The following is a 57,671-nucleotide window of genomic DNA, read 5'->3' as shown; positions in this document are numbered from 1 at the left end:
TGAGGACAAAAAACATTTGCAGTATCAAAAATAGCCGTTGATGAAAAACATCCTTTCCAAACCGGTTAATAAATATGGTTTGCCCTACCCAAGCCCACCAGATAGGAATAAAAATCAACACGAACTTTAATAAATATTCTGGATGGATATATCCATCTTCAACATGCAGTAAAACATGAGTGGCGCCCGCAACGGCCGCCACAAATAACAAATCATAAAAGAGCTCTAGCCATGTAACTTTCTTTTCATCCATTTCCGCACTCCTCCCAATCGCCTTATAGTTTATAGTATGTTGTAAATATTCAGAAAATGGAAGGGGGACTTTGGTGCATGCAATTTAGAATTCATGATCCATTTTAGGAAGTTCTTTTTACCCAGCTATTATGTTTTTCCATATTTAGTGATTAGGAATAACGTCACTTTTTTGATATTGGTAGATTATGGTACTATAGGAGATGATTTCAAACAGGGAGGGAAGTAGATGACCAGAACCATCGGCCTTATTTGCGGCAGTTTACGGGAAAATTCTTATAATCGAATCATTGCTCAATCATTGCCAGATATGGTTGATTCTTATCAATTTCGCTGGATCGAAATTAATGATCTTCCGTTGTTTAATGAAGACTTGGAAATAAGTGGCATTCCAGAAACAGTGACGTCATTTAAATCCGCCATTCAGGACGTTGACGGGATCATTATCGTGAGCCCAGAGTACAATTCTGGAATACCAGGCGTATTAAAAAATGCATTGGACTGGGCATCAAGACCTCGGGAGTCCGCTGTTCTTACCAAAAAACCAGTTGGCCTGATCGGAGCTACTCCTGGGGGAATGGGCACTGCATTTGCTCAAATGCAAATCAGGCAAATACTGGAGGCCATGCAAGTTCATGTTCTTCCATTTCAAAAAATGCTGATATCGCAAGTACATAAAAAGATTGATTCTGATCGGAAAGTGCTTACTGATGAACAAACAAAACGTTATCTTGAGCGTTATTTACAACAATTCATTCATTGGATCGATCACACTCCAGTTCTAGATTAATTAGCCATAATCAATGAATCTTATTATATATATGATTGACAGGCTATAAGTTTATAAATAAACTTATAAATAACAGTCAGTTAAGTTATAAACTGATTGCAACCAACGAAGGGGTTGGGGGAATTTCCCTACATATGAACTTTCTTCGATAGCTTTAATAAAAGGAGGACTTTAAAAATGTCTGATCTCTATTCTCGTATTTCCAAAGATGATGCTGCCGTTCTACTAGTGGATCATCAAACCGGTCTTATTTCAGGGCTAGTGCGTGATTATGGTGTTGATGAATTCAAGAACAATGTTATGGCTCTTGCCAACACGGCAAAGTTTTTTGATTTGCCAGTCATTTTAACAACGAGCTTTGAAAACGGACCAAACGGACCGCTCATGCAAGAATTGGAAGAACTCTTTCCGCACGCACCCAAAATAGCTCGGCCTGGACAAATTAACGCATGGGATAATGAAGATTTTGTTAAAGCAATCGAAGAAACTGGAAAAAAACAACTAATCATTGCGGGCGTGGTTACGGATGTCTGCGTTGCTTTCCCGGCACTTTCCGCTTTGAACGCTGGTTATGAAGTATTCGCTGTCACAGATGCTTCTGGAACAGTCAGCAAACAGGTAGCTGATGCGGCTTTAGCGCGGATGGCCCATGGCGGTGTGCAGCTTATGAACTGGTTTAGCGTAGCGTGCGAATTACAACGTGATTGGCGCAACGATGTCGAAGGTTTTGGTGCTTTACTTTCCAGCCAGCTTCCTGGTTATCAAAATATAATCGGAAGCTATAGGGGAGCTCAGCGCGATTTCAGCAAGATATAAAGATAACGCACTGATTGAATGAAGGAGGGGACACTTGTCCCCTCTCAGACTGTAGGCAAACTTGATGAAAATCGGGTTTGCCTACAGTTTTTTTATGATTAGTAGAATTTGTCCTCTCCAGGCACTTGCTTTCCGCGGGGTCCGGGAGCCTTCTCGGCGCTCTTTGCGTCTGCGGGGTCTCCCCTGGACGCGCTTTTCTAAGCAGGAGTCTCGAACACCCGCTCCAATCAACTTTGTTTTAAAGTTTAGATGGAACTGAACTATGATTTTAGGACAAGATTCCTTAATGGGTTTTTTGACTGTTTTATGAAACCCTCATTGGATTGAAGAAATTTGCGACACTCCTGCCGAAAAACTGGCTAGCCGAGACCCCACAGACGCCTGCGTCGAGGAGGCTTGGCAGACAGTCGGCGGAAAGGGAGCGGATTTCTGAAATCAAGCCAGACCTTTTTTTGAGTGTTTGTAAAATATGAACGTTGTTTTCCCTTTCATTTTGATTTGGTGAAGAATGCCTATTCCGAATTCCATCTCCAAAGTTTAGCCCCTTTAAAACGGCTCATCATTCCAAACCCTCAGCTTCACCCCGCCCCCAGACTTCTATATCATGCATTCCAATATGCCTCAAATTGTACATAATAGCCTCTTCTAAATATTTTCCTTATTGTAAATCGCTTACGAAACAAATAATGTCTTAAGAAAAGTTGCGGTATTGTGCACAAATGTTTAAAGAGTATATTATTGTGCAGTACCTATGACAACATTCGGACTTAGAAACGCTACATTTTTAATAAGAAGTGAGATATCGTAGAAGCAGGGAGAGGGATTGAGAATGTTTTTAGATGAAAGAAGCGCCAATTTACTAAAACTATTACAGCATTCGCCCATTTCAAAAATGAAAGAGCTTGAAGCCCAAACAGGTCTGACGAGAAGGCAAATCCAATATGGTCTGAGCAAAGCGAATGACTGGCTCCAATTTCATGGATATCAACCGATTCAATATAATCGTGAAATGGGCTACTCCTTTTCTGAAACGATCAGGGATGAAGAATTGAATGTAAAACTGACAAAACGCAATTATATATTTTCAGAGACAGATAGGGAAAAAGTTTTTTACCTCATGATCCTGTTAAGCCCAGAAGAATTGTCCGTCTATCATTTCCAGACGATCACCGGGCTTTCACGTAATACGGTGTTGAAGGATTTAAAAAGACTTAAAGAGAAAAACAGGGACATATCGCTCAAGATCCAGTATTCCAAACAAGATGGCTATGTGGTGATTGGGGAAACCCGAGTAAAGAGATATATCATTGAGCGTCTCGTGCATGATGTACTGAACAGTCCCAATAGTGAATTGATCATGGAGTGCATATGGGGAAATCATGAAAAGCAAATCAGCTCGATCCGGTTACAGCTTGAAAGGATCGAACGTAAATTAGGCATCACCTTTACGGATGAACGGCTTCATGAACTGAGCTATTTATTTCTATGTACTGATCAGCTCATAGGAAAAGGGGAAGAGTTACAGGCAGACCAGAGCTGGGCGCCGTTTGTTGCGACGGAAGAATACAAAATGGTTGAGGAAATGACCAGAACGAATGCCTTTCAATCAGTATGGAGCGAAACGGAAAACTTATACGCCACCTTACATTTACTGAGCATGAATCGAACGAAGGATATTTCGCCTCTTAAGGATGATGAAGCCATTCAACACCTTTTGCAGGAAATCGTGGCAGAGTTCGAGAGGCTGGCATTTGTTCACCTGAAAGACAAAGAACAGCTATGCCAACAATTATACGTTCATTTTAAACCGGCATATCATCGCCTGCGGTATGGTCTCCCGCAAATGAACCCGATGACGGGACGGGTGCAGAAGGTCTATCCTGAATTGCATCATTTGACAAAAAAATCCCTGTGGGTGTTGGAGAAAGAAATTGGCTGTCCGGTATCAGAAGAGGAAGTCGCATACTTCACGGTCTATTTTGGCGGATGGCTGCGCAGGCAAGGGACGACATTGGATGATCGAAAACGGGCAATTGTCGTATGCCCGAATGGCATTGGCATCAGCAATATCCTCATTTATACATTGAGGGAATTATTTCCGGATATATTGTTCCTGGACGTTCTGTCCGTAAGAAATGCGGCTGAATACCCACTGTCGTACGATCTTGTTTTTTCAACGGTGCATATGAGAACAAAAGCGGCATTATTCGTTGTACCGCCCATTTTGGAAATGCAGGACAAACATACATTGCGCCAGCAGGTCATGCAGGAATTGTATGGATATACGACGGAAAGTGTGGATGTTGCTGCTTTATTAAAGATCATTTCCAAGTATGCAACCATCCATGAACAGGATCAGCTTGAAAAGGCTTTGAAGTCGAATGTGTATACCCATACACCAAAAATAACCCAATTTTCTTTAAAGGAGGCAGAGAAGCCTGTGTTAGAAGAACTCCTCAATATGCAAACGATTCAATTACAGCCGCATGTTTCCGATTGGAAAGAAGGCATTCAAGTCGCGGCCAAGCCTCTCGTGGACTTAGGAACTGTAGAGGAACGATATGTGGATGCCATGATCGAGGCGATAGAAACGAATGGACCATATGTAGTGATTACGCCTGGAGTGGCGATTCCCCATGCACGTCCGGAGCAGGGGGTCAGGTCTTTATCCATGAGTTTGCTGAAGTTGGATGAAGCCGTGGACTTTGCGCCGGATAAACCGGTACGCCTGATTATCATTTTGGCGGCAGTGGATAACGATTCGCATCTGCGGGCATTGATCCAGCTCACTCAATTATTGAATGAACCAGCTAATATAGAAGAAATATTAAGCACTTCAGATAAATCGGTCCTTATGGAGTACGTTCATAAATATTCGAAGGAGGAAGCGGAATGAAAATCATGGTAGTATGCGGGAACGGATTGGGAAGCAGCTTCATCATGGAGATGAATGTGAAGAAAGCATTGACGGAAATGGGTAAGACGGCCGAGGTGGATCATACGGATCTGGCATCCGCAAAAACGGTTCAGGCGGATATTTTCCTGGGAGCGGCGGATATTGTCGGTCAGTTGGATGATGGAACCCGGACGATCGTCACATTGGAGAACATGATGAGCATCCCTGAAATCAAATCTAAATTGGAAATGCATGTAGGATAAAAAAAGGAGAGATTGATATGAAGAAAATCATGGTAGTATGCGGAAACGGATTGGGAAGCAGCTTCATCATGGAGATGAATGTGAAGAAAGCGTTGACGGAAATGGGTAAGACAGCCAAGGTGGATCATACGGATCTGGCATCCGCAAAAACGGTTCAGGCAGATATTTACCTGGGAGCGGCTGATATTGTCGGTCAGCTGGATGATGGAACCCGGACGATCGTCACACTGGAAAACATGATGAGCATTCCTGAAATCACATCGAAATTGGCTTCACATCTATAAGAAGGAAACATAAAGAAGAGGGGGAGAGGCAATGCTGGAACTTATCATGAATGACATCTTGGGTACACCTTCCATACTTGTGGGGCTGTTTGCCCTCATTGGACTGCTGTTACAGCGGAAATCCAGTGCGGATGTTGTATCTGGAACGCTAAAAACCGTCATGGGCTTCATTATCATTGGAGCGGGAGCGGCAGTGCTCATTGGCGCCCTTGATATATTCAGTAAAATGTTCGATCATGCATTCAATGTACAAGGCGTCATACCGAATAACGAAGCCATTGTCGCAGCCGCCCAAAGTGATTTTGGGACTTCGACTGCACTAATCATGGTTTTTGGTATGGTTGTCAATGTTTTGCTGGCTCGTTTCACGCCATTTAAATATATATTCTTAACGGGACACCATACCTTATTCATGGCTTGTTTACTTGCAGTCACGCTATCGGTCGGCGGGCTCAACGGATTTCCGCTTATCTTGGTCGGTTCCATTCTATTGGGAGTATGCATGGTGATGTTCCCAGCCCTCCTTCAGCCATACGTACGGAAGATTACCGGAAGCGATGATTTTGCCATCGGCCATTTCGGGACAATCGGATATTTTGTATCCGCGACAGTTGGAAAATGGTTTGGAAATAAGGAAAAAACGACGGAGCAAATCAAGGTTCCTAAATCTTTAGGATTCCTGAGGGACACATCAGTTGCTGTATCGCTTACGATGACGATGTTCTTTGTGATCGTCGCATTGTTTGCCGGACAGAACTATATTGAAACGGAATTATCCGGTGGTTCGAACTTCATCGTATTCTCTTTCATCCAGGCGATAACATTTGCTGCAGGAGTCTACATCATTCTTGCAGGGGTACGGATGTTAATTGCTGAAATCGTCCCTGCATTCAAAGGGATTGCCGATAAAGTGGCGCCGAATACAAAACCTGCATTGGACTGTCCGACTATCTTTCCATTCGCTCCAAATGCAGTGATCATCGGGTTCCTATTCAGTTTCTTAGCTGGACTATTATCCATGTTCCTCCTTCCGGTACTTGGATTGAAAGTAATCGTTCCGGGGCTCGTACCGCATTTCTTCACCGGAGCTGCAGCAGGTGTATTCGGAAATGCCACAGGAGGCAGAAGCGGAGCGATGCTTGGATCCTTTGCCAACGGGCTCATCATTAGTTTCCTGCCGGCAATACTCCTGGTCTTCTTGGGGGATGTAGGGTTTGAAGGTACCACATTTGGTGATTCGGATTTCGGTGTGGTCGGTCTCTTGATCCTAAGCGTCATGAAACTTTTAGGATTATCCTAAACTGTTATACTGATAAGGTAAAGAAACAAAAATAAATGAATGAAACCAACAGCCTAAGATCTTTATAGATAATGGGCTGTTGGCATTTTCATCATCATTTGGATTTTTGAGGTGATTTGCATGAACAACAAAGCAATTGTGCTCGATTTGGATGGCACGACATTGAACGAAAGAAATACTGTGAATGAAACGCTGGAACAATACATAGGCGAACTTAGGAAAAGTGGTAAGCTGATTTTCATTGCGACAGGAAGAACACTGGAAGAAGTGAGGGACGTTTTACCGTCCGGCATGGAAGCCGATGGAATGGTGACCGCCAATGGAATGTCCGTATTTATCGGAAAGAAACAGATTGTCGAACACGCCCTGTCGACGGAACTTGTGGAGGAATTGGTCGCCAAAGCAGGAGCGGAAGAGATTTTTTACGAAGTTCATCCGAACGATGGAACACGGATGGCATTACTTAAAGATAAAGACTATATGGTTAAACAAGGTTTGATTCCAAAGCCTGAGACAGTCGATGAAAATGAATGGCTATCAAGACAGGATGCAGTGGAAGACAAAATAAGATGGTCAGAACAACTGGATATAAGCAGCGTAGCCAAAATTTACTTCTTCAGCAATGAAATGAATACGATTCGAAAATGGAAAGCGGAATTGGAGAAAATCAAGCAGTACAATGCCTTTACCACAGCTTCCTCCACCCATCATAATGTAGAAGTGACCGTGGAAGGCATCACAAAAGCAACAGGCGTTCAACTGCTGCTGAAGCATTTCCAGCTAGCACCGGAAAATATCCTGGCAGTAGGCGATGGCGAAAATGACCTCCCGCTATTCCAACTCGCCGGACATTGCGTTGCCATGAAAAACGCCACGGACCTGGTCAAAGAACAGGCGGATGAAGTGACGGATCATTCATATAGAGCAGATGGACTGTATCGCTTTTTAAAGGGAATGTTTCACTAAAATAACCTGGAAGGCACGAAGATCCAATCTTGTTTGTGAAATTTGAACGTTGATTGGAAAGCGAGTGCCAGAAGTGGAAAACAACTTTCAAGTTTTGACAACTCAATTATTATCAATTTTGTCTACAAAAGAAGTTCGGAAGGGTCTTATCGCGAACCATGATATTATAGCAAGTCTAGATGATTATTAAAGTTTTTTCTGGTTTTATGAAAGCCTCAATGGATTGAAGAAATTTGCGACACTCCTGCCAATAAATGGCTAGCCGAGACCCCGCAGGCGATTTTGCCGAGGGGGCTTGGCAGACAGTCGGCGGAAAGGGAGCGGATTTCTGCAATCAACTCTGAACGTTTTTTAAAATTGCAGGCAGACTCATTTACTTCTACCTAATTTTAATAATATCGGTATGAGTTTTATCATCGTGTTCCCAAACTACTGACACAACTGTGCCTTTTGATGGCTTAGGTCCTAAGTAAAAATCATCTGAAAAAGGATGCAGAACAGTAATTTCGCCATCTTCCGCCCTTCCTTCTTCAAAACTATCGATACTTGTATTAATTTTATCATTTTCTTCAACTACAATGGCTTTTACAGTTACATTATCGTTATTTCTTTGATTTAAATGACCTTCCCATCCAGTTGGTTCACTGGAATCTATATTTTTCGAATAAGTTACCTTCCACATTCCATTTTCTGAAGTTCCTGATATTACTATACTTGAGTAATACCAATAAACGCAGATTACTATGAGAGCTAACGGTATTATAACTTTCAAATATTTACTTCTAATCATATAACCCACTCAATGCTATCCTCCAATATTGATCAATTAGTTGTAATTTATCTACATTTTACTATAAATAGAAAAAGGTTTATTATCTTTTTTTCTGAAATCAGCTGGAACGTTTTTTTAAGGGTTTAAAATTTGATTTCCACTCCAGGCACTCGCTTTCCGCGGGCGGTCCGGGAGCCTCCTCGGCGCTCTTGCGCCTGCGGGGTCTCCCTTGGACGCACTTTCCCCGCAGGAGTCTCGCACCTTCCGTTCCAATCAACTGGATTGTTTTTTAAAGAAAAAACTGTAGTCAGGTTTCATCCCTAACCATGGTTTTAGGACAAGATTCCTTAATGGGTTTTTTACTATTTTATGAAACCTCAATGGATTGAAGAAATTTGCGACACTCCTGCCGAATAACTGGCTAGCCGAGACCCCACAGACGCTTGCGTCGAGGAGGCTTGGCAGACAGTCGGCGGAAAGGGAGCGGATTTCTGAAATAACTCTGAACGTTTTTTTGAGGAGTGTAAAATTTGACCAGAGATTAAACAATCCACGAGAATGGGCTTGTTCCAAAGTTTATATTCTGCTGGAATGTTTTTAGGACCCGTCATAATTGGCATCTTGATTGAAGTGTTTTCAAGATCGACAGGCTACCTGATCATGGGTGCATTATCAATTGTTTCTACCATTCTTATTAAAACCTCCATAAAACGCCCAAAAAAAGAAGCTACAAATGAAGAATATCCTCTTGAAGAGATGCTGATTGAAAGAAAATAGATTCTTTGAAAAGGCAAGGCAAGGAGAGCAGACCTTAACGGGTTTGCTCTTTTTTTACTTTTTTTAAAGTTCAACTTCACGTAAACAATAAAATTCATGCAGGTTGCCTTAATGGCCAAAATGATTTTTATTAACAAAATTTTATTAATATTGACGGTATCAATCTATGACTTTATCATAACAGCAGGATAATGATAATCATTTTCAATTATGAAGTATTCGTTGGGTAAGAAGTTAAATAGGTATAGATGACGGAAAGGGTGCGGAAAATGAGAGAATCTAGAAAAGTAAGAACGTTTGGGGGAGGAGGATTGATCCTGTTATTCACGATTATGATGATGTTATCAGGATGTAATAATTCTCAAAAAACAACAGAAGCAGAGAAGACATCTGCCGAAACAAGTAATCAAGAAACAAGGACGATTAAGCATGAAATGGGAGAAACGGAAATTAAAAATACTCCTAAAAAAATCGTTACGCTTGAGTTATCTTTCGTTGATTCTTTAAATGCCCTAGGGATAAAACCTATCGGGATTTCAGATGACAACAAAAAAGATATGATTACAAAACTTGTAGGTCAAGAAATGGATTATACTTCTGTAGGAACACGTGAGCAGCCTAATTTAGAGGTGATCAGTTCTTTACAGCCGGATTTAATCATTGCAGATGCTGAGCGGCATAAAGGGATTTATAAAGATTTACAGCAGATTGCTCCTACCATTGTCTTAAAAAGCCGGGAATCTACATATCAAGAAAACTTGGATTCTTTTAAAACGATTGCAAAGGCAGTGAATAAGGAAGATGCTGCAGAAAAAAGATTGAGCGAGCATGAAAAAACGCTTAAGGAACTTAAAGCAAAACTTACTGTTGATTCAAATATGACGGTTTTACCTGCAGTTGTACGAGATACTTCATTCCAAGCTCATACTTCTTCTTCTTATGATGGAGCATTGCTTGAACGCATGGGATTGAAAAATGCCATTCAGCAGGAACAGCCACATGCCGAGATGAACTTGGAGCAGCTTGTCGAGATTGATCCGGATGTGTTGCTTCTAGCGAATAATGAGGGTAAGTTACTTACTGATGAGTGGAAAGACAATCCTCTTTGGAAAGACCTGAAGGCTGTAAAAAGCGGACAAGTGTATAGTGTTGATCGAGATTTATGGACGAGATACCGTGGTGTTGTATCAGCGGAGGCCATTGCTAAAGACACTTTAAACATGCTTGGTGAAGAATAAAGGAACAAAAGCGAAGTAAGAGATCCCATTCTTACTTCGCTTTCCATTAGGTTTAAATTTAGTTAGGAAGTGTGTTGTATAGCGATGGAAACTGTAGCTAGAAGTAAACTGAAAGTGTATTGTACCGCTATCGCTGGAATCGTTTTGCTGATTTTAGGAGTCCTGACGAGTATTTCTGTGGGAGCGGCCGATATAGATGCATCAATGGTTTTGAAGTCCTTTTTTGATGCCGACTCGTCCAAGGAACAAACTATTATAAGGACCCTTCGATTGCCCCGGGCTTTAGTTGGAGCATTGGTCGGTGCCAATTTAGCGGTGGCGGGCGCTCTCATGCAGGCTATTACCCGAAATTCATTAGCTTCTCCACAAGTGTTTGGTGTTAATGCCGGTGCCTCATTTTTTATTGTGTCCGCGTTCGTTTTCTTTCCTAACCTTTCTTCCGTATCTCTAGTTTGCGTTGCATTCATTGGTGCAGCAGTGGGAGGGATGGCAGTCTATTCTTTTGCTTCGGGAGGAGGTATGACCCAAGTAAAGCTGGCATTGGCCGGTATGGCTGTTCACTTTTTTTTATCTTCTTTAACGCAAGGCATGATCATCTTTAATGAACAAGCGAAAGATGTGCTCTATTGGTTAGTAGGGTCTATTAATGGGAAAACATGGACACACGTTAACATGATTCTTCCTTGGTCTTTCTTCGGGCTACTTGTCGCTGCCTTGTTCTCTCGATCTGTATCTATCCTTGTCTTAGGAGAAAATATGGCGCAGGGACTTGGGCAGCGGGTGTACCGAATCCGTATTTTGGCAGGAATATTGGTGATTATTTTGGCAGGATCTTCGGTTGCCGTCGCAGGACCGGTGGGCTTTGTAGGATTGATCATTCCTCATATCGTCAGGAGACTGGTGGGCGGGGATTATCGAAGAATCATTCCTTTTTCTGCATTATTCGGCGCTTTACTCTTGGTTTACGCAGATATTCTCGCCCGGTTTATCGCTTATCCTTTTGAGTCGCCGGTAGGCATCGTAACAGCTATAATCGGTGCGCCATTCTTCCTTTATTTAGCGAAGAGAGGGAGGAATATTAAGCAATGAAACTAAAACGGACATTTGGGTTGAAATCAACTTTGCACCCTTATTCAATTCTCCTGATGCTGACGGTTACCATGCTGATTTTAGCATTGGTGAGCCTGGGCTTAGGGGCCATTTATATCTCACCTTTAGAAATTCTCCAAAATTTCCTTGGAAATGGCATGCAGAGCCAGGCGTTCATTCTGCACAACTATCGCATACCACGTATTTTAATTGCCGTGATAGTGGGGGCCGGATTGGCAACGGCTGGAGCCATTCTGCAAGGGGTCCTTCGAAATCCGTTGGCTTCTCCAGATGTGATTGGGGTAACAAAAGGGGCCGGTTTGGCAGCTGTTATAGTCATCGTTTTATTTCCGCAATCGCCCATTATCATTCTGCCTCTTTCAGCTTTTATCGGAGCGGCGGTCATGGCGGCAATTTTGATGATATTTGTTTATAAAAAAGGAGCTCAGCCAAATACAATAGCTTTGGTAGGAATTGCTTTAGGGGCCATATGTCAAGCGGGGATAGAGTATTTCATGGTCAAGTTCCCGGATGATGTAAACACGACACTGCTGTGGTTGACTGGCAGTCTATGGGGAAGAGGATGGGATCAAGTATTCATTTTGCTGCCATTTCTTGTCCTTGTCCCGGTATTGATTGCGTTAACTTCTAAAATGGATGTACTTAGCCTTGGCGACGATATAGCTACTGGTCTCGGTGAAAGGTCAAAATTACTGCGTTATATGTTGTTAAGTGTTTCTGTCATATTAATCGGAGTCTGTGTAGCTGCGGTTGGTTCCATCGGGTTCATAGGTTTAATTGCCCCCCATATCGCACGGAGGGTGGTAGGATCAAAATTCAAGCTTTTGCTTCCTGCTTCAGCTCTTTTCGGTTCCATCTTTCTACTCGTTGCCGATAGCCTGGGAAGAGGATTATTCCCTCCAATAGAAATACCCGCGGGAATCATCACTGCGGTGATTGGAGTGCCATATTTTTTATATCTATTACGCCGAGAACGAAAAATAACATAAGGAAGGCTGAATATCATGACAACATTATCAGCAGAGCATCTTTCCCTCTCTTATGGATCAACTCAAATCATCGATAATATCGATTTGGAAATTCCTGAAGGTAAGATCAGTATAATCATAGGTTCCAATGGTTGTGGCAAATCTACCATTCTACGGTCTCTAGCCAGATTATTAACACCTCAGCAAGGCACGATCTATTTAGATGGAAAAGCCATTCATCTTCAATCTTCCAAGGATGTGGCAAAGAAATTGGCTATCTTACCCCAAGCTCCGGAAGCTCCTGAAGATATAACCGTTAAAGAACTATGCTATTATGGCAGGCATCCGCACAAAGGCTTATTTTCCAGACAAACCCCGGAAGATCATGCCATTGTCGACCGTGCATTATCCGCAACAAAAATGACGGAATTCGCTGATCGGACATTGGATGCATTATCTGGAGGACAAAGGCAAAGGGCATGGATTTCGATGGCTTTGGTACAAGAAACCGACCTATTACTGTTGGATGAACCGACAACCTATCTGGATTTAGCGCACCAAATTGAAATATTGGAATTACTGCGCGATTTAAACCTCACTCATGGGCGCACGATCGTCATGGTACTGCATGATTTGAATCAAGCGGCACAGTATGCCGATCATCTGATCAGCATCAAGAAGGGGAAAATCTATAAAGAAGGACCGCCTGAAACGGTCTTTACAAAAGAGATGATCAAGGACGTCTTCGGACTGGAATGCTGCATTATTGAAAATCCTGTTGATCAAACGCCCCTATGCATTCCAATTGGTTTATCTCAAGATCAGTGAGATGCATTTAGAGTCAGACTATCGAGGCAAAAAAACATCAGGGGGATTTCAAATCACCCTGATGTTTTTTTAATTATCATGTATCTTATTTATTCCCTGGAGCAGGTTGGTCGACCCCTTTAATTCTATGTCTATGCCCATCTTCTTCCGTTGTGTAAAAATCGTAATAGTGAACGTGCATTCCATTTCCAACCAGAATGGGTGGTCCCGAATAAGCCTTATAATAATGGGTATGTCCATCCTCAAATAACACATATCCTTCAGTATAATGAATATGTTCTCCCTCTTGTGATGGAATTGGCGGGGAAGTTACATCTAAACATTGATGGACATGGCCGTCCGCTAGGGAAGTATAATCAACAGATCCATGATTATGATGTGGTACGAACCCAGATACAAAATCATCTTTTCCTACTTTATTCAATCTCTTCCCTCCTTGTATAAACAAACGCTTTATAAACCATATGCTTGGAAAAATAAGAAGATTCATAACGACAAATTTATGGAATGAGGATTAAAACGTGGAAAACCACAATGCATCAACATAAATCCGAGTTAAAAGCTCTTTAAGTGCCAGGTGGGATCAGTATAAATGATAAAAAATAGAAAGACTTATATATTAAAGGAGGCTTATTATCTTGGAAGCCAAATGTGTTAAATTCTATGAGTTCGGGAATCCGCAAAAGGTTTTAAAAGTTGAAAATAAATTTATTCAAAGTCCTTCCGAAGGAGAGGTCCTCGTTCGGATGACTACACGTCCCATTAACCCATCTGACTTGCTGCCCATTCGCGGTGCATATTCCCACCGAATTCCCTTGCCTTCCATACCTGGTTATGAAGGGGTCGGCATTGTAGAAGAGGTGGGTCCATCGGTTTCGAAAGAGCTGATAGGCAAGCGTGTTCTGCCTTTGCGCGGTGAAGGGACCTGGCAGGAATATGTTAAAACATCTGCGGATTTGGCCATCGTCATTCCCGATTCGATCGAGGATTATATTGCAGCGCAATTATATATAAATCCGATAACCGCATGGCTAATCTGTACAGAAGTATTGGCATTGAAACCGGGTGATGTATTACTTGTAAATGCTTGCGGATCTTCCATCGGCCGTATCTTTGCCCAGTTATCCAAGATACTTGGATTTAAGCTGATTGCTGTAACGAGAAACAGTAAGTATACGGAAGAACTGCTTAAGCTTGGTGCTTCATATGTGATCGATACGTCCCGATCATCATTGCATGATACCGTGATGGAATGGACGAATGGGCGCGGAGCGAAAGGGGCCATAGATTCAGTGGGGGGCATCGATGGTTCAGAGCTAGCTTTTTGTGTTCGGCCTAATGGCATCTTATTAACGATTGGCCTTTTATCAGGACAGTCTGTAAATTGGGCAAAAATTTCACAAAGGACAAAAGTGAATGTTCAAATGTTTCATCTTCGGCATTGGAATCAGCAGGCTTCCATTCAAACTTGGCATGAAACGTTTAACCTTTTGATGGGTTTCATTAATGATAAAAGATTGAAGTTCATGATGCCGGCTTCCTACTACAGCCTTCAAGATGTGCAAGAAGCCATTATTGTCCCGAGCAATGGAGGGAAGATTTTCTTAAGCAACTGATTGCGCATGCTCAATTGCAAAGGCGGTTTGCTGATTGAACGGATATATTGAAGGGGTCATTCATCTTGGAGCTCTTCCAATAGGTTCCTAAGGTAAATGGAAATGGCCCCTGATAATATGGAATTACTTGATTACCTGTAAGGTACTAGTTTAGAATGCGGAATAGAACATGTTGCTACATGATACGACTTTGGAGGAACTACTTATGAAAACAATATATGTGAATGCTACATTTTTTACTATGGACAAGGAAAATCAAATCTTTGAAAACGGCATGATGATTGTACAAGATGATACCATATCCTACGTTGGTCAGCATGATGAACAACAATTGGCAGATGCAGATCAAGTGGTCAACCTTGGCGGGAAATGGATCATGCCAGGCCTTGTGAATGCCCATTCGCATATTGTAATGACCCTTTTACGCGGTATCGGGGACGATATGCTGCTGAAGCCATGGCTTGAAACGAAAATATGGCCGCTTGAAAGCCAGTTTACAACGGAAATCGCCTCTGTAAGCACTCAGCTTGGCATTATGGAAATGATGAAATCAGGAACCACGACATTTTCGGATATGTTTAATCCTAATGGAATAGATGCAGGTGCTGTCATGGAGACGATAGGCGAAACAGGAATGCGCGGAGCCTTTTCCTACACGATCTTCAGCTTGGGTACCGAAAAAGACCAAAAAGCGAACCTCATGGGGGCAGAAATGTTTTCAAAAAACTATAAAACGTTTGCCGATGGCCGCCTGACTACCATGGTCGCACCACATAGCCCATATGCCTGCACACCTGAAGCAATCATGGAAAGTGCGCGGATTGCAAAAGAGAATGATTTGATGGTGCACATCCACGTATCGGAAACGGACTTTGAAATCCTCGACATCGAAAAACGTTACGGATCCCGTCCTGTCGAGCACCTTCGCCGTCTAGGTCTGTTCGACCAGCCTACCGTGATGGCACACGGTGTGGTTCTCAATGACGAAGAGCGTGCGATACTAAAACAGCATGATGTTCGCGTTGCCCATAACCCAATCAGTAACCTGAAGCTTGGATCTGGAATTGCCGATGTCGTCAGCCTTCTTGATGCAGGCATTAAAGTGGGAGTAGCAACAGATGGCGTCGCCTCCAATAACAACTTCGATATGTTCGAAGAAATGAGGACAGCTGCATTACTGCAAAAAGGAATCTATAAGGATGCCACTAAATTTCCTGCCCAAACAGCACTCGCCATGGCCACAAGAATGGGAGCCGAAGCGATAGGCATGGGCCATACAGGATCACTGGAAGCTGGTAAAAAAGCAGATTTTATCACCATTTACCCTTATGACAAAGAACACCTGCAGCCGTTGAGTGAAGCCTATTCGCACCTGCTTTATGCAGCACGCGGAAATGATGTATGTGATGTATACATCGATGGCAAGATGGTCGTGAAAGAAAGGCGCTGCTTAACGATCGATGAAGAAAAAGTAATCGCCGAAACGAATCGTCTGCAAGGTACCCTATCACGATAACACTGATGGGAAACAAACGAATGCACAGAAAAAGGAGCTGCCATTTGCAGCTCCTTTTTTTATGGACTCAATGATGCAGATGGGCTGTGGGAGTGATGTAGGACGGAATGATCTTTTTTGAGGCCCTTATTATTCGGTTTTAGTAAGGAATAGTTCGCATCGAATGGCAGTCAAAAAGGAATTACCGCAAGTATTGTGGAATAAATTGTTCTTAACACTTAGAAATCCGTCGTGAGTCCAGTTTCTTGGAAATATGGAAACAAAGTAAGCCAGTTAAAAATATTAATAAGAAAATAGGTATGGCAAAAACGGTTAAAAACGAAAAAAAGAAAAAAATGCTGCTGACCGCAAATATTAACCAACTGGTAATCAGCAAGCAACTGGATAAAAAATCTTTGACAGCATGGATCATAGAATCACCACCGTATGAAAATCGACGTATTAATTATACACCATTTTCCTAATTTGTTACTTGGAGGGAAAAGGAGGGCGAGATGAATGGAAAGTGAATCTTCGTTGTTAAAAGAGCATCTGTATGAGCTGGAGGAGAAATTGTTAAAAACTGAAGTCCGTACATCACCAGAAGAGCTTTCATTATTATTGAAAGATGATTTCCTTGAGTTCGGCAGTTCGGGTAACATATGGTCTAAAAGCGATTTTTTGGGGCAAGAGGGAGCCGGAGCGGTGAAAATGACACTAAGTCAATTTGATATGCATCCATTGTCTGAGGATACCGTGTTAACTACGTACCGGATTTTTGATGAAGATAAAGAGGAACATACCTTAAGGAGTTCAATCTGGAAATGTACGAATGGAAGGTGGCAAATGTTTTTTCATCAAGGCACAAAAACGAAAGGGCCCAGTTAAGCCTATTATTTATGAAAAAAAATATCATAAAAATGCGTAAGTAAAATTAGGTTTGCTTGCTTAAAAACTATTTTACTAAAATGATAGAGGTGAATGAAGTTGATCTTTCGTACCATTGATACGGACAAAGATAAAGATATTATCATTAAATTCAGGAAAGATTCCTATGTTGTAAGTTTTGGATCTGAAGATGGTTTTGGAGATGAAAATACATATCTGCAACGAATGAAAGAACGGGTCCGCAAATTTCCGGATGGACAGGTGATCATTGAAAAGGACCAAGAACCGATTGGACAAATGGAACTTCAAATTCGTGAGTATGAAGGAACGGAGATTGGCTATGTGAATCTTTTTTATCTTATTCCCGATTACCGCAGTAAAGGCCTTGGCAAGGAATTGGTTCGCTACGCAGAAAACTTTTTCAGGCAATTTAATGTATCCGAATATCATTTAAGGGTTTCTCCGGAAAATGGAAGGGCGATTCGTTTATATACGAAATCAGGCATGATGAAGATAAGGGAAGAAAATGAAAAATACCCTGTATGGAGAATGAGTAAAACATTATAAAAACGAAATAAAATTATATTAATATAATTTATAGAGCGTCAATTCACTATACTATGAAAATGTTTAGAACGAAAAAAATATGGTTGACTTTAGAGAAATTAGAATATATAGTGAAGGACATAATTAAATATAACGTTAATTCTTATCAAGAGATGTGGAGGGACTTGGCCCTATGATACCTCGGCAGCGGGTTTTTACTTTTGTAAAAATACTGTGCTAATTCCAACGGACGAAAGTTTGAAAGATAAGAAGGAGCTTTTCTTAGATAATTAATTTAAGAGTTTACTCTTTTTTATGTCTAAAAGAGGCCTCTTCTGTCTGATGACGGAAGAGGCCTCTTTTGTTTATTCAAAATGTATATGGTTATTTGGATTATTGGTGCATTTACTCGTAAATTCCAAAAATTTAACCCTAACATTATGAAACTTTGCAAAGCTCTTCTCTGGATAATGAATTCGTACAAATAAACAGCATGGGGGGAGATTGGATGATTGAGTTTCAAAATGTCAAAAAGGTTTATCAAACAAAGAAACAGACTGTCGAGGCTTTGAAGGGCATTAATTTGACGGTTGAAAAGGGGGATATATTCGGTGTAGTCGGTTATAGCGGGGCCGGGAAGAGTACGTTGATCAGGTTGGTCAATTTGCTTGAACATCCTTCAGATGGTTCGGTGATTGTTGGGGGCAAGGATTTAACCAAATTGAACGCGAAGGAATTGCGGGCAGAAAAGAAAAAAATCGGGATGATCTTTCAGCATTTCAATTTGCTAAACTCAAAGACCGTTTTTGATAATATCGCCATGCCGCTGATTTTATCGGGAACCCCTGGTAAAGAAATCAAAAAGCGGGTAGGCGAGCTGTTGGAGTTCGTTGGCTTATCAAGCAAAGCAAAGAGTTATCCGGAACAATTATCCGGCGGTCAAAAGCAGCGGATCGGCATTGCGAGAGCATTGGCTACAAATCCATCGATCTTATTGTGTGATGAAGCTACATCGGCATTGGATCCACAAACAACGAGTGCTGTTCTGCAGCTCTTAAAGAAAATCAATAAAGAATACAATATTACCATTCTGCTAATCACTCATGAGATGTCTGTCATCAGGGAAATTTGCAATAAGGTAGCGGTCATGGAGGGCGGATGCGTCGTTGAACAAGGTTCGGTTTTCGAAGTGTTTGCGAAGCCGCAAACGGATATTGCAAAAAACTTCGTGAGAACGGTCATACATGACGAAATTCCACAAAGTTTCCTAAAAAGCATAGGGTCCCATATCCCGATTATTTGGAAAATTAATTTTATTGGGACTACTTCGGGTACTCCTTTACTTTCAACCATCTCGAAGAAATATGATGTTCATTTAAGTGTCTTATCAGCCAATATTTCTGAAATTCAGGAAACGCCTTTCGGGAATTTGATCATCGAAGTGACCGGGAACAAAAATGAGGTGGACAAGGCTTATCAATATATTAAAGATGAGGGGATTCTCGTCCAGGAGGTGCAGATAAATGGGTAATACGCTTTGGGGAATGGAAATAACGGCAGATCAGCTGTCGACAGCTTTCGGTGACACACTTTATATGGTAGCCATCTCATTGGTATTTTCCGGATTGATTGGGCTTCCGCTCGGTATCCTGCTTGTCATTACAAGAAAGGGTCACATCCTGGAGAATAAATGGGTCTTTAATGTATTGAACCCGATCATCAATATATTGCGGTCGGTTCCTTTCATCATCTTGCTTGTAGCACTTATTCCGTTTACAAGAATGATTGTAGGCAGTGCAATCGGAACGAATGCGGCCATTGTTCCGCTAATCTTTTACGCGGCTCCTTATATCGCCAGGCTTGTGGAGAACTCCCTGTTGGAAGTGGACAAAGGGATCATCGAGGCAGCTCAGGCGATGGGGGCGACGACATGGCAAATCATTTATCGCTTTTTGATTCCCGAGGGACTCAGTTCGTTGATCCTTACATTTACAACAGCGACAATCGGGCTTGTTGGATCTACGGCCATGGCAGGTGCCGTCGGTGCAGGCGGGGTCGGAGATTTAGCTTTGGCTTACGGTTATCAAAGGTTTGATACGATGACGATGATCGTCACAGTGGCGGCGCTCGTGATCATCGTTCAATTATTGCAATCCACCGGGAATTTTGTTTCAAGAAAAATCAGAAGAAGATAAAAATAACAGGAGGTAGGAGAAATGAAGAAAATCTTATTAACGATCATAGTATTGGCATTGGCCATCGTGTCTGCAGCATGCGGGAAAGAAGAAGGTGCATCAGGCGGTTCGGATGATGTGAAAACAGTAAAAGTCGGTGTCAGCAGCGGGGATACAAGAACATGGGAATACATTGTCGACATAGCGAAAGAGGAAGGGCTTAATATCGAACTGGTCACTTTCAATGATTATATCCAACCGAACCTTGCTTTAAGTGAAGGTGAAATTGATGCTAATTCATTCCAAACGGTCGCTTACTTCGATGAATTCGTTCAAGATCAAAATCTAAAATTAGAGGCCATCGGGTCGACTGTCATTGCGCCTATGGGCCTTTATTCGAAAAAACATAAAAATCTCAAGGATCTTCCGGATGGCGCTACGATTGCCGTTCCGAATGAAGCAACAAACTTTGGCCGTGCACTACTTCTTCTTCAGGAAGCTGGATTGATTACATTGAAAGAGGAATTCAATGGATCGGGATCATTGGAAATTATTAAGGAAAATCCGAAAAACTTGAAAATCCAACCTGTTGCTGCAGGCAATACACCGCGTCTATTGGATGATGCCGATGCTTCAGCCATCAATAATAACTTTGCTGTCGAAGCAGGCCTTACTTTAAAAGATTCTTTATTCCATGAAAGTAAAACGGCGAAACCATATATTAATATCATTGCAGTTAAAAAGGGTAATGCCGATCGTCCTGAACTGCAAAAATTAGTGGAGCTTTATCAATCGAAAAAAGTGGAAGCGTTCATTGAAAAAACGTTTAAAGGAAACACCATTCCTGCATATGTTTCTGTAGATGAATTATTGAATTACCAGGATGCTTGGACAAAACCAGCTAATGAAAAATAATGATTTAGAACAAGTGAAGGAATGCCGGATGGAGTCAAGGTGCTTATCCGGTTCCTTAAACCAAAAAGGGGAGATTAGAATATGGCGAGAGAATTAGTGCAGAAGCAGCATCAGCAGATCATTGAAGATCACATCGACCTTCATTCCAAATTATATATCGAAACGAGTCAAGCCATTCATGCCAAACCCGAAATTGGGAATCAAGAATTCTTCGCTTCGGATACATTAACCGGAATACTTCGAAATGAAGGATTTGAAGTGACCCGCAATATAGCCGGACATGAAACAGGATTCATCGCAAAAAAAACCTCTTCGAAGAAAGGACCCACAATTGCCTTTTTAGCCGAGTATGATGCATTGCCAGGTTTAGGTCATGCTTGCGGCCATAATATCATCGGCACAACGAGTGTTGCAGCGGGCATTTCCTTGGCTCAAGTGCTGGAGGAAACGGGCGGAGAGGTGATTGTTTTCGGAACGCCGGCAGAAGAGGGCGGCCCGAATGGAAGCGCAAAAGGCAGCTTTGTGAAGCACGGTCTATTTGATGGGGTGGATGCGGCAATTCTTATCCATCCAGGCGGGCAAACGCGTGTCACAAGTCCATTTTTGGCAGTCGACCCCCTTGATTTTCATTTTTACGGGAAGTCAGCACATGCAGCAGCTGCACCTGAAGAAGGCGTGAATGCACTTGACGCGGTGATTCAGCTGTTCAATGGCATTAATGCTTTGCGTCAGCAGCTCCCAGCCGAGGTCAAGATTCACGGAATCATCACCAATGGCGGGGAAGCGCCTAACATTATTCCTGAATATGCTTCCGCCAGGTTTTACATTAGAGCAACAACATGGAAACTTTGCCAAGAAGTATCCAATAAAATACGTGCTGTTGCCGAAGGGGCAGCACTTGCCACAGGAAGTACGGTTAGAGTTGAACGTTTCCAAAATGAAGTACTCGATTTTGTCATTAATCCAGTTCTGGATGAACTGTTAAAAGAAGAACTGGCTCAATTAGGGGAAGCAGTGGGTCCTCGAAAAGAGAGTGGCTTTGGTTCGACGGATGCTGGTAATGTAAGCCATGTAGTGCCGACAGCACATCCTTATATAAAAATTGGCCATGATGAGCTGATTGCCCATACGAATGAATTCCGCGACTGTGCCAAATCTCCTGCTGGAGACAAAGCCATCCTGACCGGAGCAAAAGCCCTTGCACTTACAGGGTATAAATTGATTTCGGATAAAGACCTGTTGGGTAAAGTGAAATCAGCATTTCATGAAGCGAAGCAAAAATAAATAAGATGCAGGAAAAAAATTGTTGACTGTGGATCACAGAGTTAGTATTATAAAAATAACAATACCAAGTAATTAAATAGGAATTATAGGTTAATTGACCGGAAAACCGGAGACTTTTCTTTCATGTAAAGAGGTGTCTCCGGTTTTTTTTGTGAATGGGCAAGTGGAAAGATTCTCTTTCAATACATCCTATAAAGGGGGATTTATCATGGGGATATTATTACGTAAAGCGATTGAGAAAAAAAGAAACTTTCTAATCAACAAGTTGATTAACAAGGGAGTTTATAAAAAGAATGACATCCATCTTTTTGAATTAACCTTAACCGATTTAGAGAATGAATATATTAAAATAAGTAAAATCGAAGAGAAGGAATCCGATGATCATTCCCCCTGTCTGAGGATACATCATTTCATATAAAATCAGAATAAAAGGAGAGGGTGAAATGAAGAAGGGCGTGGAAGAAAGGCGGAAAGAATTGATCTATAAACTTATGATCCATACTGTAAATAAGAGTGTGGAACAGCTGATGAAGTTAACCTTAAAAGAATTGGAAATAGAATATAAAAAGGTTCAAAATGACTGTCATCCCCATAGTGATGCAGGTTCGATACAATGGATCAATGCAAAACGGCATTAGGCTGAATGTGGAACCTTAATTCTTCATAAAAAATTTCATCATTTTGCTAACGGCTTTCTGTGCTGATTCTGCATGATAGTTTGAGTTGTAAGGGTCGCTGAATCCGTGTTTTCCGCTGAATTTATGAACTTCGACATTCTTTATTTCCAAAGCTGAAATTAACTCGTCCACATTAAATGATGGCTCCTCTAATGGGAAAAATAGCAATGCAGGGCATTGTGGCGCTAATTCCGCATAATTCCTTATACGCGAACCATAGTAACCAACTATTCCATCGACACACTCTTCCTCACTGCACAGCCAAGCTACAGTTGCCCCTGCACTGAATCCAAGGATGAAAATCTTTTGGTATACATCTTTTATATCCGCTAATATTTCCTTTATTTTATGTAAGGCGCCTGTGAAACCTACGTTCTCCATAAAATGACGATAGGCAGCTTCCTCTTGGGAATAATCAAAAGGCGTCTCACGTTCTAACAAATCCGGACAGATCACATCAAAACCCTGTTTTGATATTGACTCACAAAAACCCTGCATATGTAGGTTCAGTCCATATATTTCGTGAATGACAATAATGACAGTATCGGACTTCTTCTGTATGTGCAGCATGTTTACCCTCCCTAAACTAAACTAGATATATAAAAGCCTACCAATTCTTTTCATCCTTAACAATTACAAATCATGAGTACATTACCATCAGGATCTTGAAAGTTAAAATATGCAAAATCCCCAATACGCTCTATTTCTTTAGCAATAGATATGTTATTACTATTAATGAATTTATAGGCTTCGTCTATATCCTTTACGTAAAAATTAAACAATACATTGCTGGATGGTTCGAATCTAAAATCAGGATCAAATGTATGGTCGTCTAACGTTAATCCAGTTTCATTTGTTATAGGAATATTGTAAACAGGAGATTCTACAGAATCACTATTATGAGGAATGCCAAGGAGATTACAATACCATCCAGCTGATTTCTTTAAATCTTTAACATGAATGAAAACATTGTTAACTTTAGGGTAAATAGGAGAATTTATTGATTCCATACTTTACCACCTTTCATTGAACCTTACCTAAGAATTCAACGAATCTCCATAAAAACCTTTTTTAATCATTGAGTAGACTTACATATTCAACAGCTGCACAGAAACGCCCATTTTTTTTATGCGTATCAGCCTTTTCCCCTTTTAACATAAAGAAAAGGTGTATAAGACAGCCCTTATCGTTAGTTATATTCCAAATGCGTAGTACTATTTGAAAATCTTATAAGTTTGTATGGATGATCAGTATACTCAAGAAGATGTATTCCTGTATTATGAGAATTGAACCACACATCATTAATTGCGGGTGGTAATTGAAGAAAGCTTTCAATTATTTTAGTAATTACCCCTCCGTGGGATATAATGGCAATTCGTTTATAATTTGCACTGTTCTCTCTAATATAAGTGAGTACATTTTGAGCTCGTAATCTAAAATCTAAATTATTCTCCCTATCCTGCATCTCACGTAAATCTTCCAAGAGTGTGACTGGACATTTGATAGTATTTGATAAAGTTTCGGCAGTTTTACTAGCACGAAGCAAGGTACTTGACCAAATGTATTCTGGTGGAAACTCTTTAGAGACACGTCTGCACATTTTTTCTACTTGTTCAATTCCTTTGATGGTTAGTGGCAAATCAGTAGTTCCTTCGTAATTTTCTTCTAGAAAATCGTCTTCTGACTCACCATGCCGAATTAATAATATCTGCAAGATATCACCTCGATTTTGTTTATTTATTCCAATTTATACTTCTATTCAACTTTAATAAAACCTTTAAAAGAATAAAACTTGAGCTATTAGTCATAACTCTAGTTATAAGATCGTATAATGTCCTTTTTTTACACGAATATATGATTGTGGTGCTTTTAACAAGTAAACTTCCTCACTCCATGAAGATAAGTAAAGCCTCCTAGTTTAATTCCACCTTGAACAACTATAACAACCAGGTGACGAAAATGTAATATAATGGATTAAACTGTTAGGAAGAACGATGGAGATTTACTTCCTTTCTCTTTAATATGTAAGAAAAAGAGGAAGGTTGGGTATGAAATGGATTTTTTTGAGCTGAATATCAATGTATTTAGAATGATCAATGACTTAGGGAAACAATACGCTTATTTAAACCCTTCTGCCATTTTCATTGCCGAGTACATGGTTTTTTTATTAGCTTTAGCTGTCATCGTATTATGGTTCACTCGAAATGAACAGAGTAGAATGATGGTTGTTTGTGGGATGGTTACGTTTGTAATAGCCGAAATGATGGGGAAAATGGCAGGGAAATTGCATTCAAACAATCAGCCATTTGCTGAATTGACCAATGTTAATAAGTTAATTGAAAAGGCAGTGGATAATTCATTTCCAAGCGACCATACCATTTTGTTTTTCTCGTTTTGTGTCTCCTTTTGGCTTTTCAAAAGAGGTTGGTGGTTGTTATGGATCATGCTGGCTTTCCTTGTTGGCATTTCCCGTATTTGGGTAGGTGTCCACTTTCCGGCGGATGTGCTGGCAGGAGCTATCCTAAGCACCATTTCAGGATTGGTGGTTTACCTTGTTGTTCCTAAAATAAGCTTGATTCATAAATTATTAGGGGGTTATGAGAGGTATGAACAAATGGTTCTAGCCCCGTTAACTAAATCAAAGGAAAAAAAATCAAAGAATTTGTAAGCGGAATCAAAATAAAAGGGTTGCTCAGGCAGCCTTTTTTTATTGAAAGAAGTGTAGTTTGGTAAATACAAAAATATCCACATTATGATACTGGTGGTAAAATAAAGCGAAAGCAATCTATCGCAATGGGGGACGTAATATTGATTGATATCCAAGAAATCAAAGACATTATCAGGCATCGCTATCCGTTTCTTTTAGTTGATAGAGTTTTGGAATTGGAAGAAGGAAAGAGAGCGGTGGCCATTAAAAATGTCACAGCAAATGAAGAGTTTTTCAATGGGCATTTTCTAAATTACCCAGTGATGCCAGGTGTATTGATCGTGGAGGCATTAGCACAGGTAAGTGCTGTTGTTATGCTTACAAAAGAAGAAAATAAAGGGCGGATTGGGCTTTTGGCTGGTATCGATGGATGTCGCTTTAAAAAGCAAGTAAGGCCAGGGGACCAATTACGTTTAGAAGTAGAGATTACTCGCTTGAAAGGTCCTATCGGTAAAGGAAAAGGAAGGGCTACTGTCGATGGAGAAACTGTATGCGAGACAGAGCTCATATTTGCTTTTGGTGATTGATCTATCATGTGCAATAACGGGGGAATGATGGTGATGCCGATAAAAAAAGCCTACGGGTATGTGACAAGAATCAAAAATGGAGAAACACAGGTATTGGTTTTTCAACATCCCATTAGGGAAGCGGGGATACAGATACCAAAGGGAACAGTGATGCCTCAGGAAGATCCTTACCAAGCTGTGATTAGGGAAATGAAAGAAGAAACAGGTCTGGAAAATTTTCATGTGGAGAAATTGATTGCGGAAGATTTTTGGGAGAACGTTGATGGTGCCATACATAATAGATATTTTTATCAATTACGTGTATACAATGTTCCTGATGAATGGGATCATCGGCCAACAGGTGGAGGAGATGAAGAGGGGCTGATATTTCATTTCTTCTGGATCTCATCCGAACATGAAGTGCAACTTATTAAAGGGCATGGAGATTATTTAAACCTGATATTCAATTAACCCTTCAGTCCGCAGCAGTTTATCACAACTGGCCAAGGTCATTATTGATCTTGGCCGGTTGTTTTTTAATGGTCAGGTTTGTTTTTCGGTAATGAAAGTTTTTACGGTTGGCGGTTCATATGTATTAAATTGATCAAGCAGTCCATTTGGTTCAACATCTACCAGCGCCATGGAACGGAATTTTTCATGCAGGAACTGTTCGTCGGACATATGATTGAATAAAGCGACCAAAGGATCATAATAGTGATTGATATTTAAGAGTCCGCAAGGTTTTTGATGAAGACCAAGCTGAGCCCAAGTGAAAATCTCAAAGAATTCTTCCAATGTTCCTGGCCCGCCTGGCAAGACCATGAACCCATCTGCAAGCTCAGCCATTTTTGCTTTTCTTTCATGCATGGATTCCACGACGATCAATTCAGTTAAGTTCTTATGGGCTATTTCTTTTTTTTCTAGAAATTCTGGCATGACTCCAATTACATTTCCTCCTGCTTCCAGAACGGAATCTGCAACTGCACCCATGATTCCTACACTTGAGCCTCCATAGACAAGGGTAATATTACGTTTTGCCAGTTCCGCACCCAGTTTTTTAGCCTCATCTACATAGACAGCAGATGCACCTTTGCTTGATCCACAAAATACAGCTAGACTTTTCAAAATATCACATCTCCCATTTAGTAATCTTCCCTTCTTATCATACAAAATTCAGGAAGATTTGTTAAACTTGAATCATCTAACTGAAAGGTGGATGAATATGAACGTCACTGAATTTCAACAATGGGTAAAAGATTATTATGAAGCACGAGGATGGTCAGAATTGGACATTTTCATTCGCATTGGCTTTTTGGCAGAAGAAACCGGCGAGGTGGCACGAGCCATTCGCTCCCTTGAAATTGGCAGGGATAGACCTGATGAGGTTATTGGTTCGTATGAAGAAAACAAACAGGAGTTAACCGAAGAATTGGGAGATGTGCTAGGAAACTTGATTGTGATTGCGAACAAGTACAATATCCCATTGGAAGAAGTGTTCAATGCCCATAAAAAGAAACTATCTGACCGCTATTATCATGCATAAATTCCTTTGATTTAATTGATTAACATGAAAATCATCCTGTTTTTAACTTGAAGAGCTGTGACTATCAGCTTTTTTTTTATGGGCAAACGATAGTTTGTAGTACCCATTTAATTCCTCAAAAAGAAATAATTTCAGACTTTTATCCCCCTCCGTTAACAAATAATTCACAAAATATGGGTAGTATGCGCGATTGAGATGGGATTTTATTGGGTATACACTTACACTAAAGAGGAATGAACATTCATTCCGCATCTTATGAAAAAAGGGGTGAATCATTATGATCACTGCAATAAATAAACGAGACAGTATAGTATCTAGCGCTTTAGTGCTATTCGCAGAACGGGGATATGATGCGACAACGATCCCGATGATTGCTACATCGGCAGGAGTTGGAGCGGGTACCATTTATCGTTATTTCGAGAATAAGGAAGTGCTGGGCAACAAGATTTTTCAAGAGTACTTGGATATTTTCACTGAAACGGTCAAGAATGGATTTCCTCATGATGATTCAATTCGCAATCAGTTTCACCATATTTTTAAATCAATGGTTCACTTTACAACCGAGCAGGACCAAGCACTTTATTTTATTAAAATACATAGTGGAGCCCATTTTTTAAATGAAGATAGTCATGCTAGCTTTCAAGGGCTATTGGATATATTTAAAAATTTCTTTGAGTCAGGAAAAGAGAAAAAAGAAATAAAGGAGCTTCCTTCTTCAGCTTTGATTGCCATCATTTATGGAGCTTTTCTTGAGCTTGAGCGACTTGTTCGCATCGGGGAGTTAGAACCTGAACCAAAACTTTTGGCAGATGTGGAAGAAAGCTTTTGGGATGCAGTCCGATTGCACGCTTGAAAAATTTTTAACATGTAAACGGAATGAACGTTCATTCCGCATTCTAAACTATTGTAAAGAGGTGCTAATAAAATGGAAAACACAACTCAGTTTCCACAGCCAAAGACATATGGCCCCCTAGGCAGCCTGCCTATCATTGATAAGGATAAGCCGCTTCAGTCTTTCATGAAGCTGGCACGAGAACTTGGGCCGGTTTTTCAGTTTCAATTTCCGGGTCGAATCACTACATTCGTATCAAGTGCTGCCCTCGCAAAAGAAATTTGTGATGAAACAAGGTTTGATAAGAAAGTCGGTCCAGCCCTACAAAAAGTGAGAGCATTCGGCGGCGATGGCCTTTTCACAAGTGAAACGACGGAGCCGAATTGGAAAAAGGCCCATAACATCCTGCTGCCCAGCTTTAGCCAGCAAGCAATGAAGGGATATCATGCCAAAATGGTGGATCTTGCTACCCAACTCATTCAAAAATGGGCCCGCCTGAATCCGGCTGATGAGATAGATGTTCCTGAAGATATGACACGATTGACCTTGGATACGATCGGACTCTGCGGGTTCAATTACCGTTTTAACAGTTTTTATCGGGAGACCACCCATCCTTTTGTCACCAGTATGGTGCGTGCGTTGGATGAAGCGATGAGCCAAACGCAGCGGCTTGGCATCCAAGATAAACTGATGATCAAATCTAAAAAACAATTCAGGGAAGACATTCAATATATGTTCTCTCTAGTGGATGAATTGATTGCTGACCGAAAACAAAATGGTGATCAGGGAGAAGATGACCTCCTTTCCCATATGTTGAAAGGAGTCGATCCCGAAACAGGTGTATCACTGGATGATGAAAATATTCGTTTTCAAATCATTACCTTTTTAATAGCTGGGCATGAAACGACGAGCGGTCTCCTATCGTTTGCCATCTATTTCCTCATGAATAACAGAGACAAGTTAAGAAAAGCGCAGCAGGAAGTCGATGAAGTGCTGGGTGATGATGTTCCTGATTACAAACAAGTGAAAAAGCTGAAATATGTCCGGATGGTGCTAAATGAAACGCTTCGTCTGTGGCCGACAGCTCCGGCGTTTTCCGTTTATGCAAAAAAAGATACCATGCTGGGTGGAAAATATAATGTGAAGAAAGGTGATGTGTTCTCGCTGCTTATTCCCGAGCTTCACCGTGATCCATCTGTTTGGGGTGATGACGTTGAATCGTTCATTCCTGAGCGGTTCGAGGATTTGGATACCATCCCTTATCATGCTTATAAACCGTTTGGAAACGGGCAGCGCGCCTGTATCGGACAGCAGTTTGCCCTTCATGAAGCGACACTGGTGCTCGGCATGGTTTTACAGCACTTTGACTTGATTGATCATGAAGAATATCAATTGGATGTTAAAGAAACTTTGACTCTCAAACCGGACGGATTGACCATGCGCGTTTCACCGAGGAAGCCGACAATGTCATTTACCGCTGCTTCTCCAGAATCAAAGTCAGCGGACAAAGGAGCCACGGTATCTCCAATCGAATCAGCACATGGGACACCATTACTCGTCCTGTTTGGATCAAATATGGGAACAGCGGAAGGGCTTGCTCGTGACCTTGCCGAAACAGGAAAGCGACAAGGCTTCAATGCCGAGGTTGCCCCTTTAAATGATTACACCAATAGGCTTCCCAAAGAAGGAGCTGTTCTTATAGTCTCGGCATCTTATAATGGAAATCCCCCGGATAATGCAGGTGACTTCGTTTCATGGCTGAAGGAAAGCGAGGGTAACACATTGGATGGTGTTCACTATGCGATCTTCGGCTGCGGGGACCGCAATTGGGCCAATACGTACCAACGCATTCCAATCTTCATTGATGAGCGGCTGGAACAAAAAGGAGCAGTGCGGCTGTCAGAAACAGGCTATGGAGATGCAAGCGATGACTTTGAAGGGGATTACGAGAAATGGACAGAAGCCCTTTGGCCGAATCTTGCCAAAACCCTGAACATTGAAGTGAATAGGAATGATCGGGTAGTCAGCTCGATTACGATGAACTTCGTAAGTGATGTGAGCGGCACACCACTTGCCCGCACCCATCATGCTTTTACTTCCATTGTAAAAAGGAATTTTGATTTACAACATGTAGATAGCGGAAGAAGTACACGGCATATAGAATTAACTCTGCCAGAGGGAATACATTATCAGGAAGGCGATCATCTCGGGGTTCTTCCGCAAAATCCATCGGAACTTGTCGAGCGAGTGCTCAGTCGATTTAACCTAAAAGGCCAAGATTACGTAAATCTAACTGGGGATTCCGGAAAAGCTGCCCATCTTCCTACAGGAAAACCGGTAAAACTAGAAGAATTACTATCAAACTATGTGGAGTTCCAAGAACCCGCCACCCGGTCTCAAATTCGGGCGCTTGCCACTTATACGGTATGTCCTCCACATATAAAAGAGCTTGAAGATCTTCTTTTGGACAGTACCTATAAACAAGAAATCCTGAACAAGCGCATAACCATGCTTGACCTTATTGAAAAGTATCTTGCATGTGAAATCCCATTTGAACGTTTCCTGGCTTTACTGCCACCTTTAAAAGCAAGATACTATTCTATCTCAAGCTCACCACTCCACAACGAAGGAGAAGCAAGTATCACCGTCAGCGTCGTCCGTGGAGAAGCTTTGAGCGGAAACGGGGAATACAAAGGAATTGCATCGAATTATTTGGCAGAACGCTTCCAAGGAGACAAAATAGCCTGCTTTATCAATACGCCGCAATCCAATTTCCAACTTCCAGAGAAAACAGGAAAACCAATCATCATGATTGGCCCTGGAACAGGAATTGCACCATTCAGGGGATTCATACAGGCACGTCGCGTTTTGAAAGAAAAAGGTGAAACTTTAGGGACTGCTCACCTTTACTTTGGATGCCGTAATCCGGAACATGATTTCCTCTATCAAGAAGAACTCGTGCAAGCCGAACAAGAAGGCCTTGTAACACTGCACACCGCTTACTCAAGATGTCCTGGTCAAGAAAAAACATATGTCCAGAACAGATTAGCGGAAAACGCCCATGACATCCTTCCTTTATTAAAAGAAGGAGGACATCTATACATCTGCGGAGACGGAAGCAAAATGGCACCTGATGTTGAACGAACACTAATCGAAAGCTATATGCATTTCTATCAAACATCGAAAGAAGAAGCCACAGTATGGCTGCAACTATTAGAGGAAAATGGCAGATATGCGAAAGATGTTTGGGCAGGAGCATAAATAGGAGGTGCAGCGATTCTTAAGGGAATCGCTGCTTTCTTTATGCGGTAATGATAAAAAAACGAATCCACGAGTAAAACAGCAAAACTTACGAGTAAACAATGTAAATTCACGAGTAAAACAGCAAAACTCACGAGTAAATAGCGGAAACTCACGAGTAAAATGCGAATTCACTAGTAAACAGCGCAAACTCAGGTATATATCGCTCGAATTCACGAGTTAATGCGCTGAAAATAGAAGAATTGGAACTAATGGGGAGTGCATTCATACATTGGCGGAGAGCGTTTACGGATTCTTTATTCATTGTTAATGTTGAGAAAAGCTAAAGTTTTTATTAGTGGACAAATTGTATTAGAATGTTTGGTTAAGACCTTTCCTACTTATATAGACCGAAATATAGTGGGAAATTCACGAGTAAAACAGTACACGGCCATGTGGTTAATTGAAGATAAAGGGGTCACTTTGAAAAATGTTTAAGTATACGGTTTGTTTTGTAAAGAAGAATAATGAACTACTCATGCTTAACCGGGAGAAAGCTCCTATTATGGGTGTTTGGAACGGGGTGGGGGGCAAAATCGAGAAAGGTGAAACACCTGATATAGGTGCACAGCGTGAGGTATTTGAGGAAACGGGCATAGAGGTAGAGACCTTTTTTTCTAAAGGAACGGTTACCTGGGTAACTCCAGAAGGTGAATTGGAGGGAATATATGTATATTTGTATATGGCGGATGAGGATTTAATATATGAAACACCGAAAAAAACGCGGGAAGGCATTCTTGATTGGAAATCCATTGATTGGATACTTCACCCGCTTAATCTCGGAATTGCTGAGATGGTTGCGCAGTATTTGCCGGTTTTATTGAAAAAAGAAGGAAACTATGCATTCACTTACAAAAATGGCCAGACATATATTTCATGAACCAGCCTTACTTAAAAAGGGATACTACCTACTTAGTATCCCTTTCAATAAGTTAAAGCTCATTCTCGAATAAAAAGCCAGTCGGATTTTTATTGCAGAAAAGTGGGTTAGTGAATGAAGGAAATTCCATTTTCTACACAATGAAGAGGTGTTAACTGGTATGATTTAAAAAAATAGTACTTAAGGGGAAATATTCTTGAAAATAGTTAAACTCATCTTAGTAATAATCGTTCTTGCTTTATCAGCCTATCAACTAATTACTAGAAATTTCGAGTTGATGCCGTATTCTATGTTGTTCTTGGGCGCACTTATGTTAGTAATGGGATTGGTCGAACTTCAAAAAGATAGAAAAGGAGGATTTTTGGGGTGCGTTGTTGTCTCATTGTTTCTTTTCTTTGTTTCCATACAGGGTTTCTTTTTGAACTAACAGGTTCTTTACTTCAATAACTAGGTCGTTGCATCACCCTTTTTGTTACGCAATTAAAGGGATATTTTGTTAAAATTAATAGTTGGATAATATATAGAATATTCGGTTATCACAAACGGGAGGTTGGATGAGGAAATGAAGATAATAGAACTGCCAATTGAATTTGAATTTAATGGGCAAAAAAACTACATTAATCCTAGCTTGATTATAAGGAAAAATGAACTAACTTTGGTCGATACAGGTTATCCTGATTTTTTACCTTTAATTGAAAATGAAATTATAAAAAATGGTTATGAAATGAAGAATTTAAAGAATATAATCATTACTCATTATGATATTGATCATATAGGTTCCTTATTTGATTTCAAGGAGAAGTATCCTCTGATTAACATTATAGCTAGTGAAGTAGAATCGAAATTTATTAGTGGTGAAATGAAGTCAGAGAGATTGGTTCAAGCCGAAGAAATGCTAGAAAATATGCCAAATCAAGAAATCGAATTCGGTAAATGGTTTATACAACAATTAAAGAAATTGAAGCATATTTCAATTGATGAAAAGGTACATGATGGTGATTTGATTTTAGATAACGAATGCAGGGTAGTAGCAACACCAGGGCATACCTCAGGGCATATTTCATTATTTTTTCCAAGTTTAAATAGTGTAATATCAGGTGATGCAGCTGTTAAAGAGAATCATGAATTGGGCATTGCTAATCCACAATTTTGTTTAAATGTCGAGGAAGCAGAACAGTCTTTAAGAAAGATTAAAGATCTTAAAGCTGAAAATTACTATTGTTATCATGGTGGGACATTCACTTTATGACGGTTATAAAATTTGATTTCCACTTAAGGCACTCGCTTTCCGCGGGCGGTCCGGGCTTGGCAGACAGTCGGCGGAAAGGGAGCGGATTTCTGAAATCACCTGGAACGTTTTTTAAAAAGATTCGATTTTTCGATCTTTGAATCAGTTGAGATACTGTTTTAATATGTCCAATCCTATTTTTAGCTCATCAAATGAGTTTGTAGAAGATAATGCAATACGCAAGTACATATCAGGGGTGGTCTGCCCGCTTTGGAAACGATTGGAATGAAAAACTCGAATACCGCGCCTTTTCAGATCCGTTTCCAGCTGTAATGCATCGTTATGTCCTTGAATGGGAAGCCAACGATAAAGACTGAGAGGATGTCCAACATCCTTTCTTAAAGGAAAATATTCCGAATAAATATCATTTGCAGTCTGTGAAAGCTGCTTCTTTTGAGAAACAATTTCATGAGCCTTTCCTGATAGGATAAGCTCTGTAATAACCTCTGCATCAAAAGAAGAGGTCTTTACATTTATGTTGAAAATGGCCTGGGAAATTTTCTCGCGCAATACATCCCCATAGACCATATAGGCAACCCTTAATCCAGAACATATTGACTTAGAGGTGCCGCAAATATAAACGCTCTGTTCTGGAAGCAAATGATACATAGGCTGCCGGTAATCGGAGATAATGCCTGCCGTCAGAAATGCATGGATATCATCCTCAATCAAAATTAAACGATGCTTACGGATGACCGCAGCTATTTCTTGCTTTCGAATATCTGACATCATGATTGTGGTTGGATTGTTGCAAGAGGGCATCAGAAAAATGCCGTTAATATTTATTTGACAACACTGCTTTTCAAGTTCGTCTGGCAGCATTCCGAACTGGTCTCCGGGAATGGACACTAACTTAATATGGAACATCTTTGCCAACTCGATGAAGTTTGAATATGTGTATAAGTCGGTTGCAATTCTATTACCAGGCTCAAACAATGCAGCCAGGGCAACTGCCAATGCATTTTGGGCACCGGAAACGATTGCCATATGCTCTTGATCCGCGTGAATGCCGAAAGATTCCATCCAGTTTAGGGCTGCTGTTTTTTGATGTGGAATACCAGTCGGATCGTTGTAATTCAGCAGCTGCTCCAAATAACTTTTGTTCACAGTTTTTTGAATAGTTTCTGATACAATATCATTGGTTTGCTCAAAAGATGCCACAAAGCCAAGATCAATGCTGTTTGCCGTTTTATCCGCGGAAATGGTTATAGAACGAGTGGCATTGGGAGCCACAAAGGTTCCGCTTCCCGTAACGGCATATATTAATCCCTTTGCCTCGCATATTTTGTAGGAGCGGGTAATGGTGGTGAAGTTTAAATCAAGAAAATCTGCCAATTCTCGTTGCGGTGGCAACTTTGTTCCAGGTGCTAAAAAGCCATTTGTTATATCTTGTTCAAGTAATGATGCAAGAGATTTATAAAAAGGACGCTTTAATGCTTTCTTATCAGGTTTCCAAGACATTGGATAATTGTCAAATGAATTTACTGGCATACTTCACCTCAACGATCTTATTCCATACAATCATATCATTTTTTGTATGGAATTCTAATAATGAAACGGGATGATTTATATAAAGGAATATCTATCGGTACCCACATTTTGATGAAATGGGGGTATTTTATTTTAATTGTAATCCATACAATTAACTTGTTTTTTGTACGGATTTTGTATGTTAAATTTAAATAAATTTAGCCATCAGGATGTGAAATATATGAAAAAAAGAACTCAAATGCTAACTGCATTTCGTGCAGCCTTTCCGTACACAATGCCCATTTTTGCAGGCTTTTTATTTTTAGGCATCGCTTATGGAATCTTTATGAATTCATTAGGCTTCAGTGCGATTTACCCGATATTGATGAGTCTAACAATATTTGCAGGATCAATGGAGTTTATTGCAGCCAATTTATTGCTTGTCGCATTCAATCCGATTAACGCCCTTTTTCTAACTTTAATGGTGAATGCACGGCATTTGTTTTATGGCATTTCCATGCTGGATAAGTACAGGGGGACCGGGAAGAAAAAGCTGTATCTGATTTTTGGGCTTTGCGATGAGTCTTTTTCCATCAATTGTACCGTTGATGTTCCGAAGAATGTAGACAAGGGCTGGTTCATGTTCTTCGTGACACTGCTCAATCATTCCTATTGGGTGATAGGAGCGGCGATTGGCGGCATTTTTGGATCCCTTGTCAAATTCAACACAGAAGGACTCGATTTTGTTATGACGGCTCTCTTTGTAGTTATTTTCATTGAACAGTGGATGAAAGAGAAAAACCATCATAGTGCTCTCACAGGGCTTGGACTGTCAGCAGTCTGTCTTATTATTTTTGGCGGAAGCAATTTCATCATCCCTGCTATGTTTTCAATTTTGGGGGTACTCACCTTACTTAGAAAGCCATTAGAGAAAGTTGAGGTCAAGACCATATGACAATGGATTTAACACAGCAAATCATTACAATAGCAATGGTTGTTCTAGGCACGATGCTTACAAGGTTTCTTCCATTCATCGTTTTCCCATCAGGTAAACCTACACCGAAGTATGTACAGTATCTCGGTAAAATACTGCCATCCGCAGTAATTGGGCTTTTGGTCATTTACTGTTTAAAGGATGTAAGCCTACAATCCGGAAGTCACGGCATCCCTGAATTTATGGCGATAGCGGTAGTTGCCTTGCTTCACATTTGGAAGAAAATGATGCTCCTTTCCATAGCGGGGGGAACGATTATCTACATGATGTTGGTGCAATTGGTTTTTTAAATGGATAATTATTAGTACATCCAACACACGTCACAATTACTGGTATCGATGGTATTGGAAGGGGAGGTAATGGTGAAGAAGAAAATTGCTGAAGATAAAATTCATGAAAAACACTATGAACAAATTCATGCGCATGTGAAAAACGATCCGTATGCTCAGTCGTTAGGCATTCAGTTAACGAAATTCGAGGCAGGTACTGCAGAAGCAACGTTAGAAGTGCAAAGCACTATGGTAAATGCATATGGAACGGTTCACGGGGCAGTTATTTATGCTTTAGCAGATCATGCTTTTTCAGTAGCCTGTAATGCATATGGCAAAACATCATTAGGCCTCTCGACAACCATCCAGTTTATTGAATCAGCTAAACCCGGAGACAAGATAGTAGCCCGTGCAACGGAAATTAAACGAAACTATCGGACAGGATTTTATCGAATAGACGTCTTTCATGAGGAAAACCTGATCGCAACCATGGAGGCAGTGTCATACCGTAAGGATCATTATTTTATTGAACTTGATGAACAAGATTAAGCAGTTCAATAGTTATTGTTCAGAGCTGTCCTCAAGACAGCTTTTTCTTATGGAGCTAAAGAGTGCCGTTTGTTCTTTGTTCAACAATTGGGCCAGATTGTTTAGTAAAGGAATCTCCAATAATAGAACGTTCTTTGAATTAGTTATGGTAAACTAATGGTAACTTTGTAAAAAAAGGTATTGTCCCAAATCATTTACATTGCTTTTATTTTTCGAGAAAATAAAGGTACAATTAATACTTATTTAGCTTATGGATTATAGATTATAAAAGATAATGAGGTAGGATAAAATGATTGCAAAAACAGAAGAAGATTTTAATGGTTTGAAGGAAATTGGCAAAATTGTTGCCTCCATTAGAGATGAATTGGTACAAAGAACAATTCCAGGGATAACGACCAAAGAACTTGATGATATAGCCGGAGAACTTTTAGAAAAGGCAGGTGCAGTTTCAGCTCCAAAAGGTGAGTATGATTTTCCTGGCTATACTTGTATTAGTACTAATGAAGAAGTGGCACATGGTATTCCGGGTCATCGGGTTATTCATGAAGGGGATCTAGTGAATATAGATGTATCTGCTTCAAAGAACGGTTATTTCGCAGATACAGGAATCTCATTTGTAGTAGGGGAGGGTGACGAAGTATTAACGAAATTATGCGACGTTGCTAAAAAGGCATTTGAAGCAGGTCTTAAGAAAGCAAAACCCGGTTCCAAAAAAAGCAGAATCGGAAAAGCAGTATTCGAAACAGCGAGACAGCATGGATTCACTGTTATCAAAAACCTTACAGGACATGGTGTTGGACGTGGAATACACGAAGCACCTAGCCATATTTGTAATTATAATGATCCATGGGATAATGAACTATTAAAGGAAGGGATGGTTATCGCATTCGAACCATTTATCTCAACCTTTGAAGAAGAAGTATTCCAAAAAGAAGACGGTTGGACCTATGCTACAGAAAAAAGCTATGTAGCTCAATTGGAACATACGATTATCCTTACTAAAAATGGTCCGATTATTGTCACACTTTAATTCAAGCATAGACGAAAAGACTCGTATAAACATAAGTATTTCGTATACTGTGTAGGAAATTTAAATGGGGTAATGTATAAATTCGTAGAATGTTACTCGCTTTAAAACAAGAAGGATTCGATTGGTGAACCCACGCTAAATAAGGGAGTTGCTTTAGCAGCTCTTTTTCTTTTGGAGTTAAAGGGGCAGGGAAACCTGGTAACTTTATTTGGAAACTATGTTAAGATTAGGGTATTGTTGTTTTGAAAGGCGTTGGAATAATTGAGTCGAGTCAATCGAAAAACAAAGATCTACTTTTGGCTATCTGTTACACTTTTACTCTGTGGAATTGTTTCTTGGATACCTTATTTGGTCTTTAAAATGGAAGAATCTTATGGGATGTTAACATTTGTTTTTAACCCAATTGGAGTAGTATTAGGTTCTTATTCAAATAACAGATTAATAGCTTTAAGCAATTTATTTATGGTCTTTAGTTTTATTCCCGTTATGATATTTGTATATCTAACAAAAGGGTACATTCCTATGTGATTGTTGGGGGGGTCTGACACTCCATCAAACGTTCAGGTGCAATAGCGGTAAATTAGATCTGTCATATAGGCAGATTTTTCTTATGCAACTAAGAGGCAGGCTAGCATTCCTGCATTCTACAGTACAGTTTTTGGAGGAAAATTCGAACGTTGATTGGAACGTAGGGCACGCACTTTCCCCGCAGGAGTCTCGAGCCTTCCGTTCCAATCAACTTTGTTTTACATTTAGCCACATGTAATTGTTGGGCAAAGGTAAATTACTTCTGTTTCTCTAACGCTATTTTCAACCCTTTTTGATAATATTGCTTCATCATTTCTTCAGGAACCATGCTTCCGCCAGTCCCCCAAATAATATGTGTACCATTACTCATCTTTTCCGTTAAATGATGCTTCTGTAAATAATCGATACCCTCTTTACATAATTTACTTGGTCCTATCATGCCTGCTAGTGCTGAAGGTTCTAAATGGATCCCTTCTGTATCAACTAGTTCTTTTAGCAACTTATACAACTGTTCATCGCTAACCGTATAATTGCCGCTTAAGAAGGGTTCCATCGTTTTACCGACAAACCCGGATGGCTTTCCAACAGCAAGTCCATCCGCGTCTGTTACATTATCGATACCAACATCTTGTACAGAAACTTTATCATGAAGTCCAGTCATTAAACCGAGTAGCATGCATGGCGAGTGGGTAGGTTCTGCGAAGAAACAGTGAATATGGTCTTGATACAATAATTTCAAGCCAAAAGCTACGCCTCCAGGACCACCACCTACTCCACATGGGAGGTAAACAAACAAAGGATGATTTTCATCTACAATTATCTCTAGCTCTTCTAATTGTTTCTTCAAACGGGATGCAGCCACTGCATATCCTAAAAATAGGTCGTGAGAATTTTCATCATCCACAAAATAACATGTTGGGTCACTATCTGCTTGGATTCGGCCTTCCTCTACAGCTTTACTATAATCAGCTTCATATTCAATGACATTGACATTTTTGCTTCTAAGCAAGTCTTTTTTCCACTGTTTTGCATCAGCTGACATATGAACGGAAACATTAAAACCTAACTTTGCACTGATGATGCCAATACTAAGTCCTAAATTTCCAGTCGAGCCTACTGCGATTGAATATTTTGAGAAAAGGGTTCGGAACCTATCACTATCTAAAATCGAATAATCATCTTGAATTGTTAACAATTGATGTTGGAAAGCTAGTTCTTCCGCATGTTTGAGAATTTCATAAATCCCGCCTCTTGCTTTAATGGATCCTGATATAGGAAGGTGACTATCACATTTTAGTAATAATTCTCCTAATATAGGTTGTTGATGATCCTGTTCCAAGGACTGCTTCATGGCAGGAATTCTCACTAAAGGTGATTCTAGGATTCCGTTCGTTCCTTTTGTCTCAGGGAAAACTTTGGCGATATATGGAGCAAAACGTTTCAACCTTTCCTCTGCATCTCTTACATCTTCTTGAGTAAGGGGGGATTTTTTAATTCCTGTTTGAAATTTTTCGACATTTGGATTGAGCCAAAATACTTCTTCCGTCGAAATGAGCTTATTTAATAAAGGATATTTGTCTTTCCATGATTGTAATTCTTTGCTTTCAATCTCTTTCATCTGTTTGATCCTCCTCATTTTCTTGTAACAAATTGTTTGGTAAATTATAATTAAATAAAATTTAGTACAGTTTAACACACAATCATCTCGATGTTAATTTATATTAATTTTATTTAAGTGTGATTTAATAAGTCGTTAAGGAGTAGCAGTTATGGAAAATATAGATATTGGCAAGAAAGTTGAAAAATATAGAAAAGCTAAAGGAATGAGTAGTAGAGAGCTAGCAAAATTAGCTGAAATTACACCTTCCATGTTAAGCCAGATTGAAAGAGGTTTGGCGAATCCTTCTATTCAAACCTTAAAGGTCTTAGCTAAAACCTTGAATGTTCCAACATTTAGTTTTTTGCTTGAAGAAACGATTACGGAGGATTTAATCGTTAGGTCCAGTAAACGTAAGAAAATGATCATTGATAATTTGTCTTATGAGTTATTGTCACCTGATTTTACGGGTAATTTGGCAACAGCGATTATGAAAGTTCCTCCGAATATTTCCTCGTCAGAAAGCCCTATAGAACATAGAGGAGAGGAAGTAGCATTTATTTTGGAAGGGAAAATCAAGCTGTATTTAGGTGAAGAAGAATATATATTGGAAGCTGGTGATAGTGTGAAAATACCAGCAAATTTCAAACATAAATGGGAAAATAATTTTAGTCAGAATGCAGCTGTATTATTTTCAGTTACCCCGCCTGCGTTTTAATGAAAAGATTTTAAAATGTAATGTTCTTTCAGGCGATTCTTTAATGAGGATCGCTTTTCTTATGGGATAAAAGGGACAGATCAGGTGTAGAAGGACTATTACATGAATAATAGAATAATAATAAATGGAATAAATATTGAACTGTAGGTCCGGGGTTCCTTAAAAGTTGGTTGATTTTAATAATTTTGAATCAATAAGGAGAATTCTAGTATGAAAATAAAATGGTTTGGACATTCTGCCTTTTTACTAACATCCGAAAGTGGAACCAGGATTCTTATTGATCCATATCATCGCTTCATCCGTTACCGTATGCCAAGTGTTGAACCAGATATAGTTGCCGTTACACATAATCATTTCGATCACAATAAAATTCAAGCTGCAACAGGTGAATACTTGCTTGTTAATGAGCCGAAGGAATACATCCGCGAAGATGTAAGAATTAGTGGATTTAAGACATTTCACGATAAGGTAAATGGCGAGAAGAGAGGCCCTAATATTTTATATCGTTTCCAAATGGATGGACTAACTATCTGTCACTGTGGAGATTTAGGGCATATATTATCAGAAGAACAAGTAAATGAAATTGGAAAAGTAGATATTCTCATCATTCCTGTAGGAGGTACATTCACAATTAATGCAATAGAAGCTGCTCAAGTGATGCGTCAATTGAAATCCACTATTACAATTCCCATGCACTATAGAACTAAGGCATTGCCGGTTGTTGGCCTGATGTTTTCAAAGGTAGATAAGTTTCTTCAGATTTCCGGACAGCGAACAACCGAAGTTAAGACATTGGATATTTCCAAAGAAAATTTGTCAGAATATGCTGGGGTCGTAACTATGCTGTATGAATGAATTGATAAGAAATCCTGTTTATGCATTTTTTATTTATAACGAGGGCAGGGTAGTTCAAAAAGAAAAAGGGAAGATATTAATCAATGACGTTGAATCAATTAGACTTCCTCTTTATGTTATAAGGAGATAGAATATAAATAAAAAGGTGATTACAATTAAAAAAGTAAAAAGTATCCTATTTTTTCTTCTTGGGTCCATATCTCTATTGATTGGTATTGCAGGGACTGTGTTACCAGTTTTGCCGGGCGGTCCGTTTTACTTATTTGCTGCTTTTTGCTTTGCTAAAAGTTCCAAGACGATTGAAAACTGGTTCAAACGCACCTCATTATATGAAAAATACGTTGTAGCATTCCTGCAAAAAAAAGGTATGACTCTAAAAGAGAAAATCAGAATCAATATAATTGCGGATTTCTTCATCGTAATTTCTGTATTTTATGTGGACATCCTGTTAGTGAAAATCTTATTGATAGTGCTCGCCCTCTACAAATATTATTATTTCATTAAAAAAATTAAGACAATTGACCCGAACAATACAAAACAAAGGGCTTTTTGAAAATCCTATTCAAATAACGGGTCCTTACTTCAATAAGGGAGTTGCTTCGGCAGCTCTTTTTCCTATGGAACTAACGGGGCAGGGGAGTAAGAAAATCAATGTATTTTGGATAAGAAGGCCGCCAATTGGCGGCCTTTTGAATGTAAAAAGTACCCTTAATGAGGTCTTCCCAAATAACCATCTAGTTAAAATTTCATAACTCCTCCAGAATGAAATTTTTGGGCTCGTTTGTAAAAAAACATAAGCCCTTTTTCGTTTGGGGTGGATTGTTTACTTATGCAAGTGGGCCCGCATGAAGTGGGTGATGCTTGCCTTAACTCAGTGAACGAACTCCTTTTGTATGTGAGTTGTGAATTTTCAAAAAATAATATTGCAAAATGCAAACGATTCAAATAAAATCAATTTAAGGTAATTACGTTTTTTTGACCTTAAAATAAATCTACAATTGAGCTAATCCTTTTTGGCTAAGCTAATTCCTGGTTGTTCGTTTGGATTTTGTCCCATCCATTACGTAAAGTTAGCTTCCCGAAGTATTACCTTAAAAATTTGAAAGGAGCTAATTATTTTAGGTACAGTACTAAGCTATCCATGTTTGCAAATAATAATATACCCCATTAAGAGAGAGGGAATTTCATGAATCAAGAACGATATTTGAAAAAGAAAATGGGCTTTTGGTCACTTACTGCATTATCTCTTGGAGGAATTATTGGATCAAGTTGGCTTTTTGGACCATGGAATACGGCAAAAATGGCTGGGCCAGCTGCTATTATGTCTTGGATTATTGCTGCATTCGTCATTACTCTAATAGCTCTTGTTTATGCTGAATTAGCAAGGGTAAGGCCAGAAACAGGTGGTTTAGGTCGTTATCCCCTTTATTCCCATGGGAAATTGCTTGCTACAGTGACTAGTTATTCGATTTGGCTTGGCTACTGTGCCACTGCACCCGTTGAATCATCGGGAGTTATTCAATACGCTAATGAGTTCTGGCCAGGCCTATATGATATATCTAAGGAGCAACTAACGACAACAGGAATTCTAGCATCGACTGTTTTAATGGTGTTCTTTGTTGTGGTGAACTATTTTGGAGTGAAATTATTTGCTGTCACGAATACCATTATTACCACGATTAAATTTATAGTACCTGTCCTAACCATCATTGCTTTTTTTATGACAGGGTTTCATGAAGAGAATTATACAAGTCATGGGTTTGCCCCTAATGGATATGGCGCAGGATTAAGCGCAATCTTAACTAGTGGTATATTTTTTGCCTATACAGGATTCGGGAATGTGGTAATGATGAGTGGCGAGGTGGTAAACCCAAGACGGAATATTCCGCTTGCTCTTATCACATCGCTGTCAGTCTCGGCAATTTTATATGTTTTACTTCAAATCGTTTTTATAGGGGCCGTACCGCCCGAAATGCTAGCTAATGGTTGGAGTGGAATTAAATTTGACTCTCCATTTGCGAATTTAGCACTTATGGCGAATATGGTTTGGCTGTCCTGGACCATTACAGCGGACGCAATGATTTCCCCAACTGGATCGGCGCTTGCTTATACAGCTGGAACTTCAAGACATGTTTTTGGAATGGCGAAGAGTGGATTCCTTCCTTCTTATTTCGGAACTATTAATAAAAGATTTGGAGTCCCAACACGTGCACTCACTCTCAACTTCCTCATTGGGTTACTTTTCTTGTTCCCTTTAAAGAGTTGGACCGCAATTGTAGCAATCGTTGGAGCAATTGGGATTTTTAAATACGCCTCAGCATGTGTCACAGTAATGGTGTTTCGTAAGGTTGGTTTGACAAAAGACAACGGTATCCCAGGCATGAATTTTATTGCTCCTTTAGCCTTTGTATTTGCCACTCTACTTATTTATTGGACAAATTGGAGTAGGGTTCAACTTGCAATTTGGGGATTAGCAATTGGAATTGTTGGATATTTAATTACTCATTTTATCAATAAACATAAATCGATGGAAATTATTGGTGGGATCTATCTCGTCATTTATATTCTGATGCTCGTTGGGATATCATCAATCGGAAATTTTGGTGGTAAGGGTATTATTCCAGAGCCATTTATGTCTTACATCGTGGCAATAATAGGATTCGTTTTTTACTATTTTGCTGTTTATAACGGAGTCTGGTACATGCGGAAAAAGGGGAATGTTCAAGAATTGCTGGATATGGATAACAATTAAATGCAACTTCATTTTACAAAAGGAGAAATGGTTATGAAGCTTTGGGGTGGACGTTTTAGAAAAGAAGAAAATAAATTAATGGAGGACTTTAATAGTTCTCTTCATGTTGATATGAGACTTTATTCTGAAGATATTAAAGGGAGTATTGCACATGTAAATATGCTTGTGAAATGTGAATTGCTTACCAAGGAAGAAGGAGAAAGTATTATTAAGTCACTTCTTTCTATATTGGAAGATATCGAGAGCGGAACATTAGTGATCGAAGGGGATTTTGAAGATATTCATAGTTTTGTTGAAGCAACATTAACAGAACGAATAGGTGAAACAGCAAAAAAACTCCATACAGCAAGAAGTCGAAATGATCAAGTTGCTTTAGATATCAGGCTTTACGCTAAAAATAAGGCGTTAGAAGTGATCGAGTATATTGAAGAACTTCAAAATAACCTGGAAGAAAAGGCAAAAGCAAACAATGTGATTATGCCCGGATACACCCATCTACAGCGAGCTCAAGTAGTAACTCTTAAGCACCATTTAATGGCCTACTTTAATATGCTGGATAGGGACAGAAAAAGAGTTCTTAATGCAATTGAAATTTTGAACGAAAGTCCACTGGGGTGTGGAGCATTGGCAGGGACAACTCATGTTATAGACCGAGAAATGACAGCAGAGGAGTTAGGATTTTCAAAACCTGTAAACAATTTCCTCGATGGTGTTAGTGATAGAGATTACCTTTTAGAGTTAATGTCCAGTTTTTCGATCATCATGATGCATTTAAGCAGATTAAGTGAAGAACTGATTTTATGGAGCAGTCAAGAGTTTAAATTTATTAGTATTGATGACGCATATTCTACAGGTAGTAGCATTATGCCTCAAAAGAAAAATCCTGATGCAGCAGAGCTTATAAGAGGAAAAACAGGAAGAGTATATGGTTCTCTTACTTCACTTTTAACAACTATGAAAGGGTTACCATTGGCTTATAATAAAGATATGCAGGAAGATAAAGAACCATTTTTTGATGCATTGGATACAGTTTTGTCTTGTCTAGAAATTATGTCCAATATGATTTCTACCATGAAGGTGAATACTGAAAATATGAAAAAAGCTGTAAAATATGGCTTTCTCAATGCAACAGAAGTCGCTGATTATTTAGTTAGCAAAGGGGTTGCGTTCAGAGACGCCCACAGTATCGTTGGTTCTATTGTCATTTATTGTGAAGATCATAATAAAGCAATAGAAGAGTTGACTCTAGACGAATTGAAGAGCTTAAATCCATTAATTGAAGGGGACTTATATAACTTTATTGATTATCAAAATATATTAAATAAAGGCATTAAGGTGAACTTGTTAAAATAATCTAGTTTTTTCCAATTTAAGAGCTATTGCATAGAGGATAAGTACGACCTATGCTAATAGCTCTTTAGATTTTTAAAAAACACATAATCAAACTCAACTCCCCTTTAAATCAAGAAATACAATGTCTTGTGATAAATGTTTTTCCAATAGAAGAAGGATTAAACTTTAATTTCTTTCATTTTAAAGATAAGATTAAAGTAATTAAGTTTTTGAACTAAGGAGAAAAATATGTATAAAATTGGGATAGTTGGTCCTAATTCATCAGTTGAGCGCATTATTAATTTAGGTAAAGAATATGAGTCGATCATGGAATTTAAAGCCTACCCATATGAGGATTTCAGAGAAACTGAAAAAATCGTTTTGGAATTCAATAAAAATGTGGATGTCTGGTTTTTTTCAGGCCAAATTTCATATATGGTTGCAAAAAATACTGTGGGAATAGGGGAAAACCTATTATATATTCATCATACTGAATCAGGCATCTATAAAAGCCTTTTGCATATGGGATATTTCCAAAAGGAATTTTTAAGTAAAGTAAGCATCGATGAAATAACTACAACCCATTTAGAGCAGGCGTTAAAACAAATTGATATTACTCCAAAAGAAATGTATATAAAAAACTTCAATGTTAATTCAAGCACGGAAGAATTAATCGCATTCCATCTTGATTTGTGGAAAGCCGGAAAAACGGAAGGTGCAATAACTTGCTTCGAGGCTGTATATCTAAATTTAAAAGAAGCAGGAGTACCAACCTATCGAATATCTACAACTGATATGGAAATTCGCCAATCATTAAGAATTCTTGCAGAAAAATCGAGAACTTTTTACTTTAGAGACACCCAAATTGGTGTTCAAATTATTGAAATTGAACATTTTGAGAAAATATTTGAGAAAGCTAAAAGCTCGTACCATCTACAATTTTTAGAGATAAAACTAAAAGAAACTCTTCTTAGATTTTGCGAACAATTGGAGGGGTCATTAGTTGAGAAGGGAAACGGCCGTTACTTTATCTTTAGTACACGGGGAACAATTGAATCCAAAATCAAAGATTTAAAAGATACTGTCTTTCTGTTGTCAAATGAATCCAATGCTACTGTAACCGTAGGAATTGGATATGGTCAAACACTTCACTCAGCAGAAATAAACGCTCAGCGTGCGATCCAACTTTCAAAAGAAAAGTCAGAGAAGGGCATCGTCATTGTACAAGAGGACGGAACAATGATTGAGTCTGCGGGTGAAGAGGAAGAATTGCGTTTTTCTTACCGGATAGATGACAAGGATTTTATGGAAAAACTAAAAAAAGCCAAAATAAGTGTGAAAAATTATAATAAATTATATGCTTTAGTTAACAGATTGAAACTGAACGATTTTACAATAAAAGATTTAACAACGCATCTCTATTGGGATGAAAGCAATGCACGGCGTATTGTAGTAAGTTTATGTGAAGTTGATTTAGCAGAAATCATTGGTGAGGAATCTTATTCTTCTCGAGGAAGACCAAGTAAAATTTATCGTTTAAAATAGCACCCATTTTTCGGGTGTTTTTAGACTTTTAGTGTTTATCCCTGCTGGAAGTATTAAACTAGATCTTAAAATAACGCATGATTTTACCGTTATATTGCCAAAGGACTTCTATAAAGAAAATGAAATACAAGATAGTTCGGCTATTTAAAGGCATCCATTACGGGTGCCTAAACCTGATGTTCTAACTAACTTCAAATTAAGGCTCAAGAACCCGTATAGATTTTACGAAAATGTAGAGATGCTAGATTATGAATATGTAGATGATGACCTTAAAGTTTCTACTGTCAATGCCATCGTAGATAGAGTAAGCTCTTTATTTCTGTGGCTTAAAGCTAGTGGAAGGATTAAATTTTTGGATCACTTTTCTTCAAGTAACGGATGCTTGAGTTTAACAAGGGGGGCTGCGGCACCTTTTTCTTAATGAACTAACGGGTGCGTTAGCTGAAGATTGGAGCTGTCTTTAAGGCAGCTTTTTCTTTATGCAACTAACGGGGCAGGTTAGTTGCGTAAGGAGATATGTTAAGAAGCAATTTGAATCGTCATATAACTTTAAGAGAAGTATAAAAAAAACAAAAAATCTTTTCTTTTCATACAATTTTATTTAATATCAATAAGGGCACCAAAAAAATTAAAAGAGGTGCTAAAATGTACGGAATCATTAATTACGAGGTATTTTTACTAACAGGAATTCTATTAAATCTTATTCCTGGTGCAGACACAATGTATATTGTGGGAAGAAGTATTTCACAAGGAAGACAAGCAGGTGTTTATTCTGTTTTTGGTATTATTACAGGATCTTTAATCCATACGTTATTTGTTGCTTTGGGTTTATCAATCATTCTTACAAAATCTGTTATTTTATTTAACACAATTAAAATTGTTGGTGTTATTTATTTGATGTATTTGGGAATTAGAATGTTGATCGATAAAACAAATGCAAGTTTTGATATTGCTCCAACCAGTAAATTAAACATCAGAAAGTTATATATACAAGGACTTTTAACAAGTCTAACTAACCCAAAAGTTTCTTTATTTTTCATTGCGTTTCTCCCGCAATTTATAGATACAAAGGTTTCAGGTCCTATTCCTTTTATCATTTTAGGACTTACTTTTACATTCACTGGATTTCTATGGTGTCTATTTATTGCAACTTTCTCTTCGTATGCTACAAAAAAGCTAAGAGGAAACCAAAAGGTAGGAATGATTTTAAACAAAATAACAGGAATAATTTTTATTGGCATGGGGTTAAAGCTACTGCAAACAAAAGCTCCTTAATAACATTTAATAAGCATGGCCCCCCTCATAAATGTTATATAAGGTTTAAGTCGATTTATAAGCAAAAAACCTTTCAGAATATACTCTGAAGGGTTTTCTGCTTATTCCTTTTGAATAATCTGTTGGCTTTTTTATGTTTGAGTAAATCCTTAATGAACTAACGGGTGCGTTAGCTGAAGATCGGAGCTGTCTTTAAGGCAGCTCTTTTTTTATGGAACTAAAGGGGCAGTTTAGTGCAATTAAGACGGGTAAAAATCCAGCTCTCTTTTAAGTCGCTCTTGAGACATATTATTCAGCTAAGAAAAGTAAAAAATAAAAATCCATCCCTGAAAAGCTTCAAGGATGGATTCAGACAAACACCAAGATCCTTAGGGTGTCTCTTGGATGACCTATAGATAGGTAAGTTATCCAGGTTATTACGTAAAACGAACATAATATATAGAAAAAGAGAATGTGCTTAAACGGGAACAAAAGTCGAAGATCCAGCTGCCATAATTGGTGGCTTTTTTATTGACTAAAGTGCAGATTTGGTCTGTATATAGAGGGGGGCATCGAGGATTAAATATTTTTGCCCCCTTAATACTAAGGTTCCTTTCGAATTAATATAAACGGACTGTGTAATGGACTGAAAAAAAAGAAATTTTCTATACACGCTTTGATATATATCTTTTTAGGCTGTAATCTATGATATTCATGAAATATTTATAGATGGTACACAAAGGTATTTTTCAAAAATAGTAGGAATGCTATCCACCATTTTATCAACATGGGTATTTGCTTCATATATAACGTCTTTGAAAGACAAAGCTGGTCGATAATTGCATTCTTATTCAGTGTATAAATTTTAAGACTCTTCGCTTCAAATAAGTAGACGTGTTTCCCTACTTAAGACAATCAGTAGTTGTTCTCGAAAGGGGGATTTAATTTGAAGAAATTTATTGTTTGTTATACCTTGGAAAATGATATTAAACGAGAAAAAATATTAAAAGGGCCAGATGTAAAGAAGGAAGACGTTCTACAAGATGCATTAGATAAGATAGTACGAAGTGATTATTTTATTGCGAAAACCGACCAAGGAGAATATAGGATAAATTCTTCCTTAATTCGTTATATACAGGTTTTGCATGAAATGCATTGTTATAAATACCATACTGACCATCAATGGCTAGTGAGTAAATAAAAGGTTATTTCTTTGCATAGTTTTCTTCAATTTTGTTGAATAACTTGAATATGGGAGAGAAGATTAATGTCAGAAACGTATCGTTCTCGTCAGGAACGAAAACAAGTGGAAAAAACAAAACAAGATCAAAAAAAAGATAAAAATTCCCCTAAAAGAAGGTCTTTCTTGAATAAAGTTTTACTTTGGTTTTTACTGTTAGGTGTTGTTTCAATTGGAATAGGGGCAGTTACGGTTGCAGCAATGATTAAGGATGCACCTAAAATAGATGCTTCAAAACTAGTCGATCCGCTTTCTACCAAATTATACGATAAAAACGGGAATTTCCTTTACGAATATGGTAAAGAAAAGCGGACAAAAATTGAGTATTCTCAAGTTCCAAAAATGTTGGAACATGCTTTCATTGCCACGGAGGATGCACATTTTTATGAACACAATGGCATTGATATAAAAGGAACTGCGAGAGCAATCTCCAAGAACCTAAAAGGGGATTTCGGATCTCAAGGCGGAAGTACCATTACACAGCAGGTCATTAAAAACTCCTTTTTGTCACCTCAGAAAACAATAAAGCGGAAGGTACAGGAATGGAGCTTGGCCTATCAGCTTGAGCAAAAGTATTCCAAACATCAAATCTTAATGATGTATTTAAATAAGATATACCTTGGAGACGGGACATATGGTGTAGCAGCTGCCGCCAAAAATTACTACGGAATCGATGCCGATCATCTAAATAAATTAACGCTTCCGGAGGCCGCTATGTTGGCGGGGCTCCCACAGAGTCCAAGTAATTACGATCCCACTGAACCCGAACATGTGAAAGCTGCAACAAATCGTCGTAATATTGTTTTAGAAGCTATGTATAAACAAGGGTATATTACGAAAAAGCAATTGGAGGATGCAAAGAAGGTTTCAGTTACAGCAGGACTTGTTCCAAAAACGAAACAGCAAGGAATGCCGTACGAGGCGTTTTTGGACGCTGTTGTAAAAGAAGTTGAAAGAAAGCTGAAAAATGTAGATATCAGTTCGGATGGATTATCTATTTATACGACGCTAGATCCAAAAGCTCAGACCTATGCGGACAAAATAATGAACACCGATACGATTATTTCTTATCCAAATGACAATTTTCAAGGAGCCTTCGTATTTTCAGATACAAAAACAGGAGAAGTTCGAGCTATTGGAAGCGGTCGAAACCAATATAAAGCTTCCTTCCGAGGCAACAACTTTGCGGTTGATATTAAACGTCAACCAGGATCTACTTTCAAGCCAGTCTTTGATTATGGTCCGGCTATTGAAAATTCAAAATGGTCTACAGCACACCAAATTAATGATCATGAGATAACCTACTCAAATGGTCAGTCTATTTCTAACTGGGATCATCAATATCACGGAATGATGTCGATTAGAACAGCACTTCAATGGTCATACAATATTCCAGCACTTCTTACCCTTCAAGATGTAGGGATGGATAAAGCACAAAATTTTGCAGAAAATCTGGGTATTACTTTTAATAATAATAAGGTGTACGAATCATATGCGATTGGAAGTAATACGGTTAATCCATTAGAGTTGGCAGGGGCATATAGTGCTTTTGGAAATAACGGTGAATACAATACACCACATTTTGTTCGTAAAGTTGTCTATCCTGATGGCAGAGTTGTTAATTTAACTCCAAAGCCAAAACGTGCTATGCATGATTACACAGCTTATTTGGTGACGGATATGTTACGGACAGTCGTAAAATCTGGTACAGGAAAAACAGCAAATGTCCTTGGACTAGATGTGGCTGGAAAAACTGGCACAACCAATTTTGACAGTAAAACCAGAGCACAATATGGATATCCAACCGGTGCGGTAAATGATAGTTGGTTCGCTGGTTATACACCGCAATACACTATGGCGGTTTGGACTGGATATACTAAAAATGGTCCAGGTAATTATATGGATGGAAATTCAACTAAAATCTCGCACCAAATGTTTAAGGCCATGCTGGAAGCGTTTGGAACAGACCAAAGTAGCTTCCAGCAGCCTAGTGATGTATACCGGGTGAATAATGAACTGTTCATTAAAGGTGCAAATCCTGAAGAAGCTCCACCAGTTACAAAAAATAATAAAGAAAAATCATTGGATATTGGTGGAAATAAAGAGGGTAAAAAACATAAACAAGAGGAAGAGAAGCCTAAACAACAAGAGGAAAAGCAACACAAACAAAAGGAAGAGAAGCATAAACAACAAAAGGAAGAGAAGCATAAACAAAAAGAGGAAAAGCAACACAAACAAAAGGAAGAGAAGCATAAACAACAAGAGGAAAAGCAACACAAACAATAAAGATTTTTAGGATGGAATCGCATTGGTTCCATCCTTTTTTATGATACACATAAGAGAGTGTGAGGGTTTCTACTTAAACTAACGAGTGCGTTAGCTGAAGATCTGAGCTGTCTTTATGGCAGCTCTTTCTTTATGCAACTAACGGGGCAGGATAGTTGAAGAAGGAAAGATAATCTAATGTTAAGCATAAGACAAATACTGCGAAACTAGCCCTGTAATTCATCCAGGGAGAAACGTAATAAAAAAAGTTAACCAATTTAGTTAACTTAAGGACCATCTATTATTTTAAAAGTGTAAAAGAATATCTTTGCGGATTTTGTTTCAACATTCTTGTTGCTAATTGGAACAATAAACCAGTGACATTTATTATTTTAAAATATATCTTAAAGCTGAGGTGTTCTATATGACAAAACTAAATAAAGTAACGTTAAACAAAAGATTGCTAACTACCGGTTTCGCTTTCATTATTTTATGTGCAGGTTTAATCGGTTTTAAGCATGCAAATATTAAGGGGTTAGAACCAAGTGTAGCCAATGCAGCAACTGTAACTTATACAGCAACTGCTAACCTGAATGTCCGTACAGGTCCATCTACTGCTAATAAAATTATAGCAACGGTTAAACAGGGCACAAAGTTAACGGTTATTGGAAAAGATGCGAGTGGATGGCTAAAGGTTAGCTTAAATGGTCAAACAGGTTATGTTAGTAGCCAATATGTAAAAATATCAAACTCTTCATCTGGCTCTAGTACAGCAACTGTAACCTATACAGCAACTGCTAACCTGAATGTCCGTACAGGTCCATCTACTGCTAATAAAATTATAGCAACAGTTAAACAGGGCACAAAGCTAACGGTTACTGGAAAAGATGCGAATGGATGGCTAAAGGTTAGCTTAAATGGTCAAACAGGTTATGTTAGTAGCCAATATGTAAAAATATCAAACTCTTCATCTGGCTCTAGTACAGCAACTGCAATCTATACAGCAACTGCTAATCTGAATGTCCGTACAGGACCATCTACTGCTAATAAAATTATAGCAACAGTTAAACAGGGCACAAAGCTAACGGTTACTGGAAAAAATGCGAATGGATGGCTAAAGGTTAGCTTAAACGGTCAAACAGGTTATGTTAGTAGTCAATATGTAAAGGTATCCAATCCTTCATCTGACGCCATTCAGGTTGTTGCAAAGCCTGAAAGTATTCCAGTGCTAGTCAATAAAAAAAATAAGCTACCAGAAAACTATGTACCAAAAGACTTAGTATATACGTCGATACCGTTTACTTTTAAAGAAAAGACAGAAAAAAGAAAAATGCGAAGTGAAGCAGCTGCTGCCATTAGCAAATTATTTGCGGAATCCAAGAAGCAGGGAGTAAGTCTTCTCGGTGTATCTGCATACAGATCACATGCTACACAAGTTGCTCTATTTGATTATTATGTAAAAAGGGATGGTTATGCCAAAGCAATCACATACAGTGCATTACCTGGAACAAGTGAGCATGAAACAGGCCTTGCTATTGATGTGACAGGAGGAAATGGTAAATGCGCGGCACAGGATTGCTTTGGAGGTACTAAAGAAGCAAAATGGCTCCAGGCACATGCAGATGATTATGGATTTATTATCCGATACCCTAAAGGAAAAGAATCAGTTACTGGTTATAAATATGAACCATGGCATCTTCGATATGTAGGCAAATCAATAGCTCAAACTATTATGAGCCAAGGAATTACTCTTGAAGAATATTATTATACTAGAGCCGTTCAAAACTAAAGAAATGCTCCTAAAGATATATTGGTTCTAGTGCTAAAACTTTAATACACTATACGCAGTAAATAGCCTCATCAAAAACTTGATGAGGCTATTTATATTTAGGTATACTACCTAGAACTGATTATGTAAAAGAGATAGACAAATAATGTGCTTTTCTTATAGAACTAACGGGTGCGTTAGCTGAAGATCGGAGCTGTCTTTAAGGCAGCTTTTTCTTATGGAACTATCGGGGCAGTTTAGTTTAACAAGAACAACTGATAAAATAACAATAAGTTAATTCAAGAAATTTAATAGTGAAAATAAAAAATAATGGGGGAAGAGACAATTTGGGGAAACGTACAAAAACAATCTCAATTTTTGTCATATCAATGATTTTTATATATGCAATATTTGCAAGTATAGAAACTGTAAATCTAAGTTCTAAAACTGTCGATGAAGCATTTGAAAAATTCATAAATAGCGAATTTAAGACTGAAGTTGCTCAAAATGAAATTGGCGATAAAGAATTTTACCGAATTGGTAATTATACATTTGTGCCATTTGAAGTTGGTAATAATGTTTCATTAGTACAGTTTGAAAAAGGGAAATTTGGTTGGAAACAAACATACTATTCTCAAGGTGAAGATAGAGGTTATTCATATTCAAGTGTTGTTGATGAGTTAAATGAAGATATTCTTTTACACGGTGTCATACCAAAAGATATAGTTACTGAAACGAAGACCATAAAAGTTAATGGAATAGATGCAGATATTGTTATGCTCAATGATAAAACTAGAATTTGGATATTGATGAACAATAATAATCAAAAAAACTTCTCTAACATAAATATAGACTTCTTAGATAATGTTGGAAATATAATCGGTAAAATATAAATACAAATATCATTTCTAAAGGTAGTTGCTATTATTGTGAATAAGTACACTTAAACTAACGGGTGCGTTAGCGCCATAAGAAGGCCGCCAATTGGTGGCCTTTTAAAAGTATGATTCTTTATATAATCATACTTTTTTTGTCTTGCTCCCTCTTTTTAAACAAAAACTGTGACATATGAGAAAGGTAAATTAAAAGGTATGAGCCCGGTACAATACCAAGCTCATGCCCAACGGGCTGCCTAACGAAATAACCTGTCTAACTTTATGGGGTCAGTTCACGTAGAGGAGATCGACTTTTTAGGTTGGAATTCTCTTAGAGTATAAAATTTCCGATATGGAAGGTATAGCGTTGTTCCTATCGTTCGTAAAAGTACATTTTTGCGAACGGCGCATTTTTTTATAAAATCACCTACTTTTAACGTCCGTTAAAGTATGGATAAACAAAGTGGGAAAAATTTTGAACGAGAACGATATCAATTGTTAAAACGAATGATCCGGAAAGGGGATGTTCTTTACATTCATTCACGGGATCGTTTTGGACGGAACAAGGATGAAACCCTTAGATTCTAAGACTAAGTGTTTTTATTTGTCAGATTGACTTAAGGTTGTAAATGAGAAAGGTGTCACGATTGTTTGCTTAATTGGCTAGTAATTTTGTTCTTAATCTTGACATTTCTTTATCCATTAAGGAAGAAGCTTTGGCAAGCTCAATTAGCTGCTTTTGAGCATCCTCTGGTATAGTCTCGCCTTGATATTTATAGTTTAGTTTATGCTCGGTGGATGCCCAAAAATCCATAGCGGAAGTACGAATTTGTATTTCTGCAGGAACCCATATTATTTCGTTGGATAGGATGACTTGGGTTTCTACAATCAGGTGCAAACTTTTATATCCGCTCATTTTCGGGTCCTGAATATAATCCTTTACGCGTATCATTCGAATGTCTTCACGTTGCTCGATATGCTCCTTCAACATATATACGTCATCAATAAAACTTGTGACAATTCTAACTCCCAAAATATCTCTTATTTCATTCCTCACCGCTTCTTGTGTTAAAGGAATTTCTTTTCTTTGTATTTTCTCCACCAAAGAACTTAATTTTTTCATACGTGTTTTCATATGTTCAATAGGAGAATAGCCATGTTGTGTTTTCCATTCTAAGTCAATAACCTTGAAATCACTTTCTAATTCATGTAATGCCATTTGGTAAGGTAAAAAGAACCCCCTCCAATTGTCTAATACTTTTTGAATAACCTCGATTTTCATCTTTTTTTTCAGCATGTCCACAGCCCTCCTGTTATTATTCTGTTATCATAACCAAGATACCCTAAAAAAAAGCAACTTTCCATATTTGTGAAAGTTGTTTTACTGATTATTTATCAACAGAGTGAATAAGATTGTGAAGAAATGTACTTAAACTATCGGGTGCGTTAGCTTAAGATCTGGAATGTCTTTAAGGCAGTTTTTTCTTTATGGAATTAACGGGGCAGTTTAGTTGCATAAAATAATGGGAAATTGACCCAAATATAACTTGTTTTATGTTAGCATTTAAGGAACATACTTTTTCAAAGGGGCTTATTATGCAAAAGACATTTATTATTGTTTCTTATTCGTTATTCTTTGTACCTCTAATTTTCATTGTGAATTTTCTGTTTGATATTGTTACACTTGAAAAGATAGAAGGGTTGCCTATATTTTTTCCTTTAGTATTTTGTCTTTTTGGACTTTTCTTCGCTTCAAAAGCACATAAAATCCAAAAGGATGTTTTGACGATTGGTGCTATCATTGTAAATTCGGTCTTATTATTTTTTCCTTTTGTATATATGATTTTAGGAACAGTGATATTTGGTGTTTAAGTTTTAGATAATACGATGACTTTTCTTCAATAACAGGTGCTTTACTTCAATAAGAGAGTTGCTTTGGCAGCTCTTTTTCTTATGGAACTAACGGGGCAGGATAGTTGAAGAGTGCTGTTTGACCTTTGTTCAGCAATTGACCATATTCTTGAATAAAAGAGAAGGGATTATTTGTAAGTAAGTCGAAGTTAATGTCAGAAGATGTTATTTAGTTTAGCATTGGGACGTACTACTCAACATTAAGGAGAAAGAAAATTATAAAGAAAGTGGGAGATCTATTGGATACAAAAGAGATATTGAAGCGATTCGAACAGGTGGCTACATACTATATTGAAGAGTTAAGTAAATATTCGCTAGATGAGTTTACAAGGAAGCCTTCTGAGGAAGAATGGTCATTAGGACAAATGTACAATCATTTAATAAAGGGCACCCTTCAGCTTCATTTGAAAGCCATTAAGCAATGTGTTAATAGCACTACTTCCGATGACGGTGAAAAAACAGAAATAGGCGAATCGATTTTCAAAGAAGGAACGTTTCCTCCAATCAGGTTAAAAGGTCCGGATACACCAGATTTCACACCGCCAAATCCTACAGGAAAAGAAGAAGTAAAGGAAGGACTGCTTCAAATCATTGAGAAAATGCAAGAGATAGAGAGAAAGCTCTCTGAAATTCCGGCCAGCCAGAAAGTTCAGCACCGGAGAATGGGATATTTAAATGCAGAGGAATATTTTCAGCTAATCGAAATGCATTTCCGGCACCACTTACGGCAAAAAGAACGTATCGATCAGTTTCTTTTAAAAGTAAGTAAGTAATCTTTATTGTTGAAGCAGTTATTGAACGTCGGAAT

59 protein-coding genes, 2 pseudogenes and 1 riboswitch (1 of these 62 running past the window's edge) are annotated in these 57,671 nt (G+C 38.8%); of the genes and pseudogenes, 51 read left to right on the top strand and 10 right to left on the bottom strand.

The genetic code is table 11. From position 1 onward, the window contains the following. Positions 1-253, bottom strand: partial view of a low temperature requirement protein A gene (locus MKY17_RS23005; RefSeq protein ID WP_098373457.1) — the start only. It extends 839 nt beyond the left edge of the window; only the first 253 of its 1,092 coding nucleotides appear in the window; it begins with the start codon at positions 251-253; the stop codon falls past the left edge of the window. A 228-nt stretch (positions 254-481) separates the two neighbouring features. Between MKY17_RS23005 and MKY17_RS23000 the strand changes: the two genes are divergently transcribed. The 7 genes from MKY17_RS23000 to MKY17_RS22970 all read left to right on the top strand — a co-directional run bounded on the left by MKY17_RS23000 (position 482) and on the right by MKY17_RS22970 (position 7,567). Continuing rightward, entirely contained in the window at positions 482-1,042 is a 561-nt protein-coding gene (locus MKY17_RS23000) for an NADPH-dependent FMN reductase (protein ID WP_098373458.1), read from the top strand. 177 nt (positions 1,043-1,219) lie between these two features. Further along, positions 1,220-1,858 (top strand): isochorismate family cysteine hydrolase YcaC, encoded by a 639-nt coding sequence (gene ycaC / locus MKY17_RS22995; RefSeq protein WP_076372250.1) that lies wholly within the window; start codon positions 1,220-1,222, stop codon positions 1,856-1,858. An 829-nt stretch (positions 1,859-2,687) separates the two neighbouring features. Beyond that, positions 2,688-4,754: a BglG family transcription antiterminator gene (locus MKY17_RS22990; protein WP_144528845.1), complete on the top strand. Its 2,067-nt coding sequence runs from the start codon at positions 2,688-2,690 to the stop codon at positions 4,752-4,754. Beyond that, positions 4,751-5,017, top strand: coding sequence for a PTS sugar transporter subunit IIB (locus MKY17_RS22985; protein WP_048883162.1), 267 nt, complete (start codon positions 4,751-4,753; stop codon positions 5,015-5,017). The genes MKY17_RS22990 and MKY17_RS22985 overlap by 4 nt, the downstream gene beginning before the upstream one ends. 17 nt (positions 5,018-5,034) lie before the next feature. Then, positions 5,035-5,301, top strand: coding sequence for a PTS sugar transporter subunit IIB (locus MKY17_RS22980; RefSeq protein ID WP_339200817.1), 267 nt, complete (start codon positions 5,035-5,037; stop codon positions 5,299-5,301). A 31-nt stretch (positions 5,302-5,332) separates the two neighbouring features. Further along, a complete protein-coding gene (locus MKY17_RS22975) occupies positions 5,333-6,601 on the top strand; it encodes a PTS ascorbate transporter subunit IIC (protein WP_098373850.1) in 1,269 nt (422 codons plus the stop codon). Between the two features lie 120 nt (positions 6,602-6,721). Further along, positions 6,722-7,567, top strand: a complete 846-nt coding sequence (locus tag MKY17_RS22970) for an HAD family hydrolase (protein ID WP_098373851.1) — start codon at positions 6,722-6,724, stop codon at positions 7,565-7,567. A 379-nt stretch (positions 7,568-7,946) separates the two neighbouring features. Here the strand turns inward: MKY17_RS22970 and MKY17_RS22965 are convergent, their stop codons facing one another. After that, complete coding sequence (locus MKY17_RS22965; RefSeq protein WP_098373866.1) at positions 7,947-8,366, bottom strand: hypothetical protein; 420 nt, start codon at positions 8,364-8,366, stop codon at positions 7,947-7,949. A gap of 513 nt (positions 8,367-8,879) precedes the next feature. Between MKY17_RS22965 and MKY17_RS22960 the strand changes: the two genes are divergently transcribed. The 5 genes from MKY17_RS22960 to MKY17_RS22940 all read left to right on the top strand — a co-directional run bounded on the left by MKY17_RS22960 (position 8,880) and on the right by MKY17_RS22940 (position 13,260). Further along, a complete protein-coding gene (locus MKY17_RS22960) occupies positions 8,880-9,116 on the top strand; it encodes an MFS transporter (RefSeq protein ID WP_339202443.1) in 237 nt (78 codons plus the stop codon). A gap of 269 nt (positions 9,117-9,385) precedes the next feature. Further along, the gene (locus MKY17_RS22955; protein ID WP_098372054.1) at positions 9,386-10,354 is read left to right on the top strand and encodes a Fe(3+) dicitrate ABC transporter substrate-binding protein; all 969 of its coding nucleotides are present in this window, start codon (positions 9,386-9,388) and stop codon (positions 10,352-10,354) included. An 84-nt stretch (positions 10,355-10,438) separates the two neighbouring features. Then, the gene (locus tag MKY17_RS22950; RefSeq protein WP_098372055.1) at positions 10,439-11,443 is read left to right on the top strand and encodes an iron ABC transporter permease; all 1,005 of its coding nucleotides are present in this window, start codon (positions 10,439-10,441) and stop codon (positions 11,441-11,443) included. Continuing rightward, positions 11,440-12,453, top strand: coding sequence for an iron chelate uptake ABC transporter family permease subunit (locus MKY17_RS22945; RefSeq protein WP_098372056.1), 1,014 nt, complete (start codon positions 11,440-11,442; stop codon positions 12,451-12,453). The genes MKY17_RS22950 and MKY17_RS22945 overlap by 4 nt, the downstream gene beginning before the upstream one ends. A 15-nt stretch (positions 12,454-12,468) precedes the next feature. Further along, entirely contained in the window at positions 12,469-13,260 is a 792-nt protein-coding gene (locus tag MKY17_RS22940; protein ID WP_098372057.1) for an ABC transporter ATP-binding protein, read from the top strand. 85 nt (positions 13,261-13,345) lie between these two features. Here the strand turns inward: MKY17_RS22940 and MKY17_RS22935 are convergent, their stop codons facing one another. Next, the gene (locus tag MKY17_RS22935; RefSeq protein WP_098372058.1) at positions 13,346-13,684 is read right to left on the bottom strand and encodes a YmaF family protein; all 339 of its coding nucleotides are present in this window, start codon (positions 13,682-13,684) and stop codon (positions 13,346-13,348) included. A 214-nt stretch (positions 13,685-13,898) separates the two neighbouring features. Here MKY17_RS22935 and MKY17_RS22930 point away from each other — a divergent pair, with 214 nt between their 5' ends. The 11 genes from MKY17_RS22930 (at position 13,899) to MKY17_RS22880 (ending at position 22,816) form a co-directional block, all read left to right on the top strand. After that, on the top strand, positions 13,899-14,876 hold the full coding sequence (locus MKY17_RS22930) for a zinc-dependent alcohol dehydrogenase family protein (RefSeq protein ID WP_098372059.1): 978 nt from the start codon (positions 13,899-13,901) through the stop codon (positions 14,874-14,876). A 205-nt stretch (positions 14,877-15,081) separates the two neighbouring features. Beyond that, the gene (locus MKY17_RS22925) at positions 15,082-16,392 is read left to right on the top strand and encodes an amidohydrolase family protein (RefSeq protein WP_098372060.1); all 1,311 of its coding nucleotides are present in this window, start codon (positions 15,082-15,084) and stop codon (positions 16,390-16,392) included. A 245-nt stretch (positions 16,393-16,637) separates the two neighbouring features. After that, positions 16,638-16,856 carry a hypothetical protein gene (locus tag MKY17_RS22920; RefSeq protein WP_179891093.1) on the top strand — a complete coding sequence of 73 codons (219 nt, stop codon included), beginning with the start codon at positions 16,638-16,640 and terminating at the stop codon, positions 16,854-16,856. A gap of 34 nt (positions 16,857-16,890) precedes the next feature. Continuing rightward, positions 16,891-17,259: a DUF4440 domain-containing protein gene (locus MKY17_RS22915; RefSeq protein ID WP_098372061.1), complete on the top strand. Its 369-nt coding sequence runs from the start codon at positions 16,891-16,893 to the stop codon at positions 17,257-17,259. 99 nt (positions 17,260-17,358) lie between these two features. Beyond that, entirely contained in the window at positions 17,359-17,826 is a 468-nt protein-coding gene (locus MKY17_RS22910) for a GNAT family N-acetyltransferase (RefSeq protein ID WP_098372062.1), read from the top strand. 139 nt (positions 17,827-17,965) lie between these two features. Next, positions 17,966-18,077, top strand: a riboswitch (SAM riboswitch). A gap of 236 nt (positions 18,078-18,313) precedes the next feature. Beyond that, positions 18,314-19,336, top strand: coding sequence for a methionine ABC transporter ATP-binding protein (locus MKY17_RS22905; protein ID WP_098372063.1), 1,023 nt, complete (start codon positions 18,314-18,316; stop codon positions 19,334-19,336). A 13-nt stretch (positions 19,337-19,349) separates the two neighbouring features. Continuing rightward, a complete protein-coding gene (locus MKY17_RS22900) occupies positions 19,350-20,000 on the top strand; it encodes a methionine ABC transporter permease (protein WP_053537357.1) in 651 nt (216 codons plus the stop codon). Positions 20,001-20,021: 21 nt separating this feature from the next. Further along, complete coding sequence (locus MKY17_RS22895; RefSeq protein ID WP_098372064.1) at positions 20,022-20,894, top strand: MetQ/NlpA family ABC transporter substrate-binding protein; 873 nt, start codon at positions 20,022-20,024, stop codon at positions 20,892-20,894. 81 nt (positions 20,895-20,975) lie between these two features. Next, positions 20,976-22,178, top strand: a complete 1,203-nt coding sequence (locus tag MKY17_RS22890; RefSeq protein WP_339200813.1) for a M20 family metallopeptidase — start codon at positions 20,976-20,978, stop codon at positions 22,176-22,178. Positions 22,179-22,386: 208 nt separating this feature from the next. Beyond that, a complete protein-coding gene (locus MKY17_RS22885; RefSeq protein ID WP_098372066.1) occupies positions 22,387-22,596 on the top strand; it encodes a Fur-regulated basic protein FbpA in 210 nt (69 codons plus the stop codon). Positions 22,597-22,621: 25 nt separating this feature from the next. After that, positions 22,622-22,816, top strand: coding sequence for a Fur-regulated basic protein FbpA (locus MKY17_RS22880; protein WP_098372067.1), 195 nt, complete (start codon positions 22,622-22,624; stop codon positions 22,814-22,816). Between the two features lie 15 nt (positions 22,817-22,831). Here MKY17_RS22880 and MKY17_RS22875 read toward each other — a convergent pair whose 3' ends face one another. The 3 genes from MKY17_RS22875 to MKY17_RS22865 form a co-directional block, all read right to left on the bottom strand. Beyond that, entirely contained in the window at positions 22,832-23,425 is a 594-nt protein-coding gene (locus MKY17_RS22875) for a dienelactone hydrolase family protein (protein WP_339200811.1), read from the bottom strand. Between the two features lie 56 nt (positions 23,426-23,481). Then, on the bottom strand, positions 23,482-23,865 hold the full coding sequence (locus MKY17_RS22870; protein WP_339200810.1) for a VOC family protein: 384 nt from the start codon (positions 23,863-23,865) through the stop codon (positions 23,482-23,484). A gap of 179 nt (positions 23,866-24,044) precedes the next feature. Then, positions 24,045-24,569, bottom strand: a complete 525-nt coding sequence (locus tag MKY17_RS22865; RefSeq protein ID WP_339200809.1) for a histidine phosphatase family protein — start codon at positions 24,567-24,569, stop codon at positions 24,045-24,047. A 339-nt stretch (positions 24,570-24,908) separates the two neighbouring features. On the opposite strand from MKY17_RS22865, the gene MKY17_RS22860 reads away from it, so the two are divergent. The 3 genes from MKY17_RS22860 (at position 24,909) to MKY17_RS22850 (ending at position 26,539) form a co-directional block, all read left to right on the top strand. Beyond that, positions 24,909-25,523 (top strand): undecaprenyl-diphosphatase, encoded by a 615-nt coding sequence (locus MKY17_RS22860; RefSeq protein ID WP_144548833.1) that lies wholly within the window; start codon positions 24,909-24,911, stop codon positions 25,521-25,523. A gap of 140 nt (positions 25,524-25,663) precedes the next feature. After that, a complete protein-coding gene (gene fabZ / locus MKY17_RS22855) occupies positions 25,664-26,089 on the top strand; it encodes a 3-hydroxyacyl-ACP dehydratase FabZ (protein WP_098372072.1) in 426 nt (141 codons plus the stop codon). Positions 26,090-26,122: 33 nt separating this feature from the next. Continuing rightward, positions 26,123-26,539, top strand: a complete 417-nt coding sequence (locus tag MKY17_RS22850; RefSeq protein WP_260397915.1) for an NUDIX domain-containing protein — start codon at positions 26,123-26,125, stop codon at positions 26,537-26,539. A 72-nt stretch (positions 26,540-26,611) separates the two neighbouring features. Here the strand turns inward: MKY17_RS22850 and MKY17_RS22845 are convergent, their stop codons facing one another. After that, the gene (locus MKY17_RS22845; RefSeq protein WP_098372073.1) at positions 26,612-27,193 is read right to left on the bottom strand and encodes a TIGR00730 family Rossman fold protein; all 582 of its coding nucleotides are present in this window, start codon (positions 27,191-27,193) and stop codon (positions 26,612-26,614) included. Positions 27,194-27,290: 97 nt separating this feature from the next. Here MKY17_RS22845 and MKY17_RS22840 point away from each other — a divergent pair, with 97 nt between their 5' ends. The 6 genes from MKY17_RS22840 to MKY17_RS22815 all read left to right on the top strand — a co-directional run bounded on the left by MKY17_RS22840 (position 27,291) and on the right by MKY17_RS22815 (position 33,872). Beyond that, positions 27,291-27,611, top strand: coding sequence for a MazG-like family protein (locus MKY17_RS22840; protein WP_098372074.1), 321 nt, complete (start codon positions 27,291-27,293; stop codon positions 27,609-27,611). 277 nt (positions 27,612-27,888) lie between these two features. Continuing rightward, the gene (locus tag MKY17_RS22835; protein WP_098372075.1) at positions 27,889-28,464 is read left to right on the top strand and encodes a TetR/AcrR family transcriptional regulator; all 576 of its coding nucleotides are present in this window, start codon (positions 27,889-27,891) and stop codon (positions 28,462-28,464) included. Positions 28,465-28,536: 72 nt separating this feature from the next. Beyond that, complete coding sequence (locus MKY17_RS22830; protein WP_098372076.1) at positions 28,537-31,704, top strand: bifunctional cytochrome P450/NADPH--P450 reductase; 3,168 nt, start codon at positions 28,537-28,539, stop codon at positions 31,702-31,704. Positions 31,705-32,173: 469 nt separating this feature from the next. Then, entirely contained in the window at positions 32,174-32,623 is a 450-nt protein-coding gene (locus MKY17_RS22825) for an 8-oxo-dGTP diphosphatase (RefSeq protein WP_098372077.1), read from the top strand. A gap of 196 nt (positions 32,624-32,819) precedes the next feature. Then, positions 32,820-33,050, top strand: coding sequence for a DUF3953 domain-containing protein (locus MKY17_RS22820; RefSeq protein WP_098372078.1), 231 nt, complete (start codon positions 32,820-32,822; stop codon positions 33,048-33,050). Between the two features lie 135 nt (positions 33,051-33,185). Then, positions 33,186-33,872: an MBL fold metallo-hydrolase gene (locus MKY17_RS22815; RefSeq protein ID WP_098372079.1), complete on the top strand. Its 687-nt coding sequence runs from the start codon at positions 33,186-33,188 to the stop codon at positions 33,870-33,872. 141 nt (positions 33,873-34,013) lie between these two features. Here the strand turns inward: MKY17_RS22815 and MKY17_RS22810 are convergent, their stop codons facing one another. Next, a complete protein-coding gene (locus MKY17_RS22810) occupies positions 34,014-35,402 on the bottom strand; it encodes a PLP-dependent aminotransferase family protein (RefSeq protein WP_098372080.1) in 1,389 nt (462 codons plus the stop codon). A gap of 178 nt (positions 35,403-35,580) precedes the next feature. Between MKY17_RS22810 and azlC the strand changes: the two genes are divergently transcribed. From azlC to map, 4 genes are all read left to right on the top strand, one after another. After that, a complete protein-coding gene (azlC, locus tag MKY17_RS22805) occupies positions 35,581-36,336 on the top strand; it encodes an azaleucine resistance protein AzlC (RefSeq protein WP_098372081.1) in 756 nt (251 codons plus the stop codon). Next, complete coding sequence (locus tag MKY17_RS22800) at positions 36,333-36,665, top strand: branched-chain amino acid transporter permease (RefSeq protein WP_098372082.1); 333 nt, start codon at positions 36,333-36,335, stop codon at positions 36,663-36,665. The genes azlC and MKY17_RS22800 overlap by 4 nt, the downstream gene beginning before the upstream one ends. Before the next feature lie 72 nt (positions 36,666-36,737). Next, positions 36,738-37,193, top strand: a complete 456-nt coding sequence (locus MKY17_RS22795) for a hotdog fold thioesterase (protein ID WP_098372098.1) — start codon at positions 36,738-36,740, stop codon at positions 37,191-37,193. Positions 37,194-37,482: 289 nt separating this feature from the next. Next, positions 37,483-38,223, top strand: a complete 741-nt coding sequence (map, locus tag MKY17_RS22790; protein WP_098372083.1) for a type I methionyl aminopeptidase — start codon at positions 37,483-37,485, stop codon at positions 38,221-38,223. 784 nt (positions 38,224-39,007) lie between these two features. Here map and MKY17_RS22785 read toward each other — a convergent pair. Further along, complete coding sequence (locus MKY17_RS22785; protein ID WP_098372084.1) at positions 39,008-40,369, bottom strand: D-serine ammonia-lyase; 1,362 nt, start codon at positions 40,367-40,369, stop codon at positions 39,008-39,010. Positions 40,370-40,520: 151 nt separating this feature from the next. Here MKY17_RS22785 and MKY17_RS22780 point away from each other — a divergent pair, with 151 nt between their 5' ends. From MKY17_RS22780 to MKY17_RS22720, 13 genes and pseudogenes are all read left to right on the top strand, one after another. Next, complete coding sequence (locus MKY17_RS22780; protein WP_098372085.1) at positions 40,521-41,066, top strand: XRE family transcriptional regulator; 546 nt, start codon at positions 40,521-40,523, stop codon at positions 41,064-41,066. 210 nt (positions 41,067-41,276) lie between these two features. Next, entirely contained in the window at positions 41,277-41,921 is a 645-nt protein-coding gene (locus MKY17_RS22775; RefSeq protein ID WP_098372086.1) for an MBL fold metallo-hydrolase, read from the top strand. A gap of 145 nt (positions 41,922-42,066) precedes the next feature. After that, the gene (locus tag MKY17_RS22770) at positions 42,067-42,474 is read left to right on the top strand and encodes a YbaN family protein (RefSeq protein WP_339200802.1); all 408 of its coding nucleotides are present in this window, start codon (positions 42,067-42,069) and stop codon (positions 42,472-42,474) included. A gap of 633 nt (positions 42,475-43,107) precedes the next feature. Continuing rightward, a complete protein-coding gene (locus MKY17_RS22765; RefSeq protein WP_098372087.1) occupies positions 43,108-44,673 on the top strand; it encodes an APC family permease in 1,566 nt (521 codons plus the stop codon). A 33-nt stretch (positions 44,674-44,706) separates the two neighbouring features. Further along, entirely contained in the window at positions 44,707-46,026 is a 1,320-nt protein-coding gene (gene argH / locus MKY17_RS22760) for an argininosuccinate lyase (RefSeq protein ID WP_098372088.1), read from the top strand. A 228-nt stretch (positions 46,027-46,254) separates the two neighbouring features. Continuing rightward, positions 46,255-47,550, top strand: coding sequence for a hypothetical protein (locus MKY17_RS22755; RefSeq protein ID WP_098372089.1), 1,296 nt, complete (start codon positions 46,255-46,257; stop codon positions 47,548-47,550). A gap of 645 nt (positions 47,551-48,195) precedes the next feature. Further along, on the top strand, positions 48,196-48,825 hold the full coding sequence (locus MKY17_RS22750; RefSeq protein ID WP_098372090.1) for a LysE family translocator: 630 nt from the start codon (positions 48,196-48,198) through the stop codon (positions 48,823-48,825). A gap of 925 nt (positions 48,826-49,750) precedes the next feature. Then, positions 49,751-50,005: a hypothetical protein gene (locus MKY17_RS22745; protein ID WP_098372091.1), complete on the top strand. Its 255-nt coding sequence runs from the start codon at positions 49,751-49,753 to the stop codon at positions 50,003-50,005. A gap of 66 nt (positions 50,006-50,071) precedes the next feature. Continuing rightward, a complete protein-coding gene (locus MKY17_RS22740; protein WP_098372092.1) occupies positions 50,072-52,330 on the top strand; it encodes a PBP1A family penicillin-binding protein in 2,259 nt (752 codons plus the stop codon). Between the two features lie 403 nt (positions 52,331-52,733). After that, positions 52,734-53,255 (top strand): annotated as a pseudogene (locus tag MKY17_RS22735) (SH3 domain-containing protein); the annotation flags it as partial. Positions 53,256-53,264: 9 nt separating this feature from the next. Beyond that, on the top strand, positions 53,265-54,098 hold the full coding sequence (locus tag MKY17_RS22730; RefSeq protein WP_339202441.1) for a D-alanyl-D-alanine carboxypeptidase family protein: 834 nt from the start codon (positions 53,265-53,267) through the stop codon (positions 54,096-54,098). Between the two features lie 326 nt (positions 54,099-54,424). After that, entirely contained in the window at positions 54,425-54,970 is a 546-nt protein-coding gene (locus MKY17_RS22725) for a hypothetical protein (protein WP_144548844.1), read from the top strand. A gap of 432 nt (positions 54,971-55,402) precedes the next feature. Further along, a pseudogene (locus MKY17_RS22720) lies at positions 55,403-55,531 on the top strand (recombinase family protein); the annotation flags it as partial. Between the two features lie 76 nt (positions 55,532-55,607). On the opposite strand, the gene MKY17_RS22715 reads toward MKY17_RS22720, so the two are convergent. After that, on the bottom strand, positions 55,608-56,249 hold the full coding sequence (locus MKY17_RS22715) for a GTP pyrophosphokinase (RefSeq protein WP_098370179.1): 642 nt from the start codon (positions 56,247-56,249) through the stop codon (positions 55,608-55,610). Positions 56,250-56,548: 299 nt separating this feature from the next. On the opposite strand from MKY17_RS22715, the gene MKY17_RS22710 reads away from it, so the two are divergent. Beyond that, complete coding sequence (locus MKY17_RS22710) at positions 56,549-56,824, top strand: hypothetical protein (RefSeq protein ID WP_339200797.1); 276 nt, start codon at positions 56,549-56,551, stop codon at positions 56,822-56,824. A 278-nt stretch (positions 56,825-57,102) separates the two neighbouring features. Next, on the top strand, positions 57,103-57,636 hold the full coding sequence (locus MKY17_RS22705) for a DinB family protein (RefSeq protein WP_098370177.1): 534 nt from the start codon (positions 57,103-57,105) through the stop codon (positions 57,634-57,636). Positions 57,637-57,671: the final 35 nt, after the last annotated feature.

It is taken from the genome of Peribacillus sp. FSL P2-0133, assembly GCF_037975445.1.
GTDB lineage: Bacteria > Bacillota > Bacilli > Bacillales > DSM-1321 > Peribacillus > Peribacillus simplex_E.
This window is presented reverse-complemented; position numbering and strand designations above follow the sequence as displayed.

What these genes read in the sequence shown, in the direction of transcription:
- MKY17_RS22710 (WP_339200797.1), top strand. Translation starts at nt 56,549, where the DNA reads ATGCAAAAGACATTTATTATTGTTTCTTATTCGTTATTCTTTGTACCT.
- ycaC (WP_076372250.1), top strand. Translation starts at nt 1,220, where the DNA reads ATGTCTGATCTCTATTCTCGTATTTCCAAAGATGATGCTGCCGTTCTA.
- MKY17_RS22925 (WP_098372060.1), top strand. Translation starts at nt 15,082, where the DNA reads ATGAAAACAATATATGTGAATGCTACATTTTTTACTATGGACAAGGAA.
- MKY17_RS22780 (WP_098372085.1), top strand. Translation starts at nt 40,521, where the DNA reads ATGGAAAATATAGATATTGGCAAGAAAGTTGAAAAATATAGAAAAGCT.
- MKY17_RS22980 (WP_339200817.1), top strand. Translation starts at nt 5,035, where the DNA reads ATGAAGAAAATCATGGTAGTATGCGGAAACGGATTGGGAAGCAGCTTC.
- MKY17_RS22850 (WP_260397915.1), top strand. Translation starts at nt 26,123, where the DNA reads ATGCCGATAAAAAAAGCCTACGGGTATGTGACAAGAATCAAAAATGGA.
- MKY17_RS22830 (WP_098372076.1), top strand. Translation starts at nt 28,537, where the DNA reads ATGGAAAACACAACTCAGTTTCCACAGCCAAAGACATATGGCCCCCTA.
- MKY17_RS22840 (WP_098372074.1), top strand. Translation starts at nt 27,291, where the DNA reads ATGAACGTCACTGAATTTCAACAATGGGTAAAAGATTATTATGAAGCA.
- MKY17_RS22775 (WP_098372086.1), top strand. Translation starts at nt 41,277, where the DNA reads ATGAAAATAAAATGGTTTGGACATTCTGCCTTTTTACTAACATCCGAA.
- MKY17_RS22915 (WP_098372061.1), top strand. Translation starts at nt 16,891, where the DNA reads ATGGAAAGTGAATCTTCGTTGTTAAAAGAGCATCTGTATGAGCTGGAG.
- azlC (WP_098372081.1), top strand. Translation starts at nt 35,581, where the DNA reads ATGTTAAATTTAAATAAATTTAGCCATCAGGATGTGAAATATATGAAA.
- argH (WP_098372088.1), top strand. Translation starts at nt 44,707, where the DNA reads ATGAAGCTTTGGGGTGGACGTTTTAGAAAAGAAGAAAATAAATTAATG.
- MKY17_RS22860 (WP_144548833.1), top strand. Translation starts at nt 24,909, where the DNA reads ATGGATTTTTTTGAGCTGAATATCAATGTATTTAGAATGATCAATGAC.
- MKY17_RS22895 (WP_098372064.1), top strand. Translation starts at nt 20,022, where the DNA reads ATGAAGAAAATCTTATTAACGATCATAGTATTGGCATTGGCCATCGTG.
- MKY17_RS22800 (WP_098372082.1), top strand. Translation starts at nt 36,333, where the DNA reads ATGACAATGGATTTAACACAGCAAATCATTACAATAGCAATGGTTGTT.
- MKY17_RS22835 (WP_098372075.1), top strand. Translation starts at nt 27,889, where the DNA reads ATGATCACTGCAATAAATAAACGAGACAGTATAGTATCTAGCGCTTTA.
- MKY17_RS22975 (WP_098373850.1), top strand. Translation starts at nt 5,333, where the DNA reads ATGCTGGAACTTATCATGAATGACATCTTGGGTACACCTTCCATACTT.
- MKY17_RS22875 (WP_339200811.1), bottom strand. Translation starts at nt 23,425, where the DNA reads ATGCTGCACATACAGAAGAAGTCCGATACTGTCATTATTGTCATTCAC.
- MKY17_RS22810 (WP_098372080.1), bottom strand. Translation starts at nt 35,402, where the DNA reads ATGCCAGTAAATTCATTTGACAATTATCCAATGTCTTGGAAACCTGAT.
- MKY17_RS22755 (WP_098372089.1), top strand. Translation starts at nt 46,255, where the DNA reads ATGTATAAAATTGGGATAGTTGGTCCTAATTCATCAGTTGAGCGCATT.
- MKY17_RS22885 (WP_098372066.1), top strand. Translation starts at nt 22,387, where the DNA reads ATGGGGATATTATTACGTAAAGCGATTGAGAAAAAAAGAAACTTTCTA.
- MKY17_RS22785 (WP_098372084.1), bottom strand. Translation starts at nt 40,369, where the DNA reads ATGAAAGAGATTGAAAGCAAAGAATTACAATCATGGAAAGACAAATAT.
- MKY17_RS22715 (WP_098370179.1), bottom strand. Translation starts at nt 56,249, where the DNA reads ATGCTGAAAAAAAAGATGAAAATCGAGGTTATTCAAAAAGTATTAGAC.
- MKY17_RS22825 (WP_098372077.1), top strand. Translation starts at nt 32,174, where the DNA reads ATGTTTAAGTATACGGTTTGTTTTGTAAAGAAGAATAATGAACTACTC.
- MKY17_RS22815 (WP_098372079.1), top strand. Translation starts at nt 33,186, where the DNA reads ATGAAGATAATAGAACTGCCAATTGAATTTGAATTTAATGGGCAAAAA.
- MKY17_RS22750 (WP_098372090.1), top strand. Translation starts at nt 48,196, where the DNA reads ATGTACGGAATCATTAATTACGAGGTATTTTTACTAACAGGAATTCTA.
- MKY17_RS22955 (WP_098372054.1), top strand. Translation starts at nt 9,386, where the DNA reads ATGAGAGAATCTAGAAAAGTAAGAACGTTTGGGGGAGGAGGATTGATC.
- MKY17_RS22940 (WP_098372057.1), top strand. Translation starts at nt 12,469, where the DNA reads ATGACAACATTATCAGCAGAGCATCTTTCCCTCTCTTATGGATCAACT.
- MKY17_RS22905 (WP_098372063.1), top strand. Translation starts at nt 18,314, where the DNA reads ATGATTGAGTTTCAAAATGTCAAAAAGGTTTATCAAACAAAGAAACAG.
- MKY17_RS22880 (WP_098372067.1), top strand. Translation starts at nt 22,622, where the DNA reads ATGAAGAAGGGCGTGGAAGAAAGGCGGAAAGAATTGATCTATAAACTT.
- MKY17_RS22985 (WP_048883162.1), top strand. Translation starts at nt 4,751, where the DNA reads ATGAAAATCATGGTAGTATGCGGGAACGGATTGGGAAGCAGCTTCATC.
- MKY17_RS23000 (WP_098373458.1), top strand. Translation starts at nt 482, where the DNA reads ATGACCAGAACCATCGGCCTTATTTGCGGCAGTTTACGGGAAAATTCT.
- MKY17_RS22765 (WP_098372087.1), top strand. Translation starts at nt 43,108, where the DNA reads ATGAATCAAGAACGATATTTGAAAAAGAAAATGGGCTTTTGGTCACTT.
- MKY17_RS22990 (WP_144528845.1), top strand. Translation starts at nt 2,688, where the DNA reads ATGTTTTTAGATGAAAGAAGCGCCAATTTACTAAAACTATTACAGCAT.
- map (WP_098372083.1), top strand. Translation starts at nt 37,483, where the DNA reads ATGATTGCAAAAACAGAAGAAGATTTTAATGGTTTGAAGGAAATTGGC.
- MKY17_RS22870 (WP_339200810.1), bottom strand. Translation starts at nt 23,865, where the DNA reads ATGGAATCAATAAATTCTCCTATTTACCCTAAAGTTAACAATGTTTTC.
- MKY17_RS22950 (WP_098372055.1), top strand. Translation starts at nt 10,439, where the DNA reads ATGGAAACTGTAGCTAGAAGTAAACTGAAAGTGTATTGTACCGCTATC.
- MKY17_RS22890 (WP_339200813.1), top strand. Translation starts at nt 20,976, where the DNA reads ATGGCGAGAGAATTAGTGCAGAAGCAGCATCAGCAGATCATTGAAGAT.
- MKY17_RS22900 (WP_053537357.1), top strand. Translation starts at nt 19,350, where the DNA reads ATGGAAATAACGGCAGATCAGCTGTCGACAGCTTTCGGTGACACACTT.
- MKY17_RS22970 (WP_098373851.1), top strand. Translation starts at nt 6,722, where the DNA reads ATGAACAACAAAGCAATTGTGCTCGATTTGGATGGCACGACATTGAAC.
- MKY17_RS22945 (WP_098372056.1), top strand. Translation starts at nt 11,440, where the DNA reads ATGAAACTAAAACGGACATTTGGGTTGAAATCAACTTTGCACCCTTAT.
- MKY17_RS22740 (WP_098372092.1), top strand. Translation starts at nt 50,072, where the DNA reads ATGTCAGAAACGTATCGTTCTCGTCAGGAACGAAAACAAGTGGAAAAA.